Raw genomic sequence first — 55,528 nt, forward strand, 5'->3', positions numbered from 1 at the left:
GATCCCGTTGAGCGAGGTCGCGACCATCAAGCTGGTGTCGGGCGCGGCCTATATCTACCGCGAGCAGCAGGAGCGCTATCTCCCCATCAAGTTCTCGGTGCGCGAGCGCGATCTCGGCAGCGCCATTCAGGAGGCGCAGCAAAAGGTCGCCGACCAGGTGCAGCTGCCGGCCGGCTCGCGCGTGGAGTGGGTCGGCGAGTTCGGCAACCTCCAGGACGCGATCAAGCGGCTCTCGATCGTGGTGCCGATCAGCCTCGCGTTGATCGGCGTGCTCCTGTGGTTCAATTTCGGCTCGATGGCCGACACCTTGCTCGCCATGAGCGTGATCCCGATGGCGATCTTCGGCGGCGTCGTCGGACTGGTGCTCTCCGGCATTCCCTTCAGCGTGTCAGCGGCGATCGGCTTCATCGCGCTGTTCGGCATCGCCGTCATGGACGGCATCATCATCCTGTCGCAGTTCAACCAGCTGATCGACGAGGGCGTCGACCGCATCGAAGCCGTCATCCGCACCGGAGAGCTGCAGCTGCGGCCGGTGCTGATGACCTGCGTGGTCGCCGGCATCGGCCTGTTGCCGGCGGCGCTGTCGACCGGCATCGGCTCGCAGGTGCAGAAGCCGCTCGCGATCGTGGTCGTGACCGGCATGATGCTGGCGCCTGTCGTCATCCTGATCACGCTGCCGGTCTTGATCTCGCTGTTCTCCCGCCGGAGGGTCCGCTAGATGCGCATGTGCTCGTCGATCCGCGCGGCTGCGTCATTGTCCACCACAGCGGCATCGACGATCTCGCCGCGCTTGAACACGAGGTAGCGGTCGCTGATCGAGAGGGCAAAAGGCAGATGCTGCTCGACCACGATCATGGAGGTGCCGATTTCGCGGCGGACGCGGACCAGCACGTCAGACAGACGATCGACGACCGAAGGCTGCAAGCCTTCGGTGACCTCGTCGAGCAGCAGCACGTCGGGCCTGGCCATCAGCGCCCGCGCCACGATCAGCATCTTCTGCTCGCCGCCCGACAATGTTCCGGCGCGCTGGCCGAGCCGCTTGGTCAGCACGGGAAACCAGCCGCCGACCTGCTCGAACAGCGCATCGATGTCCTTGTCCGACAACAGCCCGAGCCGGAGATTGTCGCGCACCGAGAGGTCCTGGAACAGCGCATGTTCCTGCGGCACATAGACCAGCCCCATCTTGCGCTTCAGATGCGGCGCCACCCGCGTCACGTCCTTGCCGGCAAGCCTCACGCTGCCGCGCCACGCTGGCAGAAAGCCGAGTATGGCCTTGAGCAGCGAGGTCTTGCCCATGCCGTTCTTGCCGACGATCGCCAGCGTCTCGGCCTTCGCCAACGCAAAGCCGACATTGCTGATGACCTCCGAGGAGCCATAGCCGCTCGCGAGTTCCTTGACTTCCAGCATCGTGCTCATGCCGGCACCTCCGCATGCGACACGTGCTGGCCGGTGTAGATCTCGCGGACCAGCTCGCTGTTGACGACCTCGTCGACCGAGCCGTCGAGCGCGAGCCGGCCCTGGTGCAGGACGATGATGCGCGAGGAGATCTCGCGAACGAAATCGAGATCGTGCTCGACCAGGAGAATGCAGAGCCGGTCGCGGCGGGCGAGGGAGGTGAGGATATCGGCGAACCCCTGGCGCTCGGCGCGGGTCAATCCGGCGGTGGGCTCGTCGAGCAGCAGCACATCGGGCTCGAGCGAGAGCACCATCGCGAGCTCGAGCGCCTGCTTCAGCCCGTGGCTGAGATTGCGCGCCTCTTCGTCGAGCCGTTCGGCGAGTCCGGAGCGTTCGACGACCGACATCGCCGCGGGCGGCAGCGCCAGGGTGGCCGAGCGCGACGTGAGAGCAGGCGGATCGGCATGCGTCCGCGCCACGCGCAGGCATTCGGCGACGGTCAGCGTCTCGAACACCGACGCGGTCTGGAACTTGCGTCCCAAGCCGAAGCGCACGACGCGATCCGGCGGCAGGCGGGCGATGTCGTGGCCGGCGATCGCGACGTTGCCGGTCGAGCGCTCACGGCCGTCGGACAGACAGCGGATCAAGGTGGTCTTGCCGGCGCCGTTAGGACCGACCAGGCTCAGCAACTCGCCTCGGTAGGCCGTGAACTGCACGCCGTCCAGCACGGCAAGACTGCCGTAATGCTTGCCGAGCGCGCGCACTTCGATGGCGACGGCGTCGGGATTGCTGACAGCAGTGGCGGCTATAGCGGGCTGCAGGATCGTCGTCGCGACTGCCGAACGCCCGCGCTTGACCAGGCGCATGACCGCGCCGAGCAGGCCATCGGGGAACACCAAGATCACCACGATCAGCGCGAGGCCGACGATCAGCTCCCAGACGTAAGGCAGGCTGTTGGCGAGATAGGCGCTCGCCACCTCGATGCACAGTGCACCGATCACAGGACCGATCACCGTGCCGCGGCCGCCGAGCGCGACCATGATCACGAGGTTGGTGCCGAAGGCGAAGCTGGCATTCTCCGGCGCGGCGACCGCGCCGAAGCCGGCATAGAAGAAGCCGGCCAGCGCGGAGACGATCGCGGACAGCACCAGCACGACGATGCGCAGGCGCGAGGTGTCGATGCCGAGATAGGTGCAGCGCGAGTCGTTGTCGCGCAACGCCGACAACAGTCGCCCGGTGTCGCTGCGCATCACGACGAGCGCAAGCACGGCCGCCGCGAGCAGTCCGAGGCCGGCGAGGCGCAGCCAGGTCTCGATCTCCAGGTCGAAACTTTCGAAGCCGACGAGGCCGCTCGACGAGCCGGTGAACGTGCCGCCGGAGTAGAGGATCTGCACCAGCACGATCGGCACCACCAGCGAGATCACCGAGGCGTAGAGCGGCGTCGAGCCGGGATAGAACGACAGCCAGCCGGTGAAGGCGGCAACGGCCGCAGCAACGGCGACCGCGGCGCCGATCGCAGCAAAAATCTGCCAGGTGCCGAAGCCATATTCGGTGAACATGATCGCGAGCGCGTAGGCGCCGATGCCGAAGAAGGCGGACTGCCCGAAAGTCAGCGTGCCGCAATAGCCCCACATGATGTCGACGGTGATCGCGGCGATGGCAACGAAGCAGGCGCGCACCAGGATGTTCACGAGATAGGTGTCGAGCAGCAGTGGCGCGACGATGATCACGGCGGCAGCGAGTGCCACCAGCAATGCTGGGATGATCAGGCGCGGCATCGCGCGGCTCGTCGCTGCTGTCGCGGGAGAGGCGAGGGGACGCGCATCAGGCACGGGCAAAACCCTCCGGCCGGATCCGCAGCACGATGGCGGCGCAGATCGCGATGGTCAGGCCACCCAGGATCGGATTGACGAAGGTCGAGACCAGCACCTGCAACGTCCCGAGCACGGCGCAGGAGCCGGCCAGCGCCAGCAGCGAGCCGCCGGACACCATGACCAGCATGAAGGCGCCGATCAGCCAGGGCACGCCCATGTTCGGATCGACGCTGGACAGCGGCGTGATCAGCGCGCCGGACAGCGCGGCGAGACCGCTGCCGAGCGCGAAGGTAATCAGCCGGACGCGCGAGGAATCGACGCCAAGTCCCTGCGCCAGCATTTCGTTCATGATCACGGCCTTGGTCGAGAGGCCGAGCCGCGTGCCGTTCAGAAGCGCAGTGAACAGCAGGCCGACGATGACGGCCGCAACGATCATCACCAGCCGATAGGCCGAATAGTCGGCGCCAAACAGATGCACCGTGCCCGAGATCGGCGCCTGCACGAACTGCACCTCGCGGCCGAACATCAGGGTGATGAGCTGTCCCAGCACGATACCGAGGCCCCAGGTCGCGAGGATCGCATCGAGCGGGCGCTTATAGAGACGGCGGACGACCACGATCTCCGTGATGCCGCCACAGACGGCGCCGGCGACGAAGGCCAGCGGCAGGACCAGAAACCAAGGCAGGCCGAGTTGAGCGCCGACGAGGGCGGAATAGGCGCCGGCGGTGAGGAAGGCGGCGTGGGCGAAGTTGATGATCTTCATCACGCCGAACACGATCAGGAGACCGGCGGCGATGATGAAGAGCATGGCGGCCGTCGTGACGGCATCGAGAGCGACGGTCAGCATGGTGACTTCCACTTGAGAGAAGCGGGGCGGGCCTTCGTCCGCCCCGCGGGATCATACGCGATCAGGACTAAATCGCTCAGGACTTGCCCGGGCACTGCGCACCGGGATCGACGTTGGCAAAGCTCTGGATCACCTTGACGCTGCCGTCGGCCTGGACCTGGCCGAGATACATGGTCAGCGGCGCATGGCGCTGCTTGTCCATCTTGATCGTGCCGCGCGGACCATCGACCGAGACCTCGGCGAGTGCCTTGAGCACCTTGTCCTGGTCGGTGCTGCCGGCCTTCTCGACCGCCGCCTTGTAGGCGTACACCGCCTCATATTGCGGGACCGAGAGATCGTTCGGGGTCTTCAACTCGGCGCCGAACTTCTTGGCCATCGAGGCCAGGAAGGTCTTGTTGGCCGGCGTATCGATGCCTGTAACGTAAGAGGCAGACAGATAGATGCCGGCCGCGTCAGCGCCCATGCCCTTGGCGGTGCCCTCGTCGACGGCGAGGTTGCCGTAGGGCAGGTTCACGCCGGCGGCGCGCAGCTGCTTGGTCAGGGTGACGTTCGGTGCGCCGCCCGCGGTCGAGGTGATCAGCGCGTCGGCGCCGGAGGCCTTGAGCTTGGAGATGATCGAGGTCCAGTCGGAGCCGTCCATCGGCAAATATTCCTCGCCGACGACCTTTCCGCCCGTCTTCTCGATATACATCTTCGTGAAGGCGAGCATGCCGCGGCCGAAGGCGTAGTCGGAGCCGATCAGGAAGTAGCTCTTCGCCTTCTTCTCCTTGTTGAAGTAGTCGACGATCGGAGGCACCTGCTGGTCCGGTACCCAGGCGTTGACGTAGAGATACGGGCTGCAGGACTTGCCCTCGTAGAACGAGGTGTAGATGTAGGGCGTCTTGCCGCGGGCGACGATCGGCAGGCCAGCGTTGCGGGCGGCGCTGGTCTCCATCGAGATCAGCACGTTGACCTTCTTCTGGAAGATCAGCGCGTCGAACGCCTTCTGCGCGCCGGCCGCGCCCGAGGCGTCATCGGCGACCTCGAGCTCCAGCTTGCGGCCGAGCACGCCGCCCTTGGCGTTGATCTCCTCGACCGCCAGTTCGGCGGACTGGACCACCGACGGGGCGACGACGGAGTTGGCGCCGGACAGGCCGACGGGGACGCCGATCTTGATCGGATCGGCGGCAAAGGCAGACGAGAGCGCGGTCGCCGCGAGGGCGAGCGCGAGTGAGGTGGTGAGCAAACGCGATGTCATCGATTGTCCTCCGTGAATGGTGAAAACAGAAAGGCGAAGTTGTCAGTACCAGCCGCGCTTGACCTCGCTGCCGAGCATCTCGTCGTAGACGTCGGAGCGGCGGTCGCGCAGGACCTGGTTGAAGGCGTTCCAGTTGCGGGCGCGGCGGGCCTCGCCGAGCGCCACGTCGGCGATCACGATCTCCTCCTTGTCGCGGCTCGCGGGGCCTGCGACCGGCCAGCCGGTGTAGCTGACGATCAGGCTCTGGCCCTCGAACGGCTGTCCGCGCTCGACGCCGACGCGGTCGGCGCAGGCGATGAAGATGGAGTTGGAATGCGCGGCCGCCATCGCCAGGATGTTGGCCATCGCTTCACGTCCCGGCGCCTGGCCGGGGATCGGCACCCAGTTCGTCGGCACGCAGACGATGTCGGCGCCCTGCAGCGCGTTCAGACGGTAGCTCTCCGGGAACCAGCCGTCGTAGCAGATCGCCATGCCGATGCGGCCGATCTCGGTGTGGTAGACGGGGAAGCCGAGATTGCCGGGCTCGAAATACAGGTTCTCCTCGTTCCACAGATGCACCTTGCGGAACGTGCCGATGTAGCCCTTCGGCCCGATCAGCACCGCGCTGTTGTAGAGCTTGGTCCCGTCGCGCTCGCAGATGCCGGCGACGAGGTGCAGGCCATGCCTGGCCGCGATCTCGCTCCAGGCGGTCACGGCGGGGCCGCCGGGAATGGTCTCGGAGGCGGCGAAGGCCTCCTCGCGGGATTTGAACACGTAGCCGCTTGAGGCGAGCTCGGGCAGCACCACGAGCTTGGCGCCTTGCGCCACCGCCTGTTGGATCAAATCGAGGCTGTGGGCGAGGTTGGTGGCCAACTCGCCGACCATCGGCTGCATCTGGATGCAGGCGATCCGCAGTTTGCTGTCGTCATCCGTCGTCAAGGCACGAGTCTCCGTTGCGTTCGCGAGGGTCGCGCGCGCCAAACAAAAAGCCCCCGACTGCGCCTTGCGGCGCAATACGAGGGCTGCATAGCCTGATGTGAAATGGCCGACCGGCCATTGGCGGACATCCGATGTCCGCAACGGTTTCAAGTAACTCAAATGCGCGAAGCGAAGTCAACGCCGTCGCTTGCAAAAATTTGAGGCCGCCGCTGCCCAACGTGTGGGCGCGTAGCCACAGCTTCAGCGCGAGGCCGGCGCATCGAGCACCCCCAGTCCGCCCAATGTCTCCTGTGCGTTGATGATCGAGATCGCGATGTCGGCCATGGCGACGCGCTTCTGCGTCGCCTGCGCGCGGATCAGCTCATAGGCCTCGACCTCGCCGACCTGCTTCAACCCCATCAGGATCTTCACCGCCTTGTCGACGTCGCGCCGCGCCTTCAACGTCTCCTCGAGCTTCTGCACCTTGCCTTCGAGACGGCGCGTATAGCCGCGCAGCGAGCGCGCCAGCACCAGCGAGGAGAGGATGCCGAACGAGCGGATCGGCTTGTTGACGACGCCATGCGCATTGCTGTCGAGCAGGCGCTTGAGGATCGTCGGATTCTCGTAGTCGACAATGGCGATGAAGGTAAGCGGATGCTCGCTGGTGCCTTCGGGAAAGATCATCTCCTCGGAGGTCTCGATCAGCTGGAACACCGTGTCGATGTCGTGCGGGATCGCGGCGGGTGGCGGCCAGACGCCGCGCACGTTGCAGCCGATGCGCTTGAGTTGATCGATCAGCGCATCGCCTTCGGCGTCGCGCGGATGGATCACCAGCACGCGGGCGCCGCGCAGCTCCTCGATCAGGCGGCGCACGCCGGGTTTCATGCGGTCATCCGGCCTCATGCTGACAGCGCCTCTTCGCTGAGCCAGCGGCCGCCGATCGGCGACACCGAAAGATACGGGTCGGGCTTGATCGGGCTCTTGCTCTCCCAGACGATGTCGAACTGGCCATCGGCGCGGACGCGGCCGATGCGCGGCGTGGTCCAGACGTGGTTGTTGTCGGGATCGATCCGGATCGGTCCCTCCGGCGCTTCGAGGCTGAGGCCGAGCGCGGCCTCCACCAGCTTCTGCGTATCGAGGCTGCCGGCCTGTTCGAGCGCCCGCGCGAACAGCTTGATCTGCGCATAGGCCGACGCGCTCCACATGCTGACCGGCGTCTCCGCGCCGAACGTCGCCGCGAAGGCCGCCTTGAAGCGATCATTGCTGTCGCGCGCCAAGGTGCCGAAATAGCTTGCGGCAGTCAGGTGGCCGACGCAGTGCTCGGCGCCGATGGCGCGAACCTCGCCCTCGGCCATGGTGAGGCTGGCGATCGGCAGCCGCTTCGGGTCGAAGCCGGCCTGCGTATACATCCGATAGAAGCGCTGCGCGGTGCGGCCGACGATGGTCGAGAATACGACGTCGGGGGCGGCGTCCCGGATGGCATCGAGACCGCGCGTCAACTCGGCGTCGGTCGCCTCCATCGTCACATATTGCTCGCCGACGACGCGGCCGGAATAGGACTCGACGAGGTCGCGCATGATGCGGTTGGATTCGCGCGGGTAGATGTAGTCGGAGCCGATCAGGTAGACGCGCGGGCCGTGCTTGCGCACGATGTATTCGGCGAGCTGGAACGCGTTCTGGTTCGGCGCCGGCCCGGTGTAGATCACGTTCGGGGAGTATTCGAAACCTTCGTAGAGCGAGGGATACCAGAGCAGGCCGTTGCGGCGCTCGATCGCCGGCAGCACCGCCTTGCGCTCCGCGGAGGTCGAGCAGCCGAAGATCACGGAGGCGCCATCCTCGGTCAGCAGGCGATCGGCGAGCTTGCGGAAGGTTTCCGGCTGCGAGCCCGGATCATAGGCGATGACCTCGATCTCGCGGCCGAGCACGCCGCCGGCGGTGTTGATCTCCTGGATCGCGAGTGCCGTGCCGAAGAAGTGCTCGGACTCCGTGACCTGCATCAGGCCGCTGCGCGAGAACAGCACGCCGACACGCCAGACATCCTTGACGGATGATTTTGCGGCCGGTCTCGTCGTCATCATCATGCCTCCAGGTCGACGGGCCGGCGGGGCCGGCTCGGAAAGCGCGGACTATTGCCACTCGGCGCGCGGTTGGCAACGGGGGCGAATCGGCAGGTCAGGTTCCAGGTGTCAGACGAGCCGCAGCATCGCCGCGACGCAGAGCGCGTCCGGATCATGCGGTGTTTGGGCCCTCGACGATGATGAGGGCGCAGGGAATGCCGGGCGCTGGCCGCACCCATGGCCCGCCTGCAAGAAAAAAGCAGGCGGCAGTCACCACAGGTCAGCCGAGACATCCCGGCATTCCCTGCGCGGTGGGCTTCACGCTTATACGCGCTCTCCTCGGGGACCGGCTGATTGACCCCGTCGGCCGCGGAGCTCGTCGGACCTCCGCAAGCCTTGACCTCAGCACCGGGAGGCCAGGACCACGCGACTTCACGTACGTCAGCGCATCGCTCGTCCGCACATGATGCGCGCCGATGCCCTCACGTCCACCGCATTGCCGGCCCAACGTGTCGTGACGACGCGTACGCCCCTCATCCGGACCGGAACGCAGATGTTATAGGCATGATTTGCTGATTTTCGGAAGTGATTTATTTTTCGCGGGGGCTCTTGAAACGGGCTTTGTTGTTGTCAGCGCTGGTAAAATCAGTCTTTTGGCGCACTCCATGCCACTTGCTCAGCCGTCATTCCGGGCAGCCGCGCAGCGGCTGAGCCCGGAATCCATACTCACGAACTGCAGTGCGGGGCGAAGCGGCTGCGACGCGCAGCTCACTCTCTCTCGGGCGGTCGTGGTTATGGATTCCGGGCTCGCGCTGCGCGCGCCCCGGAATGACGATGTGGAGGCGGCGTGTATCCCTCACGCTGAGCGTGATATGGGCTGCGATGATCATGTCGCACGCGGGTCGCTTGGTCCGCGACGAGATTGGAGCCCGATTGGCGCGTTCGTGCGTTGACGTTAAGAATGCGGCGATGTCCGGCTCACGAGCCTCCCTGAAACCTGGGCGCGTGAACGGAAGTCGCGGCCAGACGAAAGATTGACATGCGCAGCTTCGAAGACCGAGTCCTGCTGTTCCTGCTCGCCGTGATCACGCTCGCGCTCGGCTGGATTTTGCTGCCGTTCTATGGCGCGCTGCTGTGGGGTGTGGTCGGCGCGATCGTGTTCGCTCCGCTGCACCGCCGGCTGTCACAGTCGATGCACGGTCGTGACGGGCTGGCGGCGGCCATCGTCGTGCTGCTGGTCATTCTGATCATCATCATTCCATTCTCGCTGGTCGCGGCGGCGCTGGCGCAACAGGCGGCCGGCGTGTACGGGCAGGTGCAGGGCGGCCAGTTGGACGTCACGCAGTATTTTCAGAAGATGCTGGACGCGCTGCCCGGTTGGATCGTCGATCTGCTGAATCGGTTCGGGCTCGGCAGCTTGGCCGGCCTGAAAGACCGGTTGTCGGCGTTGCTGCTGCGCGGCAGCCAGGTGATCGCGGGCCAGGCGCTCAACATCGGGCAGGGGACGTTCGAGTTCTTCGTCAGCCTTTTTCTCATGCTCTATCTGTTGTTCTTCCTGCTGCGCGACGAGGAGACCTTGTCGAAGCGGATCGCGGACGCCATCCCGCTGCGCGACGAGCAACGCAACGCGCTGCTCGCGAAGTTCATCATCGTCATCCGCGCGACCGTAAAGGGCAATCTGGTCGTCGCCCTGGCGCAGGGCGCGCTGGGCGGACTGATCTTCTGGTTCCTCGGTATCACCGCGCCGCTGCTGTGGGCGGTGGTGATGGCCTTCATGTCGCTGCTCCCCGCGGTGGGCGCGGGGATCGTGTGGTTTCCGGTCGCGCTCTATCTGCTGGCCACCGGCTCGATCTGGCACGGCGTGATCCTGATCGCCTATGGCGCGCTGGTCATCGGCCTCGTCGACAATCTGCTGCGCCCGATCCTGGTCGGACAGGATACCAAGATGCCGGACTATGTGGTGCTGATCTCGACCTTGGGAGGCATCGAGGTGTTCGGATTGAATGGCTTCATCATCGGCCCGGTCATCGCGGCGATGTTCATCGCGATCTGGGACATGTTTACCACGGTGCGGAGCGAGAATCGCGCGGTAGCTGATGTGACGAGTAGGTCGAATTAGCGCGCAGCGTCATCCGCTTTTGTGGCCAAGCTCGTTGTCACGCAAACGGTCGTCATTCCGGGGCAGCCGCGTGAGCGGCTGAGCCCGGAATCCATAACCACGAATGGTGATCGTTGTACGAGTTTTGGCCACATCCATCGCGCTTCGATCGAGATAGTTGTGGCTATGGATTCCGGGCTCGCGCTACGCGCGCCCCGGAATGACGAGAGGTGCGTAGCCCCGGGCGAGCGAAGCGACCCCGGGTTCTCCGGCACGGCGTGTGAGAACACGCATGTCGCTGCGCTCATGCGGGCTACGGCAAAGCATGCGCGGCAAAAACTCGGTGTCATGCCCGCGTAGGCGGGCATCCAGTACGCCGCGGTGTCTCGGGTTGATCACGATCGTCCCGGCGTACTGGATCGTCCGCCTTCGCGGACGATGACGGCGGAGAGTGGCGCAGGCTGCTTGCCCAACCGTCGTTGCGAGCGGAGCGACGTGTCCGCCACAGCCCGAAGGGCGGCGGCGGAAGCAATCCAGAGTCCCGCCCACCACACTGGATTGCTTCGTCGCTTCGCCCCTCGCAATGACGGGGATTGAGGCTGCGGTCTCGGCTCAGAAGCCGTAAAGTCGGGCAGGGTTGTCGACCAGGATCTTCTTCCGGATCGCGGCGCCTGGTGCCCACACCGGCAGCTGGTTCATCAGGCGGCCGTCGTCGATCGGATAGAACGGCCTGACATCCGTCGCCTTCAGCTCGGGATGGGGCGACGAGTCCGGATGCGGCCAGTCGGTGCCCCAGACGATCCGGTCGGGGTTGGCTGCGATCAGCGCTTGCGCAAACGGAATGACATCCTTGTAGTCCGGGCCGCGGGTCGAGGCGCGGTAGGCGCCGGAGATCTTCACATAGGCCTTGCCGCTGCGGACGAGCTCGACGAGGTCGGAGAAGCCGGGTTGCTCGAGGCCGAGCGCGGCCTGCGCGCCGCCGAAATGATCGAACACCGCCGTGACCGGCGACTGCATCACGAGGTCCTTGATGGCGGCGATCATCGCAGGCGTCGTGTAGAGCTGGACGTGCCAGCCGCGCGCTTTCATGCGTTCGACGGCGGCCTGGAAGCGTGCGCGGCCGATGGTGGGATCGTTGATGCCGCCGGTCGCGAGATTGAGGCGGATGCCGCGGAAGCCATCCGCGTTCATCGCGTCGAGCTGCGCCTCGGTGGTCTTGTCGTCGATCACGGCGACGCCGCGAGCGTCGTTGCCTCTGGCCTTCATGCCGAACAGGGTCGCGGAATTGTCGGTGCCGTAGACGCTCGGCGTCACGATGACCACGCGCTTGATGTGCAGCGCCTTGTGCAGGGCGGCCATCTCCTCGGGCGAGGCCGGCTCGGGCGTGTAGACGCGGGTCGCCGCAAACGGAAATTTCTCGGGATCGCCGTGGATGTGGGTGTGGCAGTCGCAGGCATCGGCGGGCACGTCGAAGTCGACCGGGGTGGCGGGCTGCGAGGGGTTGGCGCGGGCTGTCGTCATCGTCACTCCGGCGGCGAGCGAGGCCAGCAGCAGGCTGCGGCGGGTCAACATGGTGGTCCTTCCCCGGATGCCGCGCGTGCGTTGAGCGTGACGCGCGTGGTGTCGTGGGATGAGCGTGAACCGGCGCGGGGCAGGGGGCAAGAGCGAAGCCAAGCTATAGGTCGTCATCCCCGCGAACGCGGGGATCCATAGCCACAGGAGGTCGTGTGGCGGCACACGCTTGGCTCCGATCTGGTGTCACCACATAGCCCTGTGGCTATGGATCCCGGGTCGGCGCCTCCACGGCGCGTGCGCGCCGTTCCGGCTTGCCCGGGACGACGGCGGAGGGTGGGGCTGACGTCCCGCTCTACGACCGCGACGCAGCGGAAGTTGCAGCGCCTGCACGGTCAGCTACGTGGTTTGGAAGCGCTACTGCCCCGAGGGCGTGCGCAGGCCGTGCCAGGCGTCGCGGACCTGGTGGTAGTGGACTTCGGGCAGGTAGTCCGGCGTGTTCAGGTTGAGGTTCTTGACGTCGAGCCGGCCGACGGCGCTGAGCAGGGTGTAGGAGGCGATGACGCGGTCGCGCTGGGCGCCGATCAGCCGGGCCTTGGCCTGGATGAGGTCGGATTGCGAGTTGAGGACGTCGACCGTGGTGCGCTGGCCGCCCTGCGCCTCGCGCGAGACGCCTTGCAGCGCGACGGTAGCTGCCTTCACCTCGGACTCGGAGGCGCTGACGGCGACCTTGGCGCCCTCATTGGCGACCCAGGCGCTGACCACGGCGGTGCGCGCCTGATTGCGGACCTGGTCGAGCACGAGCCGGCTCTGCGCCGCAAGCTCCTTGGATTGCCGGGTCTGCGACGCCGCGGTGCCGCCGTCATAGATCGGCGCGGTGACGCTGCCGACGATCGAGGCCTGGTCGGTGCCGAAGGTGCCGAGCGTCTGATCCGAATCGCGGCTGCGGCTGACACTGCCCTGCAGCGTCACGCTCGGCAGCAGCGCGCCCTCGGCGACCTTGATCGCGGTCGAGGCGACGTCGACGTCGAAGCTTGCCGCCGCCACGGCCGGATTTTCCCTGTTGGCAAGCGCGATCGCGTCCTCGCGCGAGCGCGGCAGCAGGCGATCGATGGGATCGGCGGTGCGAAGCTGACCCGGAGCCATGCCGATGACCTGTGCATAGGTGGCCTGGCTGATGGCGAGGTTGACCTCGGCGGCGTTGAGATCGGACAGCCCGCGCGACAGCCTCGCTTCGGCCTGGGCCGCATCGGTCGGCGTGACGTCGCCGGCGTTGAGGCGGCGCTGCGTCACCGACAGGGTCTCGCGCAGGAAGGCGACGTTGGAGCGCTGCGCCTCGACCAGCGACTGGTTGGCCAGCACGTTGGTGTAGGCGGTGACGGCGTCGAGCAGGATGCCCTGGCCGACATTGCGCAGCGCCTCGCGGCCGGACTGCACCTGCAACTCGGCCACGCGCACGCTGTTGGCGGTGCGGAAGCCGTTGAACAGCGTCTGCGTCACGGTCACGCCGATCGTCCATGGCTTCAGGGTCGCGGTCTGGACGGTGTTGGCGGGCAGGAGATTGCGGACGGCCTGCAGGCCGGCGCCGAGGCTGGCGATGAGCTGCGGGCGGTAGCCGGCCAGCGCCTGCGGCACGTTCTCGTCGGTGGCGCGCTGCCGGGCACGTTCGGCGTTAAGCGCGGGATTGGTCTGATAGGCTTTCGCCAGCGCAGCCGCGAGATCCTCGGCGCGCACGGGCGAGCAGATTGTGACAAGGCCGGCAATCACGGTCAGGCCAAGACCGACCCGCTTTGCACGCACCCCGCCGACGCCAAATTCTTTGGCTCGACCCACCATCCGACTCCGCCGCGTCCCACTGTCTTAACCCGTCGTTTACCTGTTTACGGCGGAGGGCGGCCACACACAAACCACTGATGGGGAATTAGGCGGGCTTTTCCATGGATTGTTGTGGCGGTCCCGCCACAGACCGTTGGTCGCAGGTGCTGTGGCATAGGCGCGCGGTAGGTGGGTGGACGGGCGAGGGGAGGTTGCAAGTGCTCGGCGCGAATCGCGTCAGCTATTTGCGAGCAGCTTGCGGCTTGCTCAGCGCACCTCGCCCCGCTTGTGGGGAGAGGTCGGATTGCATCGAAGATGCAATCCGGGTGAGGGGGTGCAGGTCTAACCACATGCACCACCCGTGCGGCTGCCGCTCACCCCGACCCTCTCCCCGTAAGAACGGGGCGAGGGAGCGCACTGTGAACGGGGGCGATAGCTCGAGCTCAATCTTGGAAGACTTGGTTCGACCGAACCACGTCGCGACACGTCACCGGTTCTTGTTGACCGGCTTGCGCTTCTCGATGAACGCGGCCATGCCCTCGGCGCGGTCCTCCAGCGCGAAGGTCGCGTGGAAGAGGTTGCGCTCGACGTTCATGCCTTCGGAGAGCGGGGTCTCGAAGGCGCGGTTGACCGCCTCCTTGGCCATGGCCGCGGCGGGGCGCGACATGGCGGCGATCTTCTCGGCGGCGGCCATGGTCTCTTCCATCAGCTTGTCGGCCGGCACGATGCGGCTGACCAAGCCGGCGCGCTCGGCTTCGGCCGCATCCATCATCCGTCCGGTGAGGCAGAGGTCCATCGCCTTGGCCTTGCCGATGGCGCGGGTCAGGCGCTGCGTGCCGCCGATGCCCGGAATGGTGCCGAGCGTGATCTCGGGCTGGCCGAACCTGGCGGTATCGGAGCAGATGATGAAGTCGCACATCATCGCCAGCTCGCAGCCGCCGCCGAGCGCATAGCCGGAGACGGCGGCGATCGTCGGCTTGCGGCAGCGCGCGACGCGGTCGCCGCCGATGGCGGTGAAGTCGCTCGAGAACATGTCGATGAAGCTCTTGGGCTGCATCTCCTTGATGTCGGCGCCGGCGGCGAACGCCTTCTCGCTGCCGGTGATGACGATGCAGCCGATGGCGTCGTCCGCCTCGAGATCGTCGACCGCCGCGGCGATCTCGCGGAAGACGCCGAACGACAGCGCGTTGAGCATCTTCGGCCGGTTCAAGGTGATGACACCGACCGCGCCTTTGCCCTCGACGATGATGTGCTCGTAAACGCTCATGATTCGACCCCCGCAAAATCAAACAGCGGGCAATCTGCCCGCTGCAGGGGTGCGCATCAAGTAGCCGCAGCGCCTCAGATCATGAACATCCGCGCCGCCGAGCCCAGGGTGAGCAGGGTGCCGCAGGCGATGAAGATCTTGCCGATGATCGAGGCCCTGTCCCAGCCGGAGCCGTCGTCATTGCTGACGGTGACCATGTTCACGGTCGTGGGCTCGGCCTGCTCCGAATCAGCCGCTGCGGCGTCGGCCGACTGCGGCTGCGCCTGTGCCTCGGCCTGCGGCGCCGGGAACACGTCCTGCTTGGCGGCGGGCGCACTGTCCGACCCCACCGGCAGGAAGGGACTGTAGGTCTGCGTTTCGGCCGCGCGTGCCAATCCAGTGCCGGCGAGGCTCAGGACGAACGCGGCGGCGATGATGACTGCTGAACGTCCACTGGCTTGGATCGTCATGTTGGCCTTCTCCCCATCCTGCCAGCCCATGACGGAGTTGGACCTCGACAGATGTCGAGAACGGGGCAGAAAATGGGTATCTTCCTGCCGCTCACGGCAAAAGCGAGGCGGCGTCGAACCCGGTCGACGGCCTCTGCGGCACGGCTCACAAACCGATCCTGCGCGGACCGATTCAGTGCTATGGAGCGGTTCCGAGATTTGCCCGGTTGCGTGCTCTCCGTGTGGCGCAACTCGGATCGTTCGGAGGCTAAACGAATGATCACGAATTTGTGATCATCGGGCCCCGTGACGTAACAAACTCCAGGCCGAGGCGAACTATCGGGGTGGGAGCGTAGGTGCGCGAGCGTGACGACGAGTGGACAGCCTGGATGCGCCAGGCCGTCGCCGGAGACGACGAGGCCTATCATCGTCTGCTGAAGGCGATCACGCCGGTGTTGCGCGCAGCATCACGGCGCGGGCTGTCGCGCGCCGGTCAGCCCCCCGATCAGGCCGAGGACATCGTGCAGGAAATTCTGTTGGCGGTTCATCTGAAGCGGCACACCTGGGACACGAGCGCGCCGTTCGCGCCCTGGCTGTTCGCGATCGCGCGTAACAAGCTGATCGACATGCTGCGCCGGCGCGGCCGGCGGGTGTTCGTCGACATCGACGATTTCTCGGAGACGCTGGCCGACAAGCCGCCGGCGCCGAGCGTGTCCGCCGGCGAGGTCGAGGCGCAGCTGAAGACGCTGCCGCAGCGCCAGCGCGACGTGCTGCAGTCGATCGCGGTCGAGGCCGCCTCGATCAAGCAGACGGCGCAGAAATTTTCAATGAGCGAGGGCGCGGTGCGGGTGGCGCTGCACCGGGCGCTCTCAACCCTCACGGCCAAGCTACGGGACAATTGATCATGGACACCGATCAGCTCATCCGCACTTTGGCCGCAGACAATGGGCAGCGCGCGCAGCCCGTCGGCATCGTCATGGCATTGGCGCTGATGGCGGCGACGCCGGTGTCGACCGCGATGCTGCTGATCGGCCTCGGCGTCCGGCCGGACATCTGGATCGCGGTCCGCAATCCCTTCTTCGACCTGAAGTTCATCGTCACCACGGCGCTGGCCATCCCGGCGTTGATCCTCAGCCTGCATTTGTCGCGGCCCGAAGCGTCGCTGCATGGCTGGAGCTGGCTCTTGATCGCACCGATCGTGGTTCTGATCGGCGGCATCGCCGCCGAGATGATGCTGCCGCAGCGGGAGCCGATGATGACGCGACTGATGGGGCATAATTCGATGCTGTGCATGGCCGCGATTCCCGCGCTGTCGCTGCCGGTCCTTGCGGCTGCGCTGTTCGGGCTGCGTCACGGCGCGCCGGCGCGCCCGGCGGTTGCGGGCGCCGTTGCCGGGCTGGTCTCGGCGGGCGTTGCGGCCACGCTCTACGCCGCGCACTGCAACGACGACTCACCGCTGTTCGTCGCCACCTGGTACACGGCCGCAGCGCTGATCGTCGCCGGGCTCGGCGCCGCCATCGGGGCACGCGTGCTGCGCTACTGAGGTGACGGCAGGATCGATCAGGCCTGCGGCGCGGCCGCGGTGTCCTGCACGCGATGAAAGCGCAGCACCTGCTGCGCCGTGGAGCGCCGCAGCTGCGCATAGGTCGCCTTGCAGGCGATGAGGTCGGTCGGCGCGGAGCCGGCCAGCTCGTCGCGCATCCGGATGATCGACTCGACCGCCGGCCATGACAGGCCCGCGACCTTGGCGAGGATCATCACGCCCTCGGCGCGGCTTTCGACCATGATGCTCTCGGCAATCGCGACCGGAACGTTGGCCAGGGCGGCGACCGCCGCATTGGCCTCGTCGAACTTGCGCTGCTCGGTGAACTGCACGACGAGACGGTCGTCGAGCCGGCCATCGGCATGCAGCGAGCGCACCAGGGCATGGGCGATCTCGGTCTGGCTGGTGAGCGCCACGGCGCTCGATCGCGCGCGCCGGCCTGCGGTCCGCACCGCGGACGAGACCTCCTGCGCCAGCTTGGGATTGGCCGCTTCCAGCCGTGCGCGCACTGTGGCCGAGGCCTTGGCGACGAGCTTCAGATAGTGGTGGCGGGGCAGATTGGGCCGCATCGCGAGGCATGCGGCGAGGTTCTCGTCCAGTGCGGCGCGGTCGAGCAGCGTGTCGTAGCTGCTGTCCGACAGGTCGGCGCCGGGATTGCTGACGGTGCTGTGAACGACCTCGTCATTGCCGCGCCGGAGCAGAATGTCGGTGACGGCGCGGCTGAGCACGCGGCGGATCGAGATCGCCAGCAGGTGCGCCTGGCTCTTCGTCTCCGCGGTCCGGATCAGGGCCGCATCGTCGAGCCGCTCGGATTTCGACAGCACGGGACCGGCGACCTCGATGGCGTCGTCGTCGGCCAGCCGGTGCAGCGTTCGCGGCGGCGCCGACGCGAGCGGCGCGAGCCGTCGCGCGAGCAGGGCACGGGCCGAGACCTCGATATGGTCGATCAGGCATTCGAACACGTCGTCGAACAGCGCGACCTGGTCGTCGGCAAAGTCGGCTGCGCCATCGACGAACAGGTCGGTCACCTTGCGCAGGGTCTCGACCCGGCGCGCCACGGTGCCGTGCGCGAGGGTGTCCTCCAGCTCCTCCAGCAGGCCTTGTTTGCGGGCGGGTTTCGCGGACATCTTGGGATCGCTCAGGCGCTGGTGACGCGGTTGCGTCCCTGCGCCTTGGAGTCATAGAGCGCGCGATCGGCACGGGCGAGCAGCGAATCGGCGGTTTCGTCGCCACGCGCGGTCGCGACGCCGGCCGAGAACGTGACCTGCAGGCCGGTCGAGAACGCGCTCCATTCGAGCTCGGCGACGATCCGGCGCAGGCGCTCGGCGAGCCGCGCCGCGGGCTCCGCCGGCGCGCCGGGCAGCACCAGCAGGAATTCCTCGCCGCCATAGCGGCCGAAGCGGTCGCTGCCGCGAATGTTGGCGAACATCGTGATGGCGAAGGTGCGCAGCACGTCGTCGCCGGTCGGATGACCATGGCTGTCGTTGATGCGCTTGAACCAGTCAAGGTCGATCAGCACGACCGAGCACGGCTTGCCGGCCTGGCGCGATCGCGCCATCTCCTCGTCCAGCACGTGCATGATGGAGCGCCGGTTCAGCGCGCCGGTGAGCTCGTCGAGCTCGGCGAGCTCCTCGATGCGGCGATAGGCCTCTGTCAGCTTCAGGCCGCGCTGATACAGCGTCTCGCGCAGCGCGCTGGAGAAGATGCCGAGGAACATGCAGCCGGCGATCGTCAGCAGGAACACCAGCAGCGTCGCGAGCCGCTCCAACCCGCTGTCATGCGGCATGCCGAGCGGCTTGTCGGTGAGCAGGAACAAGGCGGCGAGCCCGAGCGCCAGGAACGTCCAGCAGATCGCGCTCTGCCGCGGGGTGGCGCGCAGCGAGGCGAAGGCGACGACGATGTACAGCGTGCACAGGAACAGGATGCTGACTTCAGGCGCGATGTAGCAGAAGGCCACCGTCACCATCATGCTGACCAGCGATTGCGGCACCACGAGATAGTGATCGCGGAAGCGGTCGTTGAAGCCGCTCTCCGACAAGGCGGTCCACAGCGCGACGGTGAGAATGCCGATCGCGGCATAGGATGGCGCGATCGTGACCGGCACGGTTCCGGCCTGGGCGTAGATCAGCAGGATGACGGCGTCGATCAGGTAGCAACCGGCGATCAGGGCCAGCATCTGCCGGCGGCGGCCGGCCCGGCGCACGCGCAGGTCGCCCGACGGGGACGACTTCGAGCCACCCGTCTCGCCAACGAGCGGTATCGAAACTGGTGGTGCCATAATGCCCATCTGTTCGCTGATCGATCGTCGAAAAATCTACGTGGGAAAGCCTTTAGCTTTGGTATCTATGGAACTGGGACGACGGTCGCGCCGGTGTCGTGCCGCGACAGGGAATTCACGGCTTTGGGGGCAGTTGGTGAGGGTAGGGCGTAGCATGGCAGCCGGGAACCGGCAGGGCGCGATCGGCCCGATCGGTGCAGCAAAATTCGCGTGTCTGTGCGCCAGCTCACACGTGGGGACGTATCTTTCCGGTATTTTCAAGAATTTTGCGGTTGTATTCGAACCGCAAGCTCGTTCCTCCCGACCAACTTTGCGAGACGGCCATTGAGCGTGACAGCAGCGGCGTCAGATGAAACCCTGATTGCCAGGATCGCTCAAGGCGACCGGCTCGCCATGCAGGTGCTGTACGGACGGCATCATGTCAGGGTGTACCGCTTCGGGCTCCGGCTCGTGCGGGACGAACAGGTCGCGGAGGATCTCATCAGCGAGGTCTTTCTCGACGTGTGGCGTCAGGCCGGCAAATTCGAGGGCCGCTCTGCCGTCTCCACCTGGCTGCTGGCCATCACGCGGTTCAAGGCCCTCTCGGCACTTCGGCGCCGCAAGGACGTTGAGCTGGAGGACGAAGCCGCCAACGCGATCGAGGACACGTCCGACGATCCGGAGGTGGCGGTCCAGAAGAAGAATACCGGCGAAGCCCTGCGCAAGTGCCTGACGGCGCTTTCGCCTGATCACCGGGAGATCGTCGATCTCGTCTACTACCACGAGAAGTCCGTGGAGGAGGTGGCCGAGATCGTCGGAATTCCGGAAAACACCGTCAAGACGCGCCTGTTCTATGCGCGCAAGAAATTGGCCGAACTCCTGAAGGCGGCCGGCATTGAAAGAGGCTGGCCATGATGGCTTTGAGCAAGAAGATGCTGGAGCAAGAGCCCGGTGACGTCGAGCTGCTGTTGCCGTGGTACGCTGCCGGCACGCTGAATGCGCGCGACATGCGCCGCGTCGAGGAGGCGCTGGCGCAGGACGCGGATCTCGCCCGGCAATATGCCGAGATCCAGAAGGAATATGCCGAGACCATCGCGCTGAACGAGAGCCTCGGCGCGCCGTCGATGCGCGCGATGCAGAAGCTGTTCGCGGCAATCGAGGCCGAGCCGGAGCAGGCGCCCAAGGCGGCGCCCGGTGTCGGCGCGCGCGTCATGGCGTTCTTCGAGAGCCTGTCGCCGCGCACGCTGGTGTGGACCGTGAGCCTGGGCGCGCTGCTCGTCGTGGCGCAGGCCGGCGTCATCGGCACCGTGCTGATGCGCTCGCAGATTGCGACCTACCAGACCGCTTCGGTTCTCCAGGACAAGAGTGCCGCTCCCGAGCCTGCGAGCAAGCCGATGCCGGCTCCGCCGCCGCCCAGCGCCGCGGCCCCGGCTCCGGTCGAGCGAGCGCCCGAGCGCATGGCGTCGTCGCGCATGGCCGAGGCCCCGGCACCGGCTGCGCCGCTGATCCGCGGCCTCGGACCGCAGGTCGCCGGTTCGACGGCGCCCGTCTATGCGCTGGTGCGGTTCGCGCCGGATGCGCGGATGGCCGAGATCACGGCGCTGCTCGACAGCTACCAGGCCTCGATCGTCGAGGGCGCCAAGGGCGGGCTGTTCAAGCTGCAGCTCGGCGGCCAGCCACTGTCGAAGGCCGACGCCGATGGCCTGATCGGCCGCCTTGCGCGGGAGAAGATCGTCAACCTTGCGGTGGCTGCTCAATAGCCGTCCGAGGCGTCAATCGGAGGCTCCATGTCGTTCCGCGCGTTGCTGCGTTCCGCACGTCGTCCGGCCGCACTGAGCGCTGCCGTGGCCCTCGCTCTCGTGAGCGGAGCCGTCAGCGCATCGGCGCAGGCGATGATGCGCTCGCCCGCCATCAACATGCCGAGCCGCGTACCGACCATCAATCCGGGCGCGGCCATGCGCACGCCGGGGCCCGGCTCCGGCATCGCCCTGCGGCCGGCGCTGCCGACTGCGCGCTTCTCGCCAAACCTGCAGACATCCTGCAGCCCGCCCGACCGCAGCGCGTCGGGTGAATGTCTGAGGCGGCCGCCTCCGACAGCCGACGGCGGCCCTGACAAGGAGACGTCGAACGGCGGACGGTCGGGCAAGCCGAAATCCGTCAAGGCCGCGCAGCGCCGCGCGCCTCAGGTCACGGCGGCCGCAAGCCCCAACATCATCGCCGGCGAGCTGGTCGCCGAGATCGACGGCAACCTCTCGCCGGACCAGGCCGACGCGCTGGCGCGCCGTCACGGCCTGCAGCGCATCAGCTCGCAGAGCTTTCCCCTGATCGGCGCCACCGTCGGGCTGTTCCGGATCACCGATCGAAGCTCGCTCGCGGCGGTCAGCCGCCGTCTTGCCGCCGATCGCAGCGTCCGTTCGGTGCAGCCGAATTATCGCTACACGCTGCAGCAGAGCGCGCCGCCCGCCGAAGGCGATCCGGCGCAATATGCGCTGACCAAGCTGCGGCTGCCCGAGGCGCACAGGCTGGCCCAGGGCTCGAACGTCACCATCGCCGTGATCGATTCCGGCGTCGACCTCAAGCATCCGGAATTCGCCGAAGCCGCCTTCGATGCGTTCGACGCGCTCGGCGGAGACGAAGCGCCGCATGTCCATGGCACCGGCATCGCCGGCGTGATCGTGTCGCACAAGCGGCTGATGGGCAGCGCGCCCTATGCGCGGATCATCGCGATCCGCGCGTTCGGCGTGGTCAAGAAGGGCGGCGGCCCGGAGAGCAGCTCCTACGTGATCCTCAAGGCGCTGGACTACGCGGCGCTGCACGGCGCGCAGATCGTCAACATGAGCTTCGCCGGTCCGAAGGATGCAGTGATCGAGCGGGCGATCGCGGCCGTCGCGGCGAAGGACGTCGTGATGATCGCCGCCGCCGGCAATGCCGGCGCGAAATCACCGCCGCTCTATCCCGCCGCCAATCCGAACGTCATCGCCGTCAGTGCGACCGACACCAGGGATCAGCTGCTGCCGGCGTCGAACCGCGGCAACTACGTCGCGCTCGCGGCCCCCGGCGCCGACATCTTCCTGCCGGCGCCGGACGGCAAGTATCAGATCATTTCAGGCACGTCGTTCTCCGCGGCCTATGTCAGCGGCCTCGCAGCGCTGGTGCTGGAGCGCAACCCTGCGCTGAAGCCGGAGACGGTGCGCACGGTGCTGACCAGGACCGCGCGCGACCTCGGCGCGCCCGGACAGGACGAGCTGTATGGGGCAGGGCAGGCGGATGCGTTGGCTGCGGTCCAGGCCGTGGCGTCGCCCCAGGATGAGCCAACGGTCTCGGCGGCGCCTGCGGCCGGATTGAAGCGTGATGAGGAGCAGCACGCAGCGCCCGTGCGCGAGCTCCGCCCGGCCTCCGCCGCAGCGATGGCAACCGGGGACTCTCCGGCCGAAGGCGGCGTTCGGCCGGCGCAGCAATAGACGTCAACGTTTTCGTGAACGCCGGAAAATTCCTATCTTCATTTTGAACGTGTGTTCGGGCGATCACGACAGAAGGTATGTGGGAGCGGTGATCCCCTCCCCAAGGCTATATACGGCGCGAGCGCCCATCCACCCCAAGCGCCCATATGGCTCGAGCCGTCCGGTTGTCCCCCCGGACGGCTCTTTCATTTTCAGGCGATGCGCTCGCGCAGGCTGCGTCCGACCACCCGTGTGTTCGACTGGCAGCGCTGCACGTCCGGGTTGCTGGATGAGCTGAGCGATCACGCCTGCGTTGTCGGATGCGGCCGCGGCCCGTTCGAACGCGGACGAAAATTCCGCACGACTACGGTTTGGCCGCCAAAGAACATGGCGTTAGCTAGACTTTGTTAACCTTTTCCACAAAATATTCACGTCACGTTGCGTTGATTCGTGCCGAGTGCGTCCGTCCCCCTTTTCCACGGGCTTATCTATGACACATCGACCGGACGTGGCTTGCAGCCGCGAACTGGCCGCGCGCTGGTGCGCGCTTGCCGAGCGGCGCCTCGATCATCTCACCGAGCTGTTCGATAGCGGCCGCTGGCGCCGTTACTACACCGAGCAATCGTTCCTGGACGACCTTCGGCACGCCAAGGCTGCGGTCCAGACTTGGCAGGCGCTATCCCGCGTCGAGCCCGAGCAGGTGAGCATCGTGCCGAGCCAGAGGCCGGTGCCGATGGTGGCTGCGCCGCCAGCTCCGCTGCGCCTCGCGGCGCCGGAGCCGATCGAGCTCCGTCTCATCCAGGACCATCCCGTCGAGCACCGGCTGATCGCGCATCGCCCGATCGAGCTGCCGCGCTCGCTCGAAACCCTCCTTGCGGAGTCCGAGATCGTCGTCGAGCCCGAGATCGAGCTGGCAGGGGATGACATCGAGCCCGACGACGTCATCGCGCCCGACTATGTGGTCGAAGAGGACATCGCGCCGGAGCTTACCGACCCGCCCTTGCGCATCGACATGTCGGCGCTCGAGCAGGCGTTGAGCATCGGGATCGAAGGCGACGCCGAGTACGGCGAGCCGGTGGTCGACCTCGACGCCATCGAGCGCCGCTATCCGGCGCTGGCTGTCGCGTTCTAGGCAACGGACCTCGGACGCCGTCGTTTTCGGCAGTGCTGCTTGATGGCGCACCATTCATATCCGGCGAGTTCGTAGCGCAGCAGCTGCTTGCGATTTAAGGACCGATCGGTCTATATATCGTCCATGAGCCGCCGAACCCCGATGCAGTTGCAACGTGGCCGCCCGCGAAGCTTCGACGTGGACACCGCCGTCGAACGGGCCATGGGTGTGTTCTGGTCGCGCGGCTACCACGCCACCGCGCTCCCGGACCTTCTTCAGGCAACGAAGCTCTCGCGTGGCAGCCTTTACGCCGCTTTCGGTGACAAGCACTCGCTGTTCCTGCTCGCACTCGATCGCTACATCGCCGATGCCCTGACACGGATGGAGAGCGAGCTCGCCCCCGGCAGAGACCCCGTCGACGGCCTGCGGGCCTACCTGACCGGCTACGTCGAACGCACGCGCGGCACCAATGGCCGGCGCGGCTGCCTGCTGGTCGCCACGGCCATGGAGCTTGCCGGCCAGGATGCCGAAGTTGGCCGACGCATCGCAGGCTTTTTCAAAGCCATGGAAGTCAAGGTGGCGGATGCATTGTCCCGGGCGAAGGCGGCGGGCAGGCTGGCCAATGGGGTCGAGCCTTCAAGCGCCGCTCGTATCCTTGTCTGTTTCGTCGAGGGGCTGCGCGTGGTCGCGAAGCCGGGTCCGACACCCACCACATCGCAAGCCACCGTCGACGCGCTAATCGACCGTTTCATCAGCTAGATCACAGATCGTGGCCTCGGCAATGAGTGCGTCGATATCTGGACCGATTGGTCTTGAAAGGAAGAATTCCATGTCTGCCATTCAGATCGTCTGCGCCGTAGCCGTCCCCTTGCTCTGGGGGTATCAGTTCGTGGTCATCAAGGTCGGCGTGACGGAGTTTCCGCCGCTGTTCTTTCTCGCGCTTCGCTTTCTGGCGATCGCGCTGCTGCTCGTCCCCTTCGTCAAGACGCCCACGCGTCGACAGCTCGGTCATATCGCGGCGATTTCCCTCTTTCTCGGCGGACTGAATTTCGGGCTGTTCTATGTCGGCCTCGGGCTCGGCTCGGGCAGCATGTCGGCCGTTGCGTATCAACTCGCGACGCCCTTCACCGTCCTGCTGGCCTGGCCGCTGCTCGCGGAGAGGCCGTCTCTCACCACGTCCGCTGGAGTCGTGCTTGCCTTCGTCGGCGTGGTCGTGTTGGCCGCAGGGCCGGGGCTGTCGGCCAACGTGCTTCCGCTGCTGCTGGTGGTTGGAGCAGCCTTCGCATTCGCAGTGTCCAATGTGCTGGCCAAGCGCCACGGCCCTTTTGACCCTCTGATGCTGACGGGATGGTCGTCGCTGCTCACGGTGCCGCAGGTGATGCTGATGTCGTTGGTCGTCGAACATGGGCAACTGGGCAGCCTTGTCGCAGCGGATGGGCGCGGCTGGCTGGCGCTCGCCTACACGATATTCATTGGAGGAATTGTCGGGTTCGGACTTTGGTTCTGGTTGATAGAGCGCTGCTCGATGAGCCGCGTGGCGCCCTTTGGCCTGTTGCTTCCAGTGTTTGCCGTCGGCTCGAGCGTTCTGTTCCTTGACGACCTCGTGACCCCCCAGTTGATTGCGGGTGGGCTGCTCGCAATCATCGGCGTCGCCCTGACGCAAGTCAGGCCCGGCCTTCGACCAATGCGCGCCTGAGCGGAGGGCAGGCTCAGCTTCGACGCACGGCGTTGCCGCTGACCAGGAGCTGCGCAAATCGCTGCGCGCCGTCCTGGGTCAGGTCTGAGGTGACCGGCTTGATGTGATCGAGCCCGATCACGGCGCCACCAGGCGTGCCCGAGATCATGTTGTTGCTGACGACAGCCGCACCGGCCCCCGGGACGACGGAGACGCCGACGCCCGCCAGCGCGTTGCGGATGACATTGCCGGAAATCACGACGTCGCGGAGATAGCGGCCCCAGCCGGCGACGATGCCGTAGGACGGCGCGTTCTCGACCACGTTGCCGGTCACCGAGGAATCCGCCTCGACATAGATGCCGATGCCGGCGTCGTCGTCGGGCGCGGTGCCGATCGGGCGCTTCGGGATCAGATTGCGGATGATGTTGCCGTGGACCACGGCGATACGGCCGCCTTCGTTGAAGTTGCAGACGGACACGCCGAAGGCGGCGCCGTCAACCGTGTTGCCGCTGATGACCGCGCCCTCGAAGGAGAACTCCGAATACAGCGCGACCTCGCGGACGTCGGTCACGCTGTTGCCTGTGATCTGGATGTTGGAGGCGGAATTGCCGCGCACCGCCGAGTAGTCGCAATTTCGGATGCGGTTGCCCCTGACGATGACGTTGCCGGCGCGGAAGGCGTTGATGGCGTTGCCGTACTGGCCGGAGCCGCCGGGGCCGGCCTTGATGTCCTCGATTCTGTTGTCGAGCACCATCGTGCCGTCGTCGCCGAGTGCCGTGCGCAGGATCTCGATGCCGTTGTCGCGGGTGCCCTTGATGGTGTTGCGCGAGACGATCAGCCCGAGGGCATCGAAGGAAACAATCGCGGTGACCGCGATGTCGGTCAGGATGTTGCCGCTGACGTCGCCGGAGACCTGCTCGAGCCAGAGGCCGCTGCCGCCGGAGCGCGTGATCTCGCAGTCGACGATCCGCACATTCGTGCCCGCAGCTACATGGAGCAGGCCACGGCGCGGCGGCAGCGTGATGCCGCCACCATCGAGCGACAGGCCGGTGACCCCGAGGCCGTCGGCGCCTTCGCCTGAGAGCAGCGACGGACCACCGCCGGTGAATACGAGCTTGGTTGCGCCGCGCACCCCGACCAACTGGCTGCCCCTGCCGAGGCGCAGCATCGAGCTGCGATAGAGGCCGGGCGGCAGCGCCAGCGGCGCCTGGGCCCGCGCCGCTTCGTCGATCGCGCGTTGCAACGCGCGGGTCTGGTCGTCCGGGCTGTTGGGCTTGACACCGTATTGCGTGGCGTCGCGGCCGAGGGTCGAGATCAACGGGGCGGCTCGTGCCGGCTCGCTCGGCAGCGCCAGCGCGCCCGCAGCGCCAGCCGCGGAGGCCCCCAGCAGGTTGCGGCGGTTGACGTCCATGATGTCCGGCTCGTGTTGGTGGCTATTGCGTCTGGGATAACGCAAATGCGCTCACGACAGGCTTGGGCGGGGCGTCGCAGCAGCTGTTTGTTGCTGGTAGGGTTAAATCTTTACCCGCCGCGAAGCCCGTGGACGTGAATTGGCTCGCAAGCGCTACGCCGTCATTCCGGGGCATTCGCGCGCAAGATGGCCCAGCCATCTTGAAGCAGCGCGGCCGGTGGGTATGGATTCCGGGCTCGCGCTCCGACTCGAGGCCGACATCCGTCGGCCTCGAGCTCCGCGCGCCCCGGAATGACGCGTGGAGAGAGCGAGGACCGCCCAGCACAGGTTGAGGCTCGGTGATCTGTCCCGCGTTTCGCTTCGATCGACCAGAGACGAGGAGTGTCGATCGCCCCCGAACCGGCGGGCGTGTGGACGAATTCGACTAACGCTTCATCCGCGCGAGCTTCACCAGCTCCATCAGCATCGCCTCGCCGGCATCCACCAGCGCTTCCAGGGTGATGCGTGAGCTGCCGTGTGGCAGCACCGTTCCCGTGCGTGGCAGCGGCGGGATGTGGATGAAGCCGGCGAGGCGCGGGCCGCCTTCGATCTGCGTCGACTCGATCGCGCGCCAGCTCAGATAGTTGCAGAGATAGCTGCCGGCATCGCGGGACGGTCTTGCGTCGATGCCGGTGGCGCGGGCGGCGCGCAGCAGGCGCGCCATGTGCGGGCCGAATGACACTGGATGCGCACCGGGCACGATCACGCCCTTGCGCGCGACGGCGCGATCGGCATCAGGGAAGGTCGTCGTCACGGCGTTGCGGGCGCGGGTCTCGACGCGGAGATAGGAGGTACGTCCGGCCAGGCCGAACATCAGCAGCGCATGTGGCCGCCGTTCGGCGATCAACTGCGGCAGCTCGCGATCGACCGTAGAGTAGGTGACGTGAAAGATGTGGCTGCCGATCTCGACGTGATCCAGCGCAGGCCGTCGCAGCTCCGACAGCCGCTTGACCAGCGGTATGGTCGGGTTGGATGGCGCGCCGGGGAACGGGCCGAAGCCGGTGATGAGAATGCGGACCCGATCGCTCAATTCAGTAGCTCCGCAAGCTGCTCGGCGGCGAGCGCCGGCGCGATCCGGCCTTCGGCAACCTCGGTCTCGAGCTTCTTCACCTTGGCGCGGATCGACGGATCGGTGCGCAGCCGCGCCATCAGGCGCTGCTCCAGCATGGTCCACATCCACTTCACCTGCTGATCCCTGCGGCGCGCGGCAAACTCGCCCGAGGCGATCATCGCCTTGCGATGGTCGAGCACCTTCTGCCACAGCTCTGCGATACCCGTGCCGGCCATGGCCGAATAGGTCACGACAGGCGGATGCCAATGCTCGGAGCGCGGGCTGAGGAGATGCAGCGCGCCGCGATAGTCGGCGGCGGTGATGTTGGCGCGCTTGATGTTGTCGCCGTCGGCCTTGTTGATCGCGATCATGTCGGCGAGCTCGACCAGGCCCTTCTTGATGCCCTGCAGCTCGTCGCCGCCGCCGGGCAGCATCAGCGCAAGGAAGAAATCGGTCATGTCGCAGACGGCGGTCTCGGACTGGCCGATGCCGACCGTCTCGACCAGCACCACGTCGAAGCCCGCGGCCTCGCACAGCAGCATCGCCTCCCGCGTCTTGGCGGCGACGCCGCCGAGCGTGCCGGAGGATGGCGAGGGGCGGATGAAGGCGTTCGCGTCGTGCGACAGCTGCGCCATCCGTGTCTTGTCGCCGAGGATGGAACCCCCGGTGCGCGCCGAGGAGGGGTCGACCGCGAGCACCGCGACCTTGTGGCCTTGCGCGATCAGATACATCCCGAGCGCGTCGATCGTGGTGGACTTGCCGACCCCCGGCGAGCCGGTGATGCCGACGCGGAACGCGCTTCCCGTCTGCGGCAGCAGCGCCTGTACGAGCTCGCGGGCCGCCGCCTGGTGGTCGGCGCGCCGGCTCTCGACCAGCGTGATCGCACGCGCCAGCGCCGCGCGGCTGCCGGCGCGGATGTCGTCGGCCAAAACCGTGATGTCAGGCGAGGACGGAGAGCGAGGGGACATGCGCCCGTTATACCGGATGCGCGCCGCGCGGCCAGCTAGTTGTCGTCCGCATCCTTCTTCGGCCTGGCGCCGGCAAAGATCGCCTGGCCCTCGGCCGAGAGATAAGGCTTCAGCGTCTCCCATGGCACGAAGGCGACGTACTGGCCTTCGGCATAGGGGCCGACCGCGTAAGGCGGATAATGGAAGGTCAGGCCGGAGCTCTTGCCGGCCTCGGTGGAGGGCGCGAGCGTCACCGCACCGATCTTCAGGAGCTTCGGCTCCAGGCCTTTGAACCATTCGGCGGTCGCGGTCTCCGTCGCATCGCGCTTCTTCTTCTCGGCCTTGAGCGAGGTGATGATCGCCGCGAGCATGGCCTTCATCGCAGGGCCATTGTCGGCGGTCTCGGTGAAGAACGGGCGGATGCTGATCGGCTTGGCGGCGGCCTTGTCCCACAGGATGGTGTTGACGTCGCTGTTCGGATGCGCGCCGCCGCTGTCCATGTAGTCGTCCCTGAGCACGCTGACATAGCGGTCGGCGACGATCGAGCGGAGCGAATATTTGCGCTCGAACGACCATTTGCGGTCGTGGAACGCTTGCGGGTCCTCCTTGCGCTCCTTGGCGGCGTCGGCGGCGTTCCGGTCGATCCACTTCCTGCCATCGGCAAGACAATAGGCGGCGAGCGGCCCATCGGCCTTGATCTCCGCGTCGAGCGTGACGTTGGCCTCGACCGCCTTGCTGTTGATGGTGGCGTCCGGCTTGGGCTCGGCGGCGATCATGGGAGACGCGGCAAAGAGGCCGAGGAGAGCGGCAATGCAGAGCGAGGAACGGGTCATGGCAATCGATATCCAGTGAGTAAAGATGCGTAGCGCGAGGGACTGCTGAGGTTCAGGACCGCAAACGGAGCGGCGCGCGATCGCATGACCGCGCGCCGACGACTGTTCTTCCGAAGCTTGAAGGACTATTCCGCCGCCTCGCTGTGCCCCAGCCGCATGTTGAGCTTGTGGATCAGCTCCTCGGCGGCGTCGGCGATCACGGTGCCCGGCGGGAAGATCGCCTCGGCGCCGGACTTGTACAGCGCGTCGTAGTCCTGCGGCGGCACCACGCCGCCGACGATGATCATGATGTCCTCGCGGCCCTGCTTCTTGAGCGCGGCCTTCAGTTCCGGCACCGCGGTGAGATGGGCGGCGGCCAGCGAGGAGACGCCGAGAATGTGGACGTCATTCTCGACCGCCTGCCGTGCCGCCTCGTCGGCGGTGGCGAACAGCGGTCCGATGTCGACGTCGAAGCCGATGTCGGCGAAGGCGGACGCGATGACCTTCTGGCCGCGGTCGTGGCCGTCCTGGCCGATCTTGGCGACCAGGATGCGCGGACGGCGGCCCTCGGCCTCCTCGAACGCCTCGATCAGCGCCTGCAACTTCTCGGCCTTGCCGGACATGGCGGCGATCTCCCGCTTGTAGACGCCGGTGATGGACTTGATCTCGGCGCGATGGCGGCCGAACACTTTTTCCAGTGCGTCCGAGATCTCGCCGACGGTGGCCTTGGCGCGCGCCGCCTCGATCGCCAGCGCCAGCAGATTGCCGTTGCCGTCGCCGGCCGACCGCGTCAGCGCGGCCAATGCTGCATCGACCTCGGCCTGCTTGCGCTCGGACTTCAGCCGCGACAGCTTGTCGATCTGCAGCCGGCGCACGGTCGAATTGTCGACCTTGAGCACGTCGAGCGGCGGCTCGTCGGTCGGCTTGTACTTGTTGACGCCGATCACCGACTGGCGGCCGGTGTCGATGCGCGCCTGCGTCTTGGCCGAGGCCTCCTCGATGCGCAGCTTGGGCACGCCGGCCTCGATCGCCTTGGCCATGCCGCCGAGCTCCTCGATCTCCTGGATGTGGCCCCAGGCCTTGGCGGCGAGATCGCGGGTGAGGCGCTCGACGTAGTACGAGCCGCCCCAGGGATCGATGATCCGGGTGGTGCCGCTCTCCTGCTGCAGGAACAGCTGTGTGTTGCGGGCGATGCGCGCGGAGAAGTCGGTCGGCAGCGCCAGGGCTTCGTCGAGCGCGTTGGTGTGCAGCGACTGGGTGTGGCCCTGCGTCGCCGCCATCGCCTCGACGGCGGTGCGCACCACGTTGTTGTAGACGTCCTGCGCGGTCAGCGACCAGCCCGAGGTCTGGCTGTGCGTACGCAAGGACAGCGAGCGCGGGTCCTTCGGATTGAACGGCTTCAGCAGCTTGGCCCACAGCAGGCGTGCGGCGCGCAGCTTCGCGACCTCCATGAAGAAGTTCATGCCGATCGCCCAGAAGAACGACAGCCGTGGCGCGAAGCGGTCGACGTCGAGGCCCGCGGCGATGCCGGCGCGTAAGTATTCGACGCCGTCGGCGAGCGTGTAGGCGAGTTCGAGGTCCTGCGTCGCGCCGGCCTCCTGCATGTGATAGCCGGAGATCGAGATCGAATTGAACTTCGGCATCCGCTGCGACGTGAAGGCGAAGATGTCGGAGATGATCCGCATCGAGGGCGACGGCGGATAGATGTAGGTGTTGCGCACCATGAACTCTTTCAGAATGTCGTTCTGAATGGTGCCCGACAGCTTCTCCGGCGGCACGCCTTGCTCCTCGGCGGCGACCACGAATAGTGCAAGGATCGGCAGCACCGCGCCGTTCATGGTCATCGACACGCTCATCTGGTCGAGCGGGATGCCGGCGAACAAGGTGCGCATGTCGTAGATCGAGTCGATCGCCACGCCGGCCATGCCGACATCGCCGCCGACGCGCGGATGATCGGAATCATAGCCGCGATGGGTGGCGAGATCGAACGCGACGGAGAGGCCCTTCTGGCCGGCGGCGAGATTGCGCCGATAGAATGCGTTGGAGTCCTCCGCCGTGGAGAAGCCGGCATATTGCCGGACCGTCCAGGGCTGGTTGACATACATGGTCGGGTAGGGACCGCGCAGATACGGCGCGGTGCCCGGCCATGTCTCCAGGAAATCGATGCCGGCGAGATCGTCCTCGCCATAGGCCGGCTTCACCGGAATGCCCTCCGGCGTCAGCCACGGCTCGGCGGCGCCTGCGGGCGCGGGCGCCGCGATCGGTTCGAATGCGATGGCGCTGAAATCAGGAATGCGGCTCATGGCCTCGTGTCCTCATCGCGTTAGTCATGATCCGGATGCTGATGGCTGACGATGCGCGCCATCTTCTCCGGTCCGTAGTTCTGCTGCGTGGTCTGGCTCGGCAGATTGGCGATCGCGACCACCCAGCCGAGCCGGGATTCCGAGCCGAACTGCCGCGTCGGCACGACGCGGTCGGGCCGGTCGAAGCTGCCGGTCATGATCTCGATCCGCGGCCCATCGATCGCGCCGAAGCCGAGCGGCGTGCCGCAGGCGGCGCAGAAGTAGCGGTCGGCGATCGAGGAAGAGCGGAACGTCCCCGGCGTGCCGCGCGTCCAGGCGAAGTTCTCGCGATTGACGTCGGCGAAGGACGCGAACGGCGCGCCGGAGGCCTTTTGGCACATCCGGCAATGGCAGATGCTGACGCGCGTCGGCGCCGACATCAGCGCGAAGCGGATCGCGCCGCATTGGCATCCGCCGGTGAGGACGGGTTTGCTGGCCTCGGTCATGCTCACTCCAGATGCGTATAGGCGTCTTCGAGCGTCTTCAGCGCATCACCGCCGGCGAACACGAAGCTGCCGATCCCGGCCTCGCGCAAGGCTGCTTCCTGCTCGCCGCCGCGGCCTGCGAGATAGATATGTCTCGCGCCGGCCGCTTGCAGGGCCTTGGCCGCGGGAACCGCGGTATCGCCATAAACCTTGTCCGACGAGCAGAGACACACGATCGCTGCGCCGGAGGCGCGGTAGGCTTCTGCGAGTGCAGCCGGATCGGAGCCGCCCGGGCCATCCACCGCGGCGATGCCGCCGGCTTCGAAGAAGCTGCGGGCGAAGGTCGCGCGGGCGGTATAGTCGGCGGCGGTGCCGAGATTGGCGAGGAACACGCGAGGACGCTGGCCCTTGCTCTTGAGCAGGCTGTCGGAACGATCGCGCAGCTTCTCGAAGGCATCGGCAAGACGGATCGGCGTCAGCGGCGCGAAGCTGAGCGCGGCCTTGGCAGGCGAGGGCGAAGCCAGCGGCGCGACCGGTTCGACCGCGACCTCGGCCTCGTTGAGGTTCGGAAACTCGCTGGCCCCGGTCAGCACGTCGCGGCGCTTGGCGATGTTGGCATCGCGCGCCTGCTTCACCGCGGCGACCTTGGACTGGATCAGCCCGGCCTGCAGCGCGGCCCCGACGCCGCCGGCCGTCTCGATCTCCTGGAACAGCGCCCAGGCGGTGGTGCACAACTCGGCCGTCAGCGCCTCGATGCCGCCGGCACCGGCGGCGGGATCGGCGACGCGGGCAAGGTTGCTCTCCTCCAGCAGCACCAGCTGCGTGTTGCGCGTGACGCGGCGCGCGAAGGCATCTGGCAGGCCCAGCGCAGCGGTGTGCGGAAGGACGGTGACAGCGTTGGCGCCGCCGAGGCCGGCCGCGAAGGTCGCGATGGTGGCGCGCAGCATGTTCACATAGGGATCGCGCCGCGTGAGCATCCGCCACGCCGTCTCGCCGGAGATGAACAGCGGCTTCGGCGTCAGGCCACAGGCCTGCTCGATGCGCGCCCACAGCCGGCGCAGGCTGCGGAATTTGGCCAGGGTCAGGAATTGATCGGTGTCCGCCGCGAGCCGCGCGTAGATCATGTTGCGCGCGGTCTCGAGCGCGATGCCGCCGGCCTCCAGCGCGCGCAGATAGGCGACGCCGGAGGCGAGCACGAAGGCCAGCTCCTGCGCTTCCGATCCGCCGGCATCGTGCACGACGCGGCCATCGGCAGCGAGGAAGGGGCCCTTGAAGCCGGCGTCGTGCAGCTGCTTCACGAGCGAGCCCGAATTGCCGCCGAGCGTCGATGCATCATGGGCGGTCGTGCCGCGGCTCGCCGCATCGCCGATCGGGTCGAGGCCGAAGCGGACGTCACAGGCCTCGGGCTTGAAGCCGCGCTGCTTGACGTAGTCCGCGAGAAGCGAGGCAGGCGCGGACGATTCACCAAGCTGCAATTCGATGGCAATCGCAGCATCGAGATGCACGCCGTCGAGCGCGCGGGCGAGCGCGTCGGCCGTGGCGGCGAGGCCGAAGCCATGCGCCGCATTCGAACCGGCGATTACCAGTGTCAATCCCGTCGCGCCATTCTCCAGATCGAGCAGTGCCTGCGCATTGGCCTTAGCCGGATCGGGATGATCGACGCGCTGCATGATCTGCCATGCCGCCGCCGGCGCGCGGCCGGCCACCGGAGCTGCATTCTTGGCACGCGGATAAAGCGGCTGGATCTTGAGCCCGTCATAGGTCTTGCCGACCAGCTTCTCGAAGGCCGCGCCCTTCAGCACGCCATCGACCAGCTTGCGCCAGTCCGCTTCGCTGGCCGGCGCGAAGTCGGCGGCCAGGCGCAGAGTGTCGGTGTCGGTCGTCATGCGGCTCGCATCTCCCGGGCGTCTGTTATCGCGATTATTGTGGCGCAAAATGCCACGTCGGGAACGCGAAGCCAAACGGTTGTTTGGCCGGGAATGTCAGCTATTCGGCTGAGGGCAACGGGCGGATTCCGTCGCGCGAAACCGTCCGCAGGGCCTCGTCCACCCGGCGGCCGGCAATCCGGCGATCCCCGGCGATCTCCGCCAGCGGCACCAGCACGAAGCCGCGCTCGAACAGGCGCGGATGTGGCAGCGTGAGATCGGGCGTCTCGAGGCTCACATCATCATACGCGATCAGGTCGAGATCGAGCGTGCGCGGGCCCCATCGTGTCTCCTGTGCACGGTTGCGGCCGAACATCCGCTCGACCTCGTGCAGGACGGAGAGCAGCGCGCGCGGCGTGATGGCGGTCTCGATGGCAATGCAGGCATTGATGAAGGGCGGCTGCTGCTCATCGCCCCAGGGTGGGGTGATGTAGTCGGACGAGCGCACCACGAGCGTGGCCTGGGCGCGGCTGACGATTTCGGGAATGGCGTTCCGAAACGTCGACCTGACGTCGCCGACATTGCCGCCGAGGGCGATCAGCGCGCTGGCCATGGCCGTCATGGATGCCGCGAGCGCGTCAGCACCACGCCGACATCCTCGAAGATCGCGGCGATCGGCGCATGCGGCTTGTGCACGGTGACCTTGACCGCGCGGATGCGGGCGAACGTCGCCAGGATTGCGTCGGCCACGGCGCCGGCGGCGCGTTCGAGCAGACGGTAGTTGACGTCCTTGAAGGCCGCCGTCGCCGTCTCGACCACGTCGGAATAGGACACGGTGTCCGCAAGCTTGTCGCTGCGCGAGGAGTCGGACAGATCTGTATAGAGTTCGAGATCGATGACGAAGCGTTGGCCGACCTCGCTCTCATGCTCCATGACGCCGTGACGGGCGTGAATGAGGACGCCTTTGATGAAAATGGTATCGGTCATCTCTGTGCCTCGATTGCCGCTGCCACGCGCACCGCCTGAACCGTCTCGGCGACGTCATGCGCCCGGATGATCGCTGCCCCCCGCCGAGCCGCGATCAGATGCGCCGCGATCGATCCGCCGAGCCGCTCCTGCGGCTCCGACGCCACCACGGTGCTGATGAAACGCTTGCGCGAGGCGCCGACCAGCAGCGGCAGCCCGAAGCAGGCGAATGCGTCGAGCCGTGCCAGCGCCGTCATGCTCTGCTCGGCGGTCTTTCCGAAGCCGATGCCGGGGTCGAGCACGATGTTGCCGGCGGGAATGCCGGCCTTCGCGGCGATGCCGAGCGAGCGTTCGAAGAAGCCGAGCATGTCGGCGATGATGTCGATCTCCGGGTCGACCTCGGTCCGGTTGTGCATCACGACGACCGGCGCACCATGGGCGGCAACGGTCTCCGCCATCGCCGGGTCGCGCTGCAGACCCCAGACATCGTTCGCGACGGCCGCGCCCCGTTCCAAAGCGTGGGCCACAACTTGAGATTTCATGCTGTCGATCGATACGGGCACACCGAGTGCGACGATGGCGGGGAGAACGGGCAGCAGGCGCGCCAGTTCCTCCTCGGCCGTCACCGGCTGCGCACCCTTGTAGGGGCGGGTGGATTCGGCGCCGATGTCGATGATGTCAGCGCCCGCCGCAATCATGCTCCTGGCCTGCGCGATGGCGCGTTCCGGCGCATCGAAGCGGCCGCCGTCGGAGAAGGAATCCGGCGTGACGTTCAAGATTCCCATCACAGCCGGAAACGGACGCGCCAGCCACGCCCGCAGCAGCGGGTGGCTCGACATGAGGTCCGAGGCGGAGTGCGGCGAATTGGCGCTCATGCGCGCCGCTTTGCGCGGTTGCCACGAGCGAGTCAAGATGCCGCGCCGCACAAGCGGCGCGCAGTTCATGACAGGCCGGTCAGTAGCTGATCTTGGGCTCCAGCCGGCGCGCCTTTTCGATGAGCTGGCCGACCGACTTCTCCGACGGCAGGATGCGGACCAGCTGACGGCGCGTGTTCACTTCCTTGATGTTCTGTGCCAGCCGGGCGGGATTGCGATGGGCCAGCTCACGGACCGTGGGAACGCCGGCCGCCCGGACCAGGCAAACCTTGGCCTTGCCCATGCCGGGGATGCGCATGTAGTCGGCGACGTTGGCCCATTCGAGCAATTGCTGCTCGCTGATGCCGGTCTTGGCGGCGAGCAGCTTGCGTCCCTTGACGGTGCGCGCAGCTTCGAGAAATGCGTCGGTGGTCCGGATGCCCAAGGCTTTCAGCTTGGAGGCATAGAAGGTCGTCATGCCTTCCAGTTCGGAGATCGAATATGTCATGATACTCGGCGCGCGAAGGTGCTTAAGGCGAACTGGTTCAGGCCTCGCGTGCCCAACCGCATCGTGCCCATCCGGTCTGTTCCGATTTGGTTGTTGCCGAAGTCGGAAAGTTCAAGGGCAGGCCATTGACCGGTCGCGGCGGGCGGACCACCCAGCTGCTATCGCGGCGCGTTGTTGCAAAGGACGTCGGGACAGAAATGTCTGGGCTCGTCAGCCACATCTCTTCAGCCACGGCGATATCGATGCCGGCCGTTCTGGCCAGCGGCTCAATCAGCTCGTTCATGTGAACCCCGTCGTCATCCGGTCCCCCAAGACCGGACGTCCTCGCTGATTTCATCTTGATCGGACGATCCGTGAATTACAAGCGACGAGCGCGCCTGGTGCGCGAATCGATTCGCGATCGACGATGAACTGTTGCAGCCATGCAAGACCAGATGTTGAATCTACGGATGAAACCTGCGCATCGCGCAGCACCAATGGTATGGACGATGCGCAAGTTGCGAAGAGTTGAGGCACCCTGACGCTGGTTCCGGCCTGCGAAACTAAAGTATGTTACGTACGAAAGTTTGTTCACGACGTGCGATGCGCAACACTCATTCTCGAAAGACGGATCAACATGGCACCATCCGGAAAATCCCTGGCTGATACCGGCGACAAGATCCTCGTAGGTGCCGGCGAGCAGCCAGCCTGGTTGACGCTTGCGCTTGCCAACCGCCATGGCCTCGTGACCGGAGCAACCGGCACCGGCAAGACGGTGTCGCTGCAGGTCATGGCCGAAGGCTTCGCCCGTGCCGGTGTTCCGGTCTTCGCCTCCGACATCAAGGGTGATCTTTCCGGCATCTCGCAGACCGGCGAAGCCAAGGACTTCATTCTCAAGCGCGCGAGCGAGCTCGGCCTTACCTATCAGCCTGATCAATTCTCGACGGTATTTTGGGATGTGTTCGGCGAGCAGGGCCATCCCGTGCGCGCCACCGTCACCGAGATGGGGCCGCTGCTGCTGGCGCGGATGCTGGACCTGAACGACGTCCAGGAAGGTGTCCTCAACGTCGCCTTCCGCGTCGCCGACGAGAACGGCCTCGCGCTGATCGACATGAAGGATCTGCGCGCGCTGCTCGACGCGATCATTCCGGAAGCCGGCAAGAAGGGCGCGGATGCGGCAGAAGATCCGTTGGCCCCGATCCGCAAGGCGGCGCAGTCGTTCGGCAACGTCACCCGCGCGACCGTCGGCACGATCCAGCGGCAGTTGCTCGTGCTCGAGAACCAGGGCGGCACGAAATTCTTCGGCGAGCCGGCGCTTTCGCTGACGGACTTCATGAAGACCGACCGCGACGGCCGCGGCATGATCAACATCCTCGTCGCCGACAAGCTGCTGCAGAACCCCAGGCTTTATGCGACGTTCCTGCTGTGGATGCTGTCCGAGCTGTTCGAGGAACTGCCGGAAGTGGGCGATCTCGCCAAGCCGAAGCTCGTGTTCTTCTTCGACGAGGCGCATCTGTTGTTCAACGATGCGCCGAAGGCGCTGATGGACAAGATCGAGCAGGTGGTGCGGCTGATCCGCTCCAAGGGCGTCGGCGTCTATTTCGTCACGCAGAACCCGCTCGACGTTCCCGATCGCGTGCTCGGGCAATTGGGCAATCGCGTGCAGCATGCGTTGCGCGCGTTCACGCCGCGCGACCAGAAGGCCGTCGCCGCCGCCGCCGACACGTTCCGTCCCAATCCGAAGCTCGACACCGCGAAGGTGATCACGGAGCTCGGCAAGGGCGAGGCGCTGGTGTCGTTCCTGGAAGGCAATGGCACGCCTGCGATGGTCGAGCGCGCGCTGATCCGGCCGCCGTCGGCGCGGATCGGGCCGGTGACGCCGGAGGAGCGCAAGGCCATCATCGCAGCGAGCCCGGTCAAGGGCAAATACGACACCGAGATCGATGCCGAATCCGCCTATGAGCTGCTGCAGAAGCGGATCGTCGGCAAGGCGGTGACCACCGAGAGCGCGTCCGGCGGCGTGCTCGGCACGATCGGCAATCTCGCGGCAACGATCTTCGGCACCAACGTCAAGCGCGGCCAGCTCTCGACCACGCAGGTGATCGCCCGCAACGTCGCGCGCACCGTCACCGACAAGGTCGTCGGCGGCATCGCCGCCGACCTCGGCAAGCAGGTCGGCGGCTCGCTCGGCAGCTCGATCGGCCGGACCTTGGTGCGCGGCGCACTCGGAGGGTTGCTGCGGCGTTGATGCCTGCCACGATCGACGGCCGGCGTGATGCCGACGCGCATGACGCTGGCCCGTTCCTCGCAACGGAGCTACAAGCGGTCCGACAGCTTCACTTGCTTGAGGGAACTCGTGGCCATGGCCGACGCGCAGCTTCAATCCGTTCTTGATCACATCGATGCCGATTTCGACAACAGCCTGGACCGGCTGTTCCAGCTGATCCGCATCAAGTCGATCTCGGCCGATCCGGCTTACACGGAGGACTGCAAGGCGGCGGCCGACCATCTCGCCAAGGATCTCGCGACGCTCGGCTTCGCAACCGAGGTGCGTCCGACCGCCGGCCATCCGGCCGTGGTCGGCAAGAGCAACGGTCATGGCCCAGCCAAGCCGCACGTGCTGTTCTATGGCCATTACGACGTGCAGCCGGTCGATCCGCTCGATCTGTGGCATCGTCCGCCGTTCGAGCCCGTCGTCACCGATCATGCCGACGGCCGCAAGATCATCGTCGCGCGCGGCGCCGAGGATGACAAGGGCCAGCTGATGACCTTCGTCGAGGCCTGCCGCGCCTGGAAGAAGGTGACGGGCAAGCTGCCGCTCGACATTACCGTGCTGATCGAGGGCGAGGAGGAGGTCGGCTCGAAGAACTTCGTGCCGTTCCTGGAAGAGAACAAGGACGAGTTCAAGGCCGATTTCGCATTGGTCTGCGACACCGGCATGTGGGATCCCAACACGCCGGCGATCACCACCTCGCTACGCGGTCTCCTCTATGAAGAGGTGAAGATCAAGGCGGCCAATCGCGACCTGCATTCGGGCGTGTTCGGCGGCGGCGCGCGCAATCCGATCCGGGTGCTCACCGAGATCCTGGGCGGACTGTTCGATGCCGACGGCCGCATCACCATTCCCGGCTTCTACGACGGCGTGAAGGACGTGCCTCCGGAGGTCCTGGAGCAGTGGAAGAAGCTGAACCTGACGCCGGAGAGTTTCCTCAAGCCGATCGGCCTGTCGATCCCGGCCGGCGAGAAGGATCGTCTGCTGATCGAGCAGATCTCCTCCCGTCCGACCTGCGACATCAACGGCATCTGGGGCGGCTATATCGGTGAGGGTTCCAAGACGGTGATCCCGTCGCTGGCCCATGCGAAGGTCTCGTTCCGCCTCGTCGAGGGCCAGGACCCGCTCAGGATTCGCAAGGCGTTCCGCGACTACGTCTCGGCGCGCATTCCCGGTGACTGCTCGGTGGAATTCGGGGATCACTCGGCCGGTGCCGCGATCGCGCTCGACTGGACCATGAAGCCGCTGGCTGCCGCCAAGCAGGCGCTCACGGATGAGTGGGGCAGGGAGACCATCCTGATGGGCTCGGGCGCCTCGATCCCGATCGTCACCGACTTCAAGAAGACGCTCGGCCTCGACTCGCTCCTGGTCGGCTTCGGCCTCGACGACGACAACATCCATTCGCCGAACGAGAAGTACGACCTCAAGAGCTACCACAAGGGCATCCGCTCCTGGGCCCGCATTCTCGCCGCGCTCGCGGAGATGCCGCGGTAAGCCGTCGCCCGCATGAGCCTAGCGATATGCGGGTTCAACGCGGCAGCGCTTGAGAACCCGGATGTCGCTTCGCTCATCCGGGCTACGACGGCGCTGGTCGTCAGTCTGAGTTCACGCTGCGCTGGCGACGGACTTGGCGACGAGATCGTCGCCGGCGATCTTGCGCAGCGCTGCGAGGTTGGCTTCGGCGGAGGCTAGCCGCCAGCATGACTTGCCGCTCGACTTGGCTTCGTAAAGCGCGGCGTCCGCAGCAAACAACAGCGCTTCGGGGGCGGTGCCATGATCGGGCGCGGCTGCGATGCCGATGCTCATGCCGATGTTGACGCGTGCGCCGCCCGGCAGCGCGATCGGCGCGGTCATCACCTCGATGATGCGCTCGCCCAGCGCCAGTGCGCGATCGATCGCGGAATCGCCGGTGAGCACGACGAACTCGTCGCCGCCGATGCGGGCGATGAGATCGGATGGAGCGACCACGTCGCGCAGCGTTCGGCCGACGATTTTGAGCAACTCATCGCCGGCGGCATGGCCGAAGGTGTCGTTGACCGGCTTGAAGCCGTCGAGATCCAGATAGAGGACGGCGAAACCCTGCTGGCCGCCCGTCCTGCCGTCGAGCCTGCTCTGCAGCGCTTCGATCAGGCCGGAGCGATTGTTCAGGCCGGTGAGCGGATCGCGCCGCGCCCGCTCGTCGCTCTCGCGCTTGGCATGCATGACGGCCACCAGCAGCTTGTTCAGGCGAAACGCCGCGCCGGTCATGGCGAGGAAATAGACAGGCATCTGGAGATACATCGCGAACAGCAGCGGTTCATGCGACGTGGCGACGCCGGGAATGACGGGGCCGATGCTGCACAGGATCATCGTGCCGACGAGGCGCGGCGCACTGAAGTTTCGGAAGCAGATGCCGCCGACCATGGCCGCCGATGAGATGCAGGTCAGCGACGCTGCGATCCAGTCGCCGGATCCCAGGCTGATGCCGACGCCGAAGCCGACGCTGGCGCTCCAGGCCACCGACAGCAAAATGTGGATGTCGGTCGGCGTCGTCAGCTGCGCGCGGGCGCGGCGGTAGGAGATGATCATCACGATCAGCCGCGACAGGCAGATCACGACCTCCATCACGAACCAGCTGATGAAGAGGGCGGTCGGAGTGCGCAGCGCGAGTGCGGCGGCAACGGCGATGGTGTTGATGGCGCCGCCGGCGAACACCGACCAGCAGCCATAGAGCTCGCCGACCAGTGCGAGACGGATGTCCGCGGATACCGGATATCCAGGGTTCGCCAGCCAGCGCGTCACGCGCCAACGTGGCAAACTGAACGCCAGACCATCATCCCGCATTGCACTACCTCCGCGGGGTTGCACTAAGCGGGATGACGCTTAACAGGACTTTAGAGCGGTATTTTAGTCTAGTTCCATGATTGACGGACGGTAAAAATTTACTCTACGTGGCGCGGGCGCCTGACAGCGAACGCAGGTTGAATCCGGCGATCATCCGGACGTACGCGCCCGCGCGCGCTCTTCTGTCACCGGCGCGACCTCGACGGTGGCGTTGCCGAGCGCGCGGTCGCGCTCGAAGATCAGGCGCACGCGCTGGCCGACCGGCGTCAAACCGATGAGGTTGCGGACCTGCGTCGCGCTGCGCACGGGCGTGTCGTTGGCCTTCACGATGACGTCGCCCTTGCGCAGTCCCGCCCGCTCGGCCGGCGAGCCCGCGGTCACGTCGGCGACGCGCGCCCCGACGACGCGGCCATCCGCCGGCGAGTCCAGATCGAGCAGGGTGACACCGATGCGGCCGCGATCGACCCGGCCGTTGGCAACCAGCTGCTCCATGACCCGCCGCGCCATGTTGATCGGCACCGCGAAGCCGATGCCGACATTGCCGCCGCCGGGCGAGATGATCGCGGTGTTGATGCCGACCAGCTCGCCGCGCAGATTGATCAGCGCGCCGCCGGAATTGCCGGGATTGATCGCCGCATCGGTCTGGATGAAATCCTCATAGCCCTGCTTGCCGAGGCCGGTGCGCCCGAGCGCGCTGACGAGGCCCGAGGTGACGGTCTGTCCAAGGCCGAACGGGTTGCCGACGGCGATCACGAAGTCGCCGACTTCCAATGCGTCGCTGTCGCCGAGCGAAATGGCCCTGAGCTCGTTCGGGTCCTTGATCTGCAGCAGCGCGATGTCGGTGGCGGGATCGCGTCCAACCAGACGGGCGGAGAACTTACGGCCGTCCTTGGTGCGGATCTGCGCCGTGGTGACGTGCTCGACGACATGGTTGGCGGTCATCACGTAGCCGCGCTGCGCATCGACGATAACGCCAGAGCCGGTGGCGCTGATCTGCTTCTCGACCTGCTTGGGCACGTCGAAGAAGTCGCGGAACAGCGGGTCCTGATACAGCGGATTGTCCTGCCGGACCTTGCCCTCGACCGAGATGTTGACGACGGCCGGCGTCACTTCCTTCACCAGCGGCGCCAGCGTCGGCACGCGGCCGAGCTTGAGGTCGGGGATCTGGGCGAGAGCAGGGGCAGACAGGAGGGAGAGCACGATCGCCGGCAGCAGGACCAAAGGCCGGACACAACGCAGAAGCTGCATCGTTTTTTCCTCGACGGAAGGGGAGCGGATTTTGGCGCTGGTAAAACTGGTCAGGAGGGCTGTCCCGGTCAAGAGCCACCCTGGCAATCGTTCCCACCGAGTGCCAAAAATTTTGCGTGACCCTCTTGAACCAAAAGTTCGGCTTTCCTAGGTCGTTCACCGCCCGGGGGCCTCAGGGGACCCGAGGCTTATGACATCGCTGAACTGTGAAGGAGGATGTGCATGCATTTCCGTCCATTGCACGACCGCGTGCTCGTGCGCCGTATCGATGCCGAGGAGAAGACCAAGGGCGGCATCATCATTCCCGACACCGCCAAGGAGAAGCCGCAGGAGGGCGAGATCGTCGCCGCGGGCCCTGGCGCGCGGAATGAGCAGGGGCAACTAGTGCCGCTCGACGTCAAGCCGGGTGACCGCGTGCTGTTCGGCAAATGGTCGGGCACCGAGGTGAAGATCGACGGCAAGGATCTCCTGATCATGAAGGAGAGCGACCTGCTCGGCATCATCGACGCCCCCGTCGCGGCGAAGAAGGCCGCGTGATTCCTCGGAACTGACAGTCATTAGAGAAAGGAGACGACGAACATGGCTGCCAAGGACGTGAAGTTTTCCACCGACGCGCGCGACCGCATGCTGCGCGGCGTCGACATCCTCGCCAATGCCGTGAAGGTCACGCTCGGTCCCAAGGGCCGCAACGTCGTGATCGAGAAATCGTTCGGCGCGCCGCGCATCACCAAGGACGGCGTGACGGTCGCCAAGGAGATCGAGCTGGAGGACAAGTTCGAGAACATGGGCGCGCAGATGGTGCGCGAAGTGGCCTCGAAGACCGCCGATCTCGCCGGCGACGGCACCACCACCGCGACCGTGCTTGCGCAGGCGATCGTGAGGGAAGGCGCGAAGTCGGTCGCCGCCGGCATGAACCCGATGGACCTCAAGCGCGGCATCGATCTTGCGGTCGAGGCCATCGTCAAGGACCTCAAGGCGCACGCCAGGAAGATCACCAGCAATGACGAGATCGCGCAGGTCGGCACGATCTCGGCCAATGGCGACAACGAGATCGGCCGCTTCCTCGCCGAGGCCATGCAGAAGGTCGGCAATGAGGGCGTGATCACGGTGGAGGAGGCGAAGAGCCTCGACACCGAACTCGAAGTGGTCGAGGGCATGCAGTTCGACCGCGGCTACGTCTCGCCGTATTTCGTCACCAACTCCGAGAAGATGCGGGTCGAGCTCGAGGATCCCTACATCCTGATCCATGAGAAGAAGCTGTCGGGCCTGCAGACCATGCTGCCGCTACTCGAGGCCGTGGTGCAGTCCGGCAAGCCGCTCTTGATCGTCGCCGAGGACGTCGAGGGCGAGGCGCTGGCGACGCTGGTCGTCAACAAGCTACGCGGCGGTCTGAAGATCGCGGCCGTCAAGGCGCCGGGCTTCGGCGATCGCCGCAAGGCGATGCTGGAGGACATCGCGATCCTGACCGGCGGCACCACGATCTCCGAGGATCTCGGCATCAAGCTGGAGAACGTGACGCTGTCGATGCTCGGCCGCGCCAAGAAGGTCGTGATCGACAAGGAGAACACCACGATCGTCGACGGCGCCGGCGCCAAGAAGGACATCGAGGCGCGGACGCAGCAGATCAGGCTGCAGATCGAGGAGACCACCTCCGACTACGACCGCGAGAAGCTGCAGGAGCGGCTGGCCAAGCTCGCCGGCGGCGTCGCTGTGATCCGGGTCGGCGGTGCTACCGAGATCGAGGTCAAGGAGCGGAAGGACCGCGTCGACGATGCGCTGCACGCCACCCGCGCCGCAGTGGAGGAGGGCATACTGCCCGGCGGCGGCGTGGCGCTGCTGCGCGCGACCAAGGTGCTCGACGGCGTCAAGACCGCCAACGCCGACCAGAAGGCCGGCGTCGACATCATCAGGCGCGCCATCCAGGTGCCGGTGCGGCAGATCGTGCAGAATGCCGGCGACGATGGCTCGCTGGTGGTCGGCAAGCTGCTGGAGAAGGACACCTATAGCTGGGGCTTCAATGCCGCGACCGGCGAGTACCAGGATCTGGTGCAGGCCGGCGTGATCGATCCGGCCAAGGTGGTCCGCACCGCGCTGCAGGATGCGGCCTCGGTCGCCTCGCTGTTGATTACGACCGAGGCGCTGGTGGCCGACAAGCCGAAGAAGGCGGAGCCGGCTGCTGCGGCCCCGTCGATGGACTTCTGATCGCCTTGCCGTGGCGGACCGGCGAGGCCGGCTCCGCCACGGCTCTTCAAAAGAAAGTTAGTTGCTGTGGCTGGCGGCCGTGGATCGGCCACAACGCGCAGCTATCAATTCGAACTACGACCGCAGTCCGTCCAGAGCCGGCCACAATCGTGCGAGCGATCGGTCTGCCGACGGGCCGATGGTCGACGGGAGGTGCGGTTGGGCGCTGTCGCGCCGCCCGGTCTCGATGCAGCGCAGCGCGCGTTTGCAGGGGCATCCATGCCTGCCTGGCAGTATCATCATCCTCCGCCCAACCCGGTATCCGTCATGGCCATTGCTGATCCAAGACGGCTGACGCGTTTCCTGATCGAGAGCGAGCAGCGTGTCGTTGCGCATTGCCAGGCCGTGCTGTCGCGGGGCGACATCGACCCGCGCGAGCGCGAGCGGCTGGTCAGCGTCTTGCGCGAGGCGACCATGCGGCTGCAACGGCTGTCCGCCGTGGCAGCGTGACGCCTTGGGCAGGGCCGTTCGTCGTGTGAGAAAAATTCGGAGCAGGCTCTTGAAATAGGCCTGCGTTTTTCTAAGTCGTTTGTCGCCGCTCCGGCGGTGCCGGGTGCTCTTGGGGCCCGGCTGTACTCTGGGCGCTGACCCGTTGTCTGGTCCCCGAGGTGTCCTGCATCGGCCCGGCGCTCCTTCGTATCCATCTTGCTCTTTGGAGGACTTGGCTATGAGGACGTATGATTTCAGCCCGCTGTGGCGTTCGACCATCGGCTTCGACCGCCTGTTCAGCCTGCTCGACGAGACCCAGCGCGCCGTCGAGGACAACTACCCCCCTTGCAACATCGAGCGGCTCGGCGACGACCGCTATCAGATCTCGCTGGCGCTCGCCGGCTTCGCGCCGGATGAGCTGAGCATCACGGCCGAGCACAACGTGCTCACGGTGGAAGGCCGCAAGGCTGACAAGGAGACCCGCGAGTACCTCTATCAGGGCATCTCGTCGCGGCCCTTCAAGCGGCAATTCAATCTCGCCGACTATGTGCAGGTGACGAACGCCTCGTTCGACAATGGTCTGTTGCGGATCGAGCTGGTGCGCGAGATCCCCGAGGCCATGAAGCCGCGCCGCATCGCCATCAGCACCGCGCCGGTGGAGCAGATCGCGCAGCAGAAGGCGGCCTGAGTTGTTCGATACGCGACGCGGGCCGTCTGTGCCCGCGTCCATGCATCATCTGTCTCTCGTGAAAGGAGCGTAGGAGGAGACACGCCATGAACGAGCATCGTATTTCGATCACCGCGGGCAGTGCCGGCTTCCATCCGGTCTCGCATTACGAATCTCCGGCCGACCTGCTCAACGACAGCAAGCTGTGCAGGGCCGAGAAGCGGCTGATCCTGTCGTCCTGGGCGTCGGATATGTATGCCGTCGAGTCGCAGCCCGGTCTGCGCAAGATTCCGGGCCTCTCCAGGCCGCTTCAACTCGCCGACATTCTCGGCGCGCTGCGGCAGCTCGATCGCGAGGATCAGCCGCCGCGCCCGCGCGGCGGCGCCGCGATGCGCGTCGTTCCGCGGATCGACGTGGAGGCGGACGGTGCCGCAGCGGATCATACATTCGGGGGAGCGGGGATCCGGATGCGGCCTGCCGCTCGCATGCGGTTTTCTCGCGAGGCGAATGTGCGGCGCTATCGTCGGTTGCTGGCGACCAAGCTCGCCGACCATGAGCGCCGCTTCGTCGAACGGCGGTTGGCGGCGGAGCTGCAAGGGCTCGGTGCGGCGCGCGAGTGGCCCGAAGGGGCGCGTGCGAGCCTGGTGTGAGCGGAGCGACGGATCAAAGACCCGCACGTCCTCGACGCCGCCCGACCCGGGCGGCGTTCGTCATCGGCTGGTGTCCTCCTCACCATCAAACCAGATACGCCCGTCAGGCGACCAATGCCGAAGCATTGGGTCGACCGGACGGAGAACACGTTGATGGCCATCACGACAGGGGGAGTGAGCGTCACTCTCGCGGCGCTGACCCGCCTTTTGAGCGTCTCGGCGCAGGCGAGCAGCACCGTGATCTGCTACGCCAAGGACAAGGCCATCGACGTGGAATTGCATGGATCTGCCGGGCGCTCCGTCGGCAGTGCGATCGGCGGGTTCGGCGGCGAGGCTGAATTCAAGGTGCCCTGGATGCCGCCGGCCGCGCGGCGCGTCACCTTCGAAGCCGAGCACCTGACCCAGACCTGGTACGATGATCGCGAGATCAGGCTCGCGGTCAGCTGGATCAAGGACGGCAAGGAGCCTTCGCCCGAACTGACCCTGATCATCAAGACTCGCCGTGTCCGCGGCGACGATTCGCCTTACCGCGGGCAGTACCAGCTCGTGGCTCATCTGCCGGACGAAAAGGCAGGCACGAAGCGGGAGGTGCAGGGCAAGATCGAATGCAGCGCCGATTGACGCCGCGCTTCCTTCCGCCGGCATGACCCAAACGCAAAAACGCCGCCCGGAATTGGACGGCGTTTCATTCACGATAGCGTAGAGGATGATGGCTTCTGTTTAGCTGACCAGCCCGTGAAAATCAATTCCGGTAGCCCGGATTGACGCGGTCGAGCCGGCGCAGCAGCGGCGGCCAGACGAGCTGGTTGGAGCGGAGCTCGACGCGCTCCTCGTTGTCGAACAGCTTGGCGTTCTTGTCGATCACTTCGTCGCGCACCGGATAGGCCGACGGGCCGAGCGTGCGGGTGCGGACCTGGATCGAGCAGGCACGCTCGAGGTGATACATGCGCTCGAATGCCGAGGCGACCGAGCGGCCCACCGTCAGCGTGCCGTGATTTCGCAGCAGCATGTGGTTCTTGCTGCCGAGATCGCGTTGCAGCCGCGGCCGCTCGTCGTGGTCCAGCGCGACGCCTTCATAGTCGTGATAGGCAAGGTCGTGGGTGACGTATTGCGCGATCTGGTTCAGCGGCAGCAGGCCGTCGGCACAGCTGGATACCGCGACGCCGTCGAGCGTGTGCAGATGGATGACGCAGCCGGCATCCTCGCGGACCTCGTGGATCGCGGAATGGATGGTGAAGCCGGCAGGATTGATGCTGTACTCGCTCTCGGACAGCTGGTTGCCGTAGAGGTCGACCTTGATCAGGCTGGAGGCGGTGATCTCCTCGAACAGCAGACCGTAAGGGTTGATCAGGAAGTGATGCTCGGGGCCGGGCACGCGGGCCGAGATGTGGGTGTCGACCAGGTCGTCCCAGCCGAACATCGCCACCAGCCGGTAGGCGGCGGCGAGATTGACCCGCTGAGACCATTCGGCCTCGGTCATGTTGGACGGCACTTCCTTGAGGCGTGCTTCGGCTGGCGACATGGCATTCTCCGACGGCGTGGGTTGGCCGGAGACTAAGCGGCCCGCCCCCGCGCGACAAGGCGCGGGGGCGGGGAGGCTGTCATGTCGTTTGGCCGAGCCTGAGCCTCAGGGCGCCGGAATCGACAGCAGGCTCGAGATGCTGCGGCCGCGGATGTCGTAGACGCGGGCGAACACGACGTCGTCGCGCTTGATCTCGACCATCACGGGCGCGGTCAGTCCCTTGCAGTAGAACTCGCCGAGCGTCATCGCGAAATCGGCCGCATGGCTGTCCCAGCCAATGGTGAAGTCAGGGCCGAGCGCGACCTGGGCCGGCCGCTGCGGGCCGCACACCGCGACCTTCCACTTGTGCCCGATCGGCGGCACCTCCTGGCGCTCGTCGAGCTGTTCCTTCAGGCCGTCCGAGGCCTGCTTCAGCGCCAGCCCCCAATAGTCCAGCATGAAGCGGGTGTCGGCCTCGCGCACCGTGCCGGCGATGTAGTTGAAGTGGGTGTATTGATAGGGATGGAGCCGGATCATCTCCGCCAGCGGCAGCAACAGGCCGAAGCAGAAGGCGGCGATGGCCACCGGCTGCCAGCTGCGGCGCTCGTCATTGTTGAGCCAGGACAGCAGCCAGGAGAAGGCGACGCCTCCGAGCAGGGCCATCGGCGGGATCACGAAGACGAAGTGGCGGATGCCGTTGTACAGCGCCGGACGTTTGACGATCGCGATCAGGATCGGCAGCGTCGCCGCCAGGGTCAGCATCAGCAGGATGCTCTTCTGCCGCGCCGGCATGTCGGGCCGCGACAGCGACATGATCGAGGCGACGGCGCCGGCCACGAACAATGCGATCATCAGTTCGGGCAGCTGCAGCGCGAACAGCGTCGGCAGGTAGGACCATGGCATGTCCGGTACCGAAACCAGTGCGCCGTCGAACATCTCCTTCCACGGCTTCTCGAAGAAGTGCGAGAAGTAGGTCAGGGCCCGGAACGGGTTGGCGGGCTCGATGATCGACCACGGCCAGATCAGGCCCATGATCAGGTAGCCCAGGATCAGGCCGGGGATCAGCATATAGAGCACGGAGGCAAAGCGGCGGACCGCCTCGCGGGTGCCTTGCGTGCGGTATTCCTCCATGAACAGCGGCATGAAGCCGACCATGGCGTAGACCACCGCCATGCCGCCCAGGATGCGCGACCCGATCGAGAAGCCGGCGCCCAGGCCGAGGATCAGGATGGTGCGCGGCGAGGGGTAGGGGTATTCATCGGCGAGCCGGACCAGCCCCATCAGCAGCACGACCATGGCGACCGCGAAAGGGGCATCCTTCGGGTTCATGAACATGTGGCCGTAGAAGATCGGGCACAGCGCCAGCAGCAGCAGGGCCGACAGGCCGGCGACCGCGCCGCCGATGCGGCGGGCCAGGCGCCAGGTCACGGCCAGCCCGATCAGGCCGACCAGGGCGCCGACCAGCCGCCGGGTTTCGAACAATTCCAGGGGCAGGATCTTGTGCAGCAGGGCTGCAACCATGTCGAACCCGCCGCCGTACATATAGAGATTGGCGAACGACAGCGCCGCCTGGTCCCTGAACCCGGAACCGTACATGCGCAGCAACAGATCGGCATATTCGGCATGGGTGTAATCATCCCAGCCGAGGCCATAATCCCGGAATGTCAGTCCGGCCACGACCGCGACGGCGGCGAGCACGAACATGGCAAGATCGTCACAAGTCCGCTCGAGTGTTCGCCGGATCGGCGTCTCGAGGACCGAAGTGGTTATCGATGTCATGGCTGATGGTGACCCGGCGTCCCCTAACGACCCCGCTTCCGCGCTTCAGGCCTGCTTTCCCCGTTTGCGTATAGCGCGTCACGGTTTCCGAGGTGTTGGAAATATGAACGTCCCACGACCATCGCAGTGCAGCAGGAGCCCGATTTTCGGCTGCTTGGCGCCATATTGGCACAGTGACATGAACGCGTCCTGAACCGGGAGACCCCGCAAGAACCCGGAGGAACCCGAGACGGTTCCGTGGGTTGGCGGGAGCGAATGTGGCTTGATCGTGGCGCGTTGAGCTTCTCTGCCGGGGAGGGAAACGGCTCCGGCCGAACTTCTGCTGCAAATTGTCGCGGATTTCGACTAGAACCGGGATTCAAGGGACGCGGGGCATCCGCAGCTAACTAGTGTGATATCGGTAGGACGCCGTCCGGAACCGACGCATTAGGGGATGGGTTCGAATGATGAGTGCTATGTTGGCCGCTGGAGCCTTGGCCGTTCTGGCCGGGCTTGGAGCGATCGCTTGGGGAATTCCGGTGAAGGAGTTCAGCGTGGGCAACACGCTGATCCTGTCGGGAACTCTCGGCGTGTGCAGCGGGCTCATCCTGTTTGGGCTTTCGGCGCTCCTGAGCGAGCTGAAGGTCATTTCCCACCGGCTGCGAACGCGCACCGCAGCGGAGACCGAGGTCAGGACCCTGCAACTGCCGGGCGCCGGCAGCAAGGCCGAGCTCGACTCGTCTCCGGTCCCGCCCGCAGAAGATATGTGGCGTGAGGGCGGCTCACCGCGGCCCCGGCCGCGGATGCCGGACCTGTCCTCGCCCTTGTCGTCGACCTCCGCACCGCTGTCGCCTCCGTTGCCCGCGTCCTTGCGCAATCCCCTCCCTGAGCCGGAGATGGACGAGCCGGCTGCGGAGCCCGCCGAGCGGCCGCGGCGCAACCTGCTGTTCGCCTCGTCGTCGCGACGTGAGCGTGAGCGCGCCGAAAAGCGCGCGGCCGAGCCGATGCCGACGGATTTTCGGTCGCCGCCCCTCAGCGAGCCGCCCGCCATGCCGCTCGATGAGCCGGCGTCCGAGCCCGCTTCTCCGGGTCTGGAGGACAGCTGGTCGCGGCCCGAGCGGGCGCGCCCCTCCGAATCGCTGCGGCCGCCGTTCCCTCGCCGGCTGGCGCGCGCCGCGCCGGCCTTCGTGGAGCCCGAGCCGACACCGGCTCCCGAGCCGCAGGACATGGATCCGCCGGCAGCGACCATCATCAAGTCGGGGGTCGTCGACGGGATGGCCTACTCGCTCTATTCGGATGGCTCGATCGAAGCGCAGATGCCGGAAGGGATGATGCGTTTTGCATCGATCGACGAGCTGCGCACGCACCTCGAAGGCCGCGCCTGACGCGCTTGGCGATCCGGAAGACTGGCATACGGTACACAGTACTGAGGTGAGGGCAGACTTCTCAAGAAGAAGTCCTCACCTTATTGTCATTTTGCCAGTCATTCGCCCATATTGCTTGGAGAAATGACAGATGACGCGTTCACCCGGTTTGGGTGATACTTGCGACGGAAAGTCAGTGGTTGGGGGCGGGGTGGGTTTTCGATGACCGAAGGGGCCGGCAAGAGCTTTATCGATCTGACCGCCGACATCGTCTCGGCCTATCTGAGCAACAACCCGACGCCTGCGGCCGAGATTCCATCCCTCATCAGCCAGGTGCATGCGGCGCTGACCCGGGTCGCGGCCGGACGGAGCGAGCCTGCACCCGAGCCGGCCCGCCCGGCGGTGCCGGTGAAGAAGTCGATCCATCCGGACTATCTGGTCTGTCTCGAGGACGGCAAGCGCTTCAAGTCGCTGCGGCGGCATCTGCGCACGCAGTACAACATGACGCCGGAGCAGTACCGCGACAAATGGAACCTGCCGCCGGACTATCCGATGGTGGCGCCGAACTACGCGGTGACCCGCTCGCAGCTCGCCAAGAAGATGGGCCTGGGGCAGCAGCGCCCCGAGCGCGAGAAGTAGCTGAGACCGGTCAGGACGCCGCAGTGAGCGCTTCGCGCGCGTCCGAGCGGATGCGCTCGACCATCGAGCGCAGGCCGTTGGAGCGCTGGGGCGTGAGATGCTCGCGGAATCCGAGCTCGTCGAACACCGCGGGCGCATCGATGGTCAGGATCTCCTGCGGCGTGCGGCCGGAATACAGCGTCAGCAGGATCGCGATCAGGCCGCGGACGATGTGCGCGTCGCTGTCGCCGAGATAGTTCAGCACCGGAACGGCGCCACTGTGATCGGCATGCTTGGAGAGCCAGACCTGGCTGGCGCAGCCTTGGACCTTGTTGACTGCGGAGTGCTCGTCCTCAGGCATCGGCGCCAGCGTGCGGCCGAGCTCGATGACGTAGCGGTAGCGGTCGTCCCAATCGTCCAGCAGGGCAAAATTGTCGCGAATCTCGTCGATTGTCATGATGCTCTTCGGTCCCGTCCGAACCCTCATATAGGGGTTCGGCGCGACGAAAGCGACAGCCGGTTCCCGCGCGATCAAGGCGTCGGCGGCAACTGCCATTCGGCCGTGAGATCGTCGGCCGAAAGCGTATCGACCGGCGCTTCGCTGGTGGGAACCTCCTCGAGCACGGGGGCGTCGATCGAGCCGGTATGATCGTTGCCGCGCTTGTCGAGGCTGGCGGGCTTCACCGGGCCGATGAGCTTGTCCGCCGCACTCGGCTTCTCGGCCGCCTCCGGCTTGTCGGTGATGATCTGATAGATCTTGCGGGCGCCTTCCTGGGCGCGGTGACCGATCACGGTCGCGGCCTGGCCGCCGACCTCGCAGGCCTGCGGCTGGCGCTTGCAGAACTGGCTCATGTCGGAGACGGCAGCGGTCGCGGCCTGCACCGCTTCGTGCGCATTGATCTGCGGCAGCTTGTCCGTGTCAGGGCTCTTTTCACGCGGCAGCAGCACAAGCACGAGCCCGAGCCAGAATGCCATCCGAAGCAGAAAGAACATCACGCAACCCCGACCGTGCTGCTGATCCCGCGTTCTGTCCCTGAATCGCGCAACCGGGATCGCAGCTGCTTTTGTTCTACGTCGCGACTGCTTGCATTGGGCTTAATTGGTTGAGAATTCCCGAACCGGACCCTCGAACTTTTTTCGGCGTAAATTTTTGGTTGGCGCGCAACGAATGCCGCTTGCAACCGGCTGTAGATCGCGACGCTTTCGCAACCGAGGGCGCGGCTGGAAACGATGCATTCACCATCCCTGCCGAATGGGCTCGTCGCCGCAGTCAGGCCCTTAGCGTTCGCTTAATGCGAGTCTGACACGGTGACTACCGACGACAGGGGGCGTCCCGGCGCGTTCTCTCTCTTTGCTGAGAACGACCGACAGGCCGAGGCGCGAGAGCCGTGAGTGTGTTGAGTATCATCCGCGATAGTCTTGATGCGTTGCTGCATCCATCGGCTCGAACTGATGCGATGACGCGCGCGCGCCATCGCGCCTTCATCGCGCCGCGCCTGCTCGGCAGCCTTGCCGCCTTCGCCGTGTTCCCGGCCTATCTCGCGATGCGCGGCGCTCCGAGCGCACTCGAGGTCGGCGCGCTGGCCTGGCTGATCGCGCCGATCCTGCTGTCCTGGTATCTGTCGCGCACCGGCCGCTACGAGAGCGCCTGCGCGCTGTCGTCGCTGGCGCTGTCGGCGCTGATCATGGCCGTGTCGGTCGAGACCGGCGGCATCGAGTCCTTCGCCGCGGTGTGGCTGATCGTCGTTCCTCTGGAGGCCGCGTTCTCCGCCTCGCGCCGCGTCGTCGTGTTCTCCGCCGCGCTTGCGCTGTCCTGCGCGTTGCTGCTGATCCTGATCGGTCATCTCGGCTGGCTGCCGAAGCCGGAGACGAATCCGGCGCTTCGCACCGGCCTGCTCGCCTTCGGCGTCGCCTCCGCCACGCTCTACGCCGCCGTGCTGGCCTTCGCCGCCGACACGCTCGCGCGCACCAGCGTGACGCTGCTGTCGATGGAGGAGGAGCGCTATCGTCTGCTCGCGCGCAACATGAGCGACGTGATCTCCCGTCACCGCCGCAACGGCGCCGTCATGTTCATCTCTCCTGCTGCCGAGACGTTGCTCGGAGCGTCGGTTGCCCAGCTGCAGGGGCATGGCCTGTTCGAACGCGTGCACGTCGCAGACCGTCCGGCCTATCTCACGGCGCTCTCCGAGGCGGCCGGTGGCAGCGAGGCGTCGAGCGTCGAGTTCCGCCTGCGGCGCGATGGGGCGGGCGAGGTTCGCGGAGCGCAGCATCCGGGCGACTTCATCTGGGTCGAGATGCGCTGCCGGCCGCTCGATCGCGCGGGCCTGACGCCTGCTGGATCGGAGCAGGAGGTGGTCGCGGTGATGCGCGACGTCACCGATCGCAAGCTGCAGGAGCAGGCGCTCGAGCTGGCGCGCAACGCGGCGGAGCGCGCCGACGCGGCCAAGACGCGGTTCCTCGCCACCATGAGCCACGAGCTGCGCACGCCGCTGAACGCGATCATTGGCTTCTCGGAAATGCTGATGCAGGAGCAGGTGCTGGTGTTGAACGCGGCCCGGCGTCGCGAATACGCGCAACTCATCAACGATTCCGGCCAGCACCTGTTGTCGGTGGTGAACGGCATCCTCGACATGTCGAAGATGGAATCCGGCAATTTCGAAATCACGCCGGAGCCGTTCGCGCCGCGCGCCGCGCTGTTCAATTGCTGCAACCTGCTGGCCCTGCGTGCGCGCGAGAACGGTGTCGATCTGTCGGCCGATGCGCCGCATGATCTGCCCGTCATCACCGGCGATCCGCGCGCCTTCAAGCAGATCGTGCTCAACCTCGTCTCCAACGCCATCAAGTTCACCGAGCGTGGCGGCCGGGTCACGGTGTCCGCCGGCGTCGATGGTCAGCGTCTGCTGATGCGAATCACCGACAATGGAGTCGGCATCGCCGCCGACGATCTCAAGCGGATCGGCGATCCGTTCTTCCAGGCGGGCAAGACCTATCAGCGTCGGCATGAGGGAACCGGACTCGGTCTCTCGATTGTCAAGAGCCTCGTGAACTTGCACGGCGGCGAAATGTCGATAGAAAGCAAGCTCGACGAGGGGACGACGGTCTCGGTCGCGCTGCCGATCAATTTCGTCGCCGAGGCGACGGGCGCCACGATCACGCCGCTGTCGCCCTCGCGGTCGGCCCAGCCGGGGCAGATGATCCAGGTGAAGAAGAGTGCCTAGACGAGTTGCAGACGATGATCCGGCGCCGCCGCGCCGTCGCAAGCGCGCCACTGCGGCTGCCGCCGTCGTCGACGCGGCCGACGAGCGCGGCTGGCTGATGCGCGCGATGCTCTACAGCCCGAAGGATCTGCTTGCCGGCCTGCTGGC

General features: G+C 66.3%; 53 protein-coding genes (2 of these 53 running past the window's edge). 22 read left to right on the plus strand and 31 right to left on the minus strand.

The genetic code is table 11. The features are described from left to right. Positions 1-718 carry the end of a CusA/CzcA family heavy metal efflux RND transporter gene (locus QXZ94_RS03435; protein WP_315719244.1) on the plus strand. Its footprint begins 2,405 nt before the window's first position, so 718 of the gene's 3,123 nt are visible here — the last part of the coding sequence; the start codon falls outside the window, past its left edge; the stop codon is at positions 716-718. Here QXZ94_RS03435 and QXZ94_RS03440 read toward each other — a convergent pair. The 7 genes from QXZ94_RS03440 to QXZ94_RS03470 all read right to left on the minus strand — a co-directional run bounded on the left by QXZ94_RS03440 (position 715) and on the right by QXZ94_RS03470 (position 8,265). After that, entirely contained in the window at positions 715-1,416 is a 702-nt protein-coding gene (locus tag QXZ94_RS03440) for an ABC transporter ATP-binding protein (protein WP_315719245.1), read from the minus strand. The genes QXZ94_RS03435 and QXZ94_RS03440 overlap by 4 nt on opposite strands. Then, a complete protein-coding gene (locus QXZ94_RS03445; RefSeq protein ID WP_315719246.1) occupies positions 1,413-3,173 on the minus strand; it encodes a branched-chain amino acid ABC transporter ATP-binding protein/permease in 1,761 nt (586 codons plus the stop codon). Before QXZ94_RS03445 ends, QXZ94_RS03440 begins: the two co-directional genes overlap by 4 nt. Before the next feature lie 46 nt (positions 3,174-3,219). Then, positions 3,220-4,056, minus strand: coding sequence for a branched-chain amino acid ABC transporter permease (locus tag QXZ94_RS03450; RefSeq protein ID WP_315719247.1), 837 nt, complete (start codon positions 4,054-4,056; stop codon positions 3,220-3,222). Between the two features lie 76 nt (positions 4,057-4,132). Continuing rightward, on the minus strand, positions 4,133-5,293 hold the full coding sequence (locus QXZ94_RS03455; protein ID WP_008966101.1) for a substrate-binding protein: 1,161 nt from the start codon (positions 5,291-5,293) through the stop codon (positions 4,133-4,135). 42 nt (positions 5,294-5,335) lie between these two features. Further along, a complete protein-coding gene (locus QXZ94_RS03460) occupies positions 5,336-6,211 on the minus strand; it encodes a nitrilase family protein (protein WP_315719248.1) in 876 nt (291 codons plus the stop codon). 240 nt (positions 6,212-6,451) lie between these two features. Then, complete coding sequence (locus QXZ94_RS03465) at positions 6,452-7,075, minus strand: ANTAR domain-containing response regulator (RefSeq protein WP_172131072.1); 624 nt, start codon at positions 7,073-7,075, stop codon at positions 6,452-6,454. Between the two features lie 14 nt (positions 7,076-7,089). Next, entirely contained in the window at positions 7,090-8,265 is a 1,176-nt protein-coding gene (locus QXZ94_RS03470; protein ID WP_172112096.1) for a transporter substrate-binding domain-containing protein, read from the minus strand. 1,021 nt (positions 8,266-9,286) lie between these two features. On the opposite strand from QXZ94_RS03470, the gene QXZ94_RS03475 reads away from it, so the two are divergent. Continuing rightward, entirely contained in the window at positions 9,287-10,366 is a 1,080-nt protein-coding gene (locus QXZ94_RS03475) for an AI-2E family transporter (protein ID WP_315719249.1), read from the plus strand. A gap of 591 nt (positions 10,367-10,957) precedes the next feature. On the opposite strand, the gene QXZ94_RS03480 is transcribed toward QXZ94_RS03475, so the two are convergent. The 4 genes from QXZ94_RS03480 to QXZ94_RS03495 form a co-directional block, all read right to left on the minus strand. Beyond that, positions 10,958-11,917 carry an amidohydrolase family protein gene (locus QXZ94_RS03480; protein WP_315719250.1) on the minus strand — a complete coding sequence of 320 codons (960 nt, stop codon included), beginning with the start codon at positions 11,915-11,917 and terminating at the stop codon, positions 10,958-10,960. Between the two features lie 357 nt (positions 11,918-12,274). Beyond that, on the minus strand, positions 12,275-13,693 hold the full coding sequence (locus tag QXZ94_RS03485) for a TolC family outer membrane protein (RefSeq protein WP_315719251.1): 1,419 nt from the start codon (positions 13,691-13,693) through the stop codon (positions 12,275-12,277). Between the two features lie 466 nt (positions 13,694-14,159). Next, entirely contained in the window at positions 14,160-14,939 is a 780-nt protein-coding gene (locus QXZ94_RS03490) for an enoyl-CoA hydratase (RefSeq protein ID WP_315719252.1), read from the minus strand. A 74-nt stretch (positions 14,940-15,013) separates the two neighbouring features. Further along, the gene (locus tag QXZ94_RS03495) at positions 15,014-15,388 is read right to left on the minus strand and encodes a hypothetical protein (RefSeq protein ID WP_315719253.1); all 375 of its coding nucleotides are present in this window, start codon (positions 15,386-15,388) and stop codon (positions 15,014-15,016) included. Positions 15,389-15,723: 335 nt separating this feature from the next. Between QXZ94_RS03495 and QXZ94_RS03500 the strand changes: the two genes are divergently transcribed. Together QXZ94_RS03500 and QXZ94_RS03505 are read left to right on the plus strand one after the other, a co-directional pair. Beyond that, positions 15,724-16,269, plus strand: coding sequence for a sigma-70 family RNA polymerase sigma factor (locus tag QXZ94_RS03500; protein WP_315719254.1), 546 nt, complete (start codon positions 15,724-15,726; stop codon positions 16,267-16,269). A gap of 2 nt (positions 16,270-16,271) precedes the next feature. Beyond that, positions 16,272-16,910, plus strand: a complete 639-nt coding sequence (locus QXZ94_RS03505) for a DUF1109 domain-containing protein (RefSeq protein ID WP_315719255.1) — start codon at positions 16,272-16,274, stop codon at positions 16,908-16,910. Between the two features lie 17 nt (positions 16,911-16,927). Here QXZ94_RS03505 and QXZ94_RS03510 read toward each other — a convergent pair whose 3' ends face one another. Continuing rightward, positions 16,928-18,037: a DUF2336 domain-containing protein gene (locus QXZ94_RS03510; protein WP_315719256.1), complete on the minus strand. Its 1,110-nt coding sequence runs from the start codon at positions 18,035-18,037 to the stop codon at positions 16,928-16,930. An 11-nt stretch (positions 18,038-18,048) separates the two neighbouring features. Continuing rightward, positions 18,049-19,197 (minus strand): GGDEF domain-containing protein, encoded by a 1,149-nt coding sequence (locus QXZ94_RS03515; protein ID WP_172112104.1) that lies wholly within the window; start codon positions 19,195-19,197, stop codon positions 18,049-18,051. A 315-nt stretch (positions 19,198-19,512) separates the two neighbouring features. On the opposite strand from QXZ94_RS03515, the gene QXZ94_RS03520 reads away from it, so the two are divergent. The 6 genes from QXZ94_RS03520 to QXZ94_RS03545 all read left to right on the plus strand — a co-directional run bounded on the left by QXZ94_RS03520 (position 19,513) and on the right by QXZ94_RS03545 (position 25,414). Beyond that, positions 19,513-20,082, plus strand: a complete 570-nt coding sequence (locus tag QXZ94_RS03520; protein WP_008961196.1) for a sigma-70 family RNA polymerase sigma factor — start codon at positions 19,513-19,515, stop codon at positions 20,080-20,082. Next, positions 20,079-20,927 (plus strand): hypothetical protein, encoded by an 849-nt coding sequence (locus QXZ94_RS03525; RefSeq protein ID WP_315719257.1) that lies wholly within the window; start codon positions 20,079-20,081, stop codon positions 20,925-20,927. The genes QXZ94_RS03520 and QXZ94_RS03525 overlap by 4 nt, the downstream gene beginning before the upstream one ends. Before the next feature lie 27 nt (positions 20,928-20,954). Beyond that, positions 20,955-22,628: a S8 family serine peptidase gene (locus tag QXZ94_RS03530; protein ID WP_315719258.1), complete on the plus strand. Its 1,674-nt coding sequence runs from the start codon at positions 20,955-20,957 to the stop codon at positions 22,626-22,628. A gap of 469 nt (positions 22,629-23,097) precedes the next feature. Beyond that, entirely contained in the window at positions 23,098-23,739 is a 642-nt protein-coding gene (locus QXZ94_RS03535) for a TIGR03809 family protein (protein ID WP_315719259.1), read from the plus strand. Positions 23,740-23,880: 141 nt separating this feature from the next. Then, the gene (locus QXZ94_RS03540; RefSeq protein ID WP_315719260.1) at positions 23,881-24,477 is read left to right on the plus strand and encodes a TetR/AcrR family transcriptional regulator; all 597 of its coding nucleotides are present in this window, start codon (positions 23,881-23,883) and stop codon (positions 24,475-24,477) included. Between the two features lie 70 nt (positions 24,478-24,547). Further along, positions 24,548-25,414 (plus strand): DMT family transporter, encoded by an 867-nt coding sequence (locus QXZ94_RS03545; RefSeq protein WP_315719261.1) that lies wholly within the window; start codon positions 24,548-24,550, stop codon positions 25,412-25,414. A 13-nt stretch (positions 25,415-25,427) separates the two neighbouring features. On the opposite strand, the gene QXZ94_RS03550 is transcribed toward QXZ94_RS03545, so the two are convergent. From QXZ94_RS03550 to QXZ94_RS03605, 12 genes are all read right to left on the minus strand, one after another. Beyond that, positions 25,428-26,804, minus strand: a complete 1,377-nt coding sequence (locus tag QXZ94_RS03550; protein WP_315719262.1) for a TIGR03808 family TAT-translocated repetitive protein — start codon at positions 26,802-26,804, stop codon at positions 25,428-25,430. Between the two features lie 424 nt (positions 26,805-27,228). Continuing rightward, a complete protein-coding gene (locus QXZ94_RS03555) occupies positions 27,229-27,873 on the minus strand; it encodes a pyroglutamyl-peptidase I (protein ID WP_315719263.1) in 645 nt (214 codons plus the stop codon). Further along, positions 27,870-28,862 carry a methylmalonyl Co-A mutase-associated GTPase MeaB gene (meaB, locus tag QXZ94_RS03560; RefSeq protein WP_315719264.1) on the minus strand — a complete coding sequence of 331 codons (993 nt, stop codon included), beginning with the start codon at positions 28,860-28,862 and terminating at the stop codon, positions 27,870-27,872. The genes QXZ94_RS03555 and meaB overlap by 4 nt, the downstream gene beginning before the upstream one ends. A 35-nt stretch (positions 28,863-28,897) precedes the next feature. Continuing rightward, on the minus strand, positions 28,898-29,674 hold the full coding sequence (locus tag QXZ94_RS03565) for a DUF3298 and DUF4163 domain-containing protein (RefSeq protein ID WP_315719265.1): 777 nt from the start codon (positions 29,672-29,674) through the stop codon (positions 28,898-28,900). A 125-nt stretch (positions 29,675-29,799) separates the two neighbouring features. Continuing rightward, the gene (gene scpA, locus QXZ94_RS03570) at positions 29,800-31,956 is read right to left on the minus strand and encodes a methylmalonyl-CoA mutase (RefSeq protein WP_315719266.1); all 2,157 of its coding nucleotides are present in this window, start codon (positions 31,954-31,956) and stop codon (positions 29,800-29,802) included. 20 nt (positions 31,957-31,976) lie between these two features. Beyond that, the gene (locus QXZ94_RS03575) at positions 31,977-32,441 is read right to left on the minus strand and encodes a GFA family protein (RefSeq protein ID WP_315719267.1); all 465 of its coding nucleotides are present in this window, start codon (positions 32,439-32,441) and stop codon (positions 31,977-31,979) included. Positions 32,442-32,443: 2 nt separating this feature from the next. Continuing rightward, complete coding sequence (locus tag QXZ94_RS03580) at positions 32,444-34,306, minus strand: methylmalonyl-CoA mutase family protein (protein WP_315719268.1); 1,863 nt, start codon at positions 34,304-34,306, stop codon at positions 32,444-32,446. Between the two features lie 100 nt (positions 34,307-34,406). Beyond that, entirely contained in the window at positions 34,407-34,898 is a 492-nt protein-coding gene (gene folK / locus QXZ94_RS03585) for a 2-amino-4-hydroxy-6-hydroxymethyldihydropteridine diphosphokinase (RefSeq protein WP_315726071.1), read from the minus strand. A 5-nt stretch (positions 34,899-34,903) separates the two neighbouring features. Next, positions 34,904-35,272 carry a dihydroneopterin aldolase gene (gene folB / locus QXZ94_RS03590; RefSeq protein WP_315719269.1) on the minus strand — a complete coding sequence of 123 codons (369 nt, stop codon included), beginning with the start codon at positions 35,270-35,272 and terminating at the stop codon, positions 34,904-34,906. Then, a complete protein-coding gene (folP, locus tag QXZ94_RS03595) occupies positions 35,269-36,126 on the minus strand; it encodes a dihydropteroate synthase (protein ID WP_315719270.1) in 858 nt (285 codons plus the stop codon). The genes folB and folP overlap by 4 nt, the downstream gene beginning before the upstream one ends. Positions 36,127-36,205: 79 nt before the next feature. After that, positions 36,206-36,613: a DUF4332 domain-containing protein gene (locus QXZ94_RS03600; RefSeq protein ID WP_315719271.1), complete on the minus strand. Its 408-nt coding sequence runs from the start codon at positions 36,611-36,613 to the stop codon at positions 36,206-36,208. 37 nt (positions 36,614-36,650) lie between these two features. Beyond that, positions 36,651-36,896: a hypothetical protein gene (locus QXZ94_RS03605; RefSeq protein ID WP_315719272.1), complete on the minus strand. Its 246-nt coding sequence runs from the start codon at positions 36,894-36,896 to the stop codon at positions 36,651-36,653. 333 nt (positions 36,897-37,229) lie between these two features. On the opposite strand from QXZ94_RS03605, the gene QXZ94_RS03610 reads away from it, so the two are divergent. Both QXZ94_RS03610 and QXZ94_RS03615 read left to right on the plus strand, forming a co-directional pair. Next, entirely contained in the window at positions 37,230-38,840 is a 1,611-nt protein-coding gene (locus tag QXZ94_RS03610; RefSeq protein WP_315719273.1) for a helicase HerA-like domain-containing protein, read from the plus strand. Between the two features lie 114 nt (positions 38,841-38,954). Then, a complete protein-coding gene (locus QXZ94_RS03615) occupies positions 38,955-40,358 on the plus strand; it encodes a M20/M25/M40 family metallo-hydrolase (protein WP_315719274.1) in 1,404 nt (467 codons plus the stop codon). Between the two features lie 111 nt (positions 40,359-40,469). On the opposite strand, the gene QXZ94_RS03620 is transcribed toward QXZ94_RS03615, so the two are convergent. Together QXZ94_RS03620 and QXZ94_RS03625 are read right to left on the minus strand one after the other, a co-directional pair. Further along, positions 40,470-41,687, minus strand: coding sequence for a GGDEF domain-containing protein (locus QXZ94_RS03620; protein WP_315719275.1), 1,218 nt, complete (start codon positions 41,685-41,687; stop codon positions 40,470-40,472). 150 nt (positions 41,688-41,837) lie between these two features. After that, positions 41,838-42,935, minus strand: coding sequence for a trypsin-like peptidase domain-containing protein (locus QXZ94_RS03625; RefSeq protein ID WP_315719276.1), 1,098 nt, complete (start codon positions 42,933-42,935; stop codon positions 41,838-41,840). 222 nt (positions 42,936-43,157) lie between these two features. Here QXZ94_RS03625 and groES point away from each other — a divergent pair, with 222 nt between their 5' ends. The 6 genes from groES to QXZ94_RS03655 all read left to right on the plus strand — a co-directional run bounded on the left by groES (position 43,158) and on the right by QXZ94_RS03655 (position 47,543). Beyond that, complete coding sequence (groES, locus tag QXZ94_RS03630) at positions 43,158-43,472, plus strand: co-chaperone GroES (protein WP_012043173.1); 315 nt, start codon at positions 43,158-43,160, stop codon at positions 43,470-43,472. 42 nt (positions 43,473-43,514) lie between these two features. Next, positions 43,515-45,137, plus strand: a complete 1,623-nt coding sequence (gene groL / locus QXZ94_RS03635) for a chaperonin GroEL (protein WP_315719277.1) — start codon at positions 43,515-43,517, stop codon at positions 45,135-45,137. 306 nt (positions 45,138-45,443) lie between these two features. After that, positions 45,444-45,626, plus strand: coding sequence for a hypothetical protein (locus QXZ94_RS03640; protein ID WP_315719278.1), 183 nt, complete (start codon positions 45,444-45,446; stop codon positions 45,624-45,626). A gap of 217 nt (positions 45,627-45,843) precedes the next feature. Then, positions 45,844-46,293, plus strand: coding sequence for an Hsp20 family protein (locus QXZ94_RS03645; RefSeq protein ID WP_315719279.1), 450 nt, complete (start codon positions 45,844-45,846; stop codon positions 46,291-46,293). An 86-nt stretch (positions 46,294-46,379) separates the two neighbouring features. Then, entirely contained in the window at positions 46,380-46,922 is a 543-nt protein-coding gene (locus QXZ94_RS03650) for a hypothetical protein (RefSeq protein ID WP_315719280.1), read from the plus strand. A gap of 153 nt (positions 46,923-47,075) precedes the next feature. Then, on the plus strand, positions 47,076-47,543 hold the full coding sequence (locus tag QXZ94_RS03655; RefSeq protein WP_315719281.1) for a hypothetical protein: 468 nt from the start codon (positions 47,076-47,078) through the stop codon (positions 47,541-47,543). Between the two features lie 121 nt (positions 47,544-47,664). Here the strand turns inward: QXZ94_RS03655 and QXZ94_RS03660 are convergent, their stop codons facing one another. Together QXZ94_RS03660 and QXZ94_RS03665 are read right to left on the minus strand one after the other, a co-directional pair. Beyond that, positions 47,665-48,444 carry a class II aldolase/adducin family protein gene (locus QXZ94_RS03660; protein ID WP_315719282.1) on the minus strand — a complete coding sequence of 260 codons (780 nt, stop codon included), beginning with the start codon at positions 48,442-48,444 and terminating at the stop codon, positions 47,665-47,667. 105 nt (positions 48,445-48,549) lie between these two features. Continuing rightward, positions 48,550-50,202: a glycosyltransferase family 39 protein gene (locus QXZ94_RS03665; protein ID WP_315719283.1), complete on the minus strand. Its 1,653-nt coding sequence runs from the start codon at positions 50,200-50,202 to the stop codon at positions 48,550-48,552. A 443-nt stretch (positions 50,203-50,645) separates the two neighbouring features. On the opposite strand from QXZ94_RS03665, the gene QXZ94_RS03670 reads away from it, so the two are divergent. Together QXZ94_RS03670 and QXZ94_RS03675 are read left to right on the plus strand one after the other, a co-directional pair. Further along, on the plus strand, positions 50,646-51,566 hold the full coding sequence (locus tag QXZ94_RS03670; RefSeq protein WP_315719284.1) for a hypothetical protein: 921 nt from the start codon (positions 50,646-50,648) through the stop codon (positions 51,564-51,566). Between the two features lie 201 nt (positions 51,567-51,767). Continuing rightward, positions 51,768-52,184 carry a MucR family transcriptional regulator gene (locus QXZ94_RS03675; protein ID WP_006614570.1) on the plus strand — a complete coding sequence of 139 codons (417 nt, stop codon included), beginning with the start codon at positions 51,768-51,770 and terminating at the stop codon, positions 52,182-52,184. Between the two features lie 10 nt (positions 52,185-52,194). Here QXZ94_RS03675 and QXZ94_RS03680 read toward each other — a convergent pair whose 3' ends face one another. Both QXZ94_RS03680 and QXZ94_RS03685 read right to left on the minus strand, forming a co-directional pair. Continuing rightward, the gene (locus QXZ94_RS03680) at positions 52,195-52,620 is read right to left on the minus strand and encodes a SufE family protein (protein ID WP_315719285.1); all 426 of its coding nucleotides are present in this window, start codon (positions 52,618-52,620) and stop codon (positions 52,195-52,197) included. Between the two features lie 74 nt (positions 52,621-52,694). After that, positions 52,695-53,156: a DUF5330 domain-containing protein gene (locus tag QXZ94_RS03685; protein ID WP_315719286.1), complete on the minus strand. Its 462-nt coding sequence runs from the start codon at positions 53,154-53,156 to the stop codon at positions 52,695-52,697. Between the two features lie 464 nt (positions 53,157-53,620). Here QXZ94_RS03685 and QXZ94_RS03690 point away from each other — a divergent pair, with 464 nt between their 5' ends. Further along, positions 53,621-55,381 (plus strand): PAS domain-containing sensor histidine kinase, encoded by a 1,761-nt coding sequence (locus tag QXZ94_RS03690; RefSeq protein WP_315719287.1) that lies wholly within the window; start codon positions 53,621-53,623, stop codon positions 55,379-55,381. Then, positions 55,374-55,528 carry the beginning of a peptidoglycan-binding domain-containing protein gene (locus tag QXZ94_RS03695; protein WP_315719288.1) on the plus strand. Its footprint extends 544 nt past the window's final position, so 155 of the gene's 699 nt are visible here — the first part of the coding sequence; the start codon lies at positions 55,374-55,376; the stop codon falls past the right edge of the window. The genes QXZ94_RS03690 and QXZ94_RS03695 overlap by 8 nt, the downstream gene beginning before the upstream one ends.

This window comes from Bradyrhizobium sp. SZCCHNS2022 (assembly GCF_032377575.1).
Lineage (GTDB): Bacteria > Pseudomonadota > Alphaproteobacteria > Rhizobiales > Xanthobacteraceae > Bradyrhizobium > Bradyrhizobium aeschynomenes.

Bases quoted from the DNA above. Each gene is read 5' to 3' on its own strand.
- QXZ94_RS03605 (WP_315719272.1), bottom strand. From the start codon at position 36,896: ATGAACGAGCTGATTGAGCCGCTGGCCAGAACGGCCGGCATCGATATC.
- QXZ94_RS03480 (WP_315719250.1), bottom strand. From the start codon at position 11,917: ATGTTGACCCGCCGCAGCCTGCTGCTGGCCTCGCTCGCCGCCGGAGTG.
- QXZ94_RS03440 (WP_315719245.1), bottom strand. From the start codon at position 1,416: ATGAGCACGATGCTGGAAGTCAAGGAACTCGCGAGCGGCTATGGCTCC.
- QXZ94_RS03445 (WP_315719246.1), bottom strand. From the start codon at position 3,173: ATGCCGCGCCTGATCATCCCAGCATTGCTGGTGGCACTCGCTGCCGCC.
- QXZ94_RS03505 (WP_315719255.1), top strand. From the start codon at position 16,272: ATGGACACCGATCAGCTCATCCGCACTTTGGCCGCAGACAATGGGCAG.
- groES (WP_012043173.1), top strand. From the start codon at position 43,158: ATGCATTTCCGTCCATTGCACGACCGCGTGCTCGTGCGCCGTATCGAT.
- QXZ94_RS03600 (WP_315719271.1), bottom strand. From the start codon at position 36,613: ATGACATATTCGATCTCCGAACTGGAAGGCATGACGACCTTCTATGCC.
- QXZ94_RS03450 (WP_315719247.1), bottom strand. From the start codon at position 4,056: ATGCTGACCGTCGCTCTCGATGCCGTCACGACGGCCGCCATGCTCTTC.
- QXZ94_RS03530 (WP_315719258.1), top strand. From the start codon at position 20,955: ATGTCGTTCCGCGCGTTGCTGCGTTCCGCACGTCGTCCGGCCGCACTG.
- scpA (WP_315719266.1), bottom strand. From the start codon at position 31,956: ATGAGCCGCATTCCTGATTTCAGCGCCATCGCATTCGAACCGATCGCG.
- QXZ94_RS03565 (WP_315719265.1), bottom strand. From the start codon at position 29,674: ATGACCCGTTCCTCGCTCTGCATTGCCGCTCTCCTCGGCCTCTTTGCC.
- QXZ94_RS03690 (WP_315719287.1), top strand. From the start codon at position 53,621: ATGACGCGCGCGCGCCATCGCGCCTTCATCGCGCCGCGCCTGCTCGGC.
- QXZ94_RS03660 (WP_315719282.1), bottom strand. From the start codon at position 48,444: ATGTCGCCAGCCGAAGCACGCCTCAAGGAAGTGCCGTCCAACATGACC.
- QXZ94_RS03610 (WP_315719273.1), top strand. From the start codon at position 37,230: ATGGCACCATCCGGAAAATCCCTGGCTGATACCGGCGACAAGATCCTC.
- QXZ94_RS03510 (WP_315719256.1), bottom strand. From the start codon at position 18,037: ATGTCCGCGAAACCCGCCCGCAAACAAGGCCTGCTGGAGGAGCTGGAG.
- QXZ94_RS03625 (WP_315719276.1), bottom strand. From the start codon at position 42,935: ATGCAGCTTCTGCGTTGTGTCCGGCCTTTGGTCCTGCTGCCGGCGATC.
- QXZ94_RS03650 (WP_315719280.1), top strand. From the start codon at position 46,380: ATGAACGAGCATCGTATTTCGATCACCGCGGGCAGTGCCGGCTTCCAT.
- QXZ94_RS03495 (WP_315719253.1), bottom strand. From the start codon at position 15,388: ATGACGATCCAAGCCAGTGGACGTTCAGCAGTCATCATCGCCGCCGCG.
- QXZ94_RS03470 (WP_172112096.1), bottom strand. From the start codon at position 8,265: ATGACGACGAGACCGGCCGCAAAATCATCCGTCAAGGATGTCTGGCGT.
- folP (WP_315719270.1), bottom strand. From the start codon at position 36,126: ATGAGCGCCAATTCGCCGCACTCCGCCTCGGACCTCATGTCGAGCCAC.
- QXZ94_RS03535 (WP_315719259.1), top strand. From the start codon at position 23,098: ATGACACATCGACCGGACGTGGCTTGCAGCCGCGAACTGGCCGCGCGC.
- QXZ94_RS03680 (WP_315719285.1), bottom strand. From the start codon at position 52,620: ATGACAATCGACGAGATTCGCGACAATTTTGCCCTGCTGGACGATTGG.
- QXZ94_RS03645 (WP_315719279.1), top strand. From the start codon at position 45,844: ATGAGGACGTATGATTTCAGCCCGCTGTGGCGTTCGACCATCGGCTTC.
- QXZ94_RS03490 (WP_315719252.1), bottom strand. From the start codon at position 14,939: ATGAGCGTTTACGAGCACATCATCGTCGAGGGCAAAGGCGCGGTCGGT.
- QXZ94_RS03575 (WP_315719267.1), bottom strand. From the start codon at position 32,441: ATGACCGAGGCCAGCAAACCCGTCCTCACCGGCGGATGCCAATGCGGC.
- QXZ94_RS03540 (WP_315719260.1), top strand. From the start codon at position 23,881: ATGCAGTTGCAACGTGGCCGCCCGCGAAGCTTCGACGTGGACACCGCC.
- QXZ94_RS03620 (WP_315719275.1), bottom strand. From the start codon at position 41,687: ATGCGGGATGATGGTCTGGCGTTCAGTTTGCCACGTTGGCGCGTGACG.
- QXZ94_RS03545 (WP_315719261.1), top strand. From the start codon at position 24,548: ATGTCTGCCATTCAGATCGTCTGCGCCGTAGCCGTCCCCTTGCTCTGG.
- QXZ94_RS03485 (WP_315719251.1), bottom strand. From the start codon at position 13,693: ATGGTGGGTCGAGCCAAAGAATTTGGCGTCGGCGGGGTGCGTGCAAAG.
- folK (WP_315726071.1), bottom strand. From the start codon at position 34,898: ATGGCCAGCGCGCTGATCGCCCTCGGCGGCAATGTCGGCGACGTCAGG.
- groL (WP_315719277.1), top strand. From the start codon at position 43,515: ATGGCTGCCAAGGACGTGAAGTTTTCCACCGACGCGCGCGACCGCATG.
- QXZ94_RS03640 (WP_315719278.1), top strand. From the start codon at position 45,444: ATGGCCATTGCTGATCCAAGACGGCTGACGCGTTTCCTGATCGAGAGC.
- meaB (WP_315719264.1), bottom strand. From the start codon at position 28,862: ATGTCCCCTCGCTCTCCGTCCTCGCCTGACATCACGGTTTTGGCCGAC.
- QXZ94_RS03525 (WP_315719257.1), top strand. From the start codon at position 20,079: ATGATGGCTTTGAGCAAGAAGATGCTGGAGCAAGAGCCCGGTGACGTC.
- folB (WP_315719269.1), bottom strand. From the start codon at position 35,272: ATGACCGATACCATTTTCATCAAAGGCGTCCTCATTCACGCCCGTCAC.
- QXZ94_RS03655 (WP_315719281.1), top strand. From the start codon at position 47,076: ATGGCCATCACGACAGGGGGAGTGAGCGTCACTCTCGCGGCGCTGACC.
- QXZ94_RS03455 (WP_008966101.1), bottom strand. From the start codon at position 5,293: ATGACATCGCGTTTGCTCACCACCTCACTCGCGCTCGCCCTCGCGGCG.
- QXZ94_RS03515 (WP_172112104.1), bottom strand. From the start codon at position 19,197: ATGGGCATTATGGCACCACCAGTTTCGATACCGCTCGTTGGCGAGACG.
- QXZ94_RS03665 (WP_315719283.1), bottom strand. From the start codon at position 50,202: ATGACATCGATAACCACTTCGGTCCTCGAGACGCCGATCCGGCGAACA.
- QXZ94_RS03685 (WP_315719286.1), bottom strand. From the start codon at position 53,156: ATGTTCTTTCTGCTTCGGATGGCATTCTGGCTCGGGCTCGTGCTTGTG.
- QXZ94_RS03580 (WP_315719268.1), bottom strand. From the start codon at position 34,306: ATGACGACCGACACCGACACTCTGCGCCTGGCCGCCGACTTCGCGCCG.
- QXZ94_RS03670 (WP_315719284.1), top strand. From the start codon at position 50,646: ATGATGAGTGCTATGTTGGCCGCTGGAGCCTTGGCCGTTCTGGCCGGG.
- QXZ94_RS03475 (WP_315719249.1), top strand. From the start codon at position 9,287: ATGCGCAGCTTCGAAGACCGAGTCCTGCTGTTCCTGCTCGCCGTGATC.
- QXZ94_RS03550 (WP_315719262.1), bottom strand. From the start codon at position 26,804: ATGGACGTCAACCGCCGCAACCTGCTGGGGGCCTCCGCGGCTGGCGCT.
- QXZ94_RS03615 (WP_315719274.1), top strand. From the start codon at position 38,955: ATGGCCGACGCGCAGCTTCAATCCGTTCTTGATCACATCGATGCCGAT.
- QXZ94_RS03465 (WP_172131072.1), bottom strand. From the start codon at position 7,075: ATGAAACCCGGCGTGCGCCGCCTGATCGAGGAGCTGCGCGGCGCCCGC.
- QXZ94_RS03675 (WP_006614570.1), top strand. From the start codon at position 51,768: ATGACCGAAGGGGCCGGCAAGAGCTTTATCGATCTGACCGCCGACATC.